Here is a 57,671-nt window from a genome sequence, read left to right as displayed (position 1 = left end):
CATATAATTTTGCCCGTACCAATGAAGCTGGGGAGGTCTTAACCTCGGTAAACTTGCCTTTTGACCGGCCTGAAAATCTACTGATATCCTATTACGGTCGTCTGATCTATACCTACGATAACCGCTATGTACTTTCAGGGACACTACGTACCGATGGTTCTTCACGCTTTAGTCAGGACAACCGCTGGGGCTATTTTCCTTCTGTAGGTTTTACATGGCGCGCAAAAAATGAGAGTTTCCTAAAAGATCAACAGACGATCTCTGATTTAAAATTGCGTCTGAGCTACGGCAAGACAGGACAACAGGATGGTATTGCCAACTATTCCTATATGCCAAATTATACCATAGGTGGTGACCAGTCAATGTACCGTTTTGGAAATGAATATTATTACCTGTACTCGCCAGTCGTTTACGATGGTGATATCCGCTGGGAAAGTACTTCAACCTACAATGCGGGCATTGACTTTGGTTTTCATAACAATACGGTCTATGGTAGTGTGGATTACTACTCCAAAAAGACCAAGGATCTCCTGAGTACTATACCAATTGCTGTTGGATCTAACTTTAGCAATTTTCTGCTCACCAATGTCGGCAATATGGAAAATCAGGGGCTGGAGGTCAACCTGCATGTAGTACCCGTCAAATCCGAACATTCCACACTGGATTTTGGAATTAACTTTACCTACAACCACAGTAAGGTGACCAACTTGACCTTATCAGATGATCCGAATTTTATAATTGAAACCGGCGGAATCCGTGGTGGAACCGGAAATAATATACAGGCACATATGGTCGGTTATACCCCCTATAGCTTTAGGCCCTTTCAACAGGTCTATGATGAAGCGGGGAAACCGGTAGAAGGTCTGTATGTGGACCGTAATGGTGATGGAGTCATCAGCGACAGCGACCGTTATATGTATAAGTCTCCATTGCCAAAATACTTACTGGGTTTCACCGCTGCATATTCCTATAAAAAATGGTCAGCAACAACAACCTTAAGGGCTAATTTGGATAACTACGTCTATGACAACGTTTCGTCAAACTTTGGCAGCAGCTATAATGTGATCGACCAGGCTTCCTTGGTGATCAATAATGCACCGGTGGATTTTCTGAACAGCAACTTCAAGGAAAAACAGCTGCAAAGTGACTATTACATCAAAAATGCTTCTTTCTTAAAGATGGATAATTTCAATGTGTCCTACCAGTTCGGTCAATTTTTACGGAACAGCAAGGCTAATCTATCGATTTCAGCAACAGTACAGAATGTATTTACCGTATCCAAGTACAAGGGGGTGGATCCTGAAATTTCAAATGGTATCGACGACCGTTTCTATCCACGGCCACGTACCTATGTTTTGGGGATCAATGTCAATTTTTAGGAAGGTGAATCTGTAAACATTGTAATTAACACGAACAAAAATGAAAAAACTAAATAACTATATATCGGCTTGTTTGTTGGCATTGGCTTTATCCAGCTGCCATAAAGATCTGGATCTGAAGCCGACCAATGACGTGACTGCCGATGTGGCTTACAAAGATTTTAAGGGGTATACCATGGCCTTTGCGCGACTTTACGGTAGTCTGACCATGCCAAGTACAGCCGGACCCAATAATTCTGATCTGGGTGGCTTGGATCCGGGGACTTCTGATTTTTTACGCCTTTTTTGGAATGCGCAGGAACTGACAACAGACGAGGCTGCCTGTGCCTGGTTGAACGACCCGGGTATCAGCGGCCTGGATTATCTTAATTTTGACGATAGCAATCCAATGTTGCGTGGTCTTTACACACGCTGTATCTACAGCGCAACCCTGGTCAATGAGTTTCTACGAGAGAGTACAGACGCAAAATTGAGTGAACGTGGCATATCAGACGCTGATAAAGCAGAAATTGCATACTATAGAGCCGAAGCACGATTCTTACGCGCTTATAACTATTGGGTACTCCTGGATCTTTTTGGCAATCCACCTTTTGTGACCGAAGAAACTGCTGTGGGCAAGGTTCCGCCGCCTCAGATTAAAAGACCGGATCTTTTTGCATATGTGGAAAAGGAACTGCTGGCCGTAGCTGAACAGTTGAAAGGTGCAAAGCAGAATGTGTATGGACGGGTAGACCAAGTGGCAGCATGGGGTTTGCTGGCCAGACTTTACCTCAATGCCGAAGTTTATTTGGGGGCTGGCAATAAAAAATACAGCGAAGCGATTACTTATTCCGAGAAAGTGCTAAACTCAGGATATCGCCTGAGTACAGGCTATGGCGAATTATTTCGTGCGGATAATGATGTCAACAATCCAGAATTTATATTCTATCTACCTTATGATGGCACAAAGACCCAAAGTAAAGGTGGGACGACTTACCTGATCAATGCCGCGATTGATGCTTCCATGAATCCGACTTCTTTTGGTGTCCCCGGTGGTGGATGGGCCGGAAATAGGGTACGTGACAACATCGCTGCAATTTTTGGTGACTATTCTGGAGCCACAGACAAACGCGCCATGTTTCATTTGAATTCCAGTGTGAAGATCGAAGATATTGCCGTGTATAAGCAGGGACTGGCTGTAACTAAATTTAGTAACATGAATAAAGATGGCAAGACTGCGCCTACCGCTGCAGAAGGTTTTGTCGCTTCGGTGGATTTTCCGTTGATCCGTCTGGCAGAAATGCACCTGATCTACGCTGAAGCTACTTTGCGGGGTGGATCGGAAGGAACAGTGGCTAAAGCCCTGGATTATGTCAATAAATTGCGCATACGTGCTTATGGGAATACCAGTGGAAACCTGACCAATCTTTCTTTGGATAACGTGTTGAATGAGCGGGTGAAAGAACTGTACTGGGAGGGATTTCGACGCTCGGATTTAATCCGTTATGGCAAATTCACCGGCGATAATTATCTCTGGCCATTTAAGGGTGGCGTGTTAGCCGGTCAGGCAGTACCGAGCTACCGGACTTTGTTCCCGATCCCGGCTGCAGATCTGATTGCCAATTCCAATCTCGTGCAAAATCCGGGCTATAATTAATTGCTTATCGAATGATAAACCCATATTCCATCTGTGAAATGGAAAAAGAAAAGATTTATACATGAAACTAATACACTATATCGGAATAGCGCTCCTCGTGCTGGTGGCTTTCCAAAGTTGTAAAAAAGACGAAACGCAGGCCCGGCTTCATCCGACAGAATCGGTAAAAGCCGCCGCATTGACGTTGGATAAAAATAATCTGACCCTATCAAAAGCAACCGCTAACGATACAGTCTTGCTCCTGAATCTGGTGCAACCGGACTTTGGGTATCAGGCTGCGGTAACAAATGTGATCCAGTTTGGACGCAAGGGTGATAATTTTAAAACAGTGAAAGAAGTTGTGATACCCAATGGACACAGTGCAATTGGATTCACAGGTTATGAACTGAATAGCTACCTGTTGGCTCTTGGTGTGCCTACTGGTGAAGCATCGGATTTTGATATACGCCTGAAGTCCAGTATCAACGCTAAGATTGCGCCTGTATTTTCCACGATCAGTGGTTTAAAAGCCAGTCCCTACGCATCCACCAGTTATCTATATGCCATAGGGGCTTATGAAGATTGGGTTGAGGCCAATGCTGAATCGTTGATTTCGCCAACGAGTAACGGGATTTATAGTGGAATAATCTATTTTCCAGAGGGGAAATTGACATTTAAACTGACACCTGAACGAAATTGGAGCAATTCGTATGGAGAAACAGAGCCGGGTAAAATAGTTTACAATGGTGGTCAAGATATTAAAGCTCCACGCACAGGCAATCTTGAGCTTGAAGTCAATACAACAGCGAATACCATTATATTCAAAGATCACAGCTGGGGCGTCATCGGTAGTGCGACACCAAAAGGCTGGGATGCAGATACCGACATGAAATACGATAACGCCAACCAAGTATGGAAGCTCACTGTAAACTTGACTGCGGGCGCGATTAAGTTCCGCAAGAATCACGAATGGGGAACGAACTTTGGCGGGGCAAATGGAAACCTTGTCGCGGGTGGTGCTGATATCGCAGTAGCGAATGCCGGAACTTATGATATCATCCTTGACCTCAATGCGAATACATACACTTTAACTAAGAAATAATGCCGACTAAATTAAAAAAAACAATACGACTTACCGCAGGAATTGTGGCACTAACAGCGCTTGGATGGAGCCCCTTAAAGGGGCAATCCATTCAGCGGGTAGAACCGTTAAACTGGTGGGTAGGAATGGAGAACCCAACGGTACAGCTTGTGATCTACGGTCCTCAGATCGGGAAAAGTGAGGTTCAGGTTGATGACAAAGGCGTTGAACTCATTCAGGTAAACCGCGTGGAAAATCCCAATTACCTGTTTTTAGACTTAAAAATCTCCGCCTCGGCTAAACCGGGATGGTCTACTTTCACCTTCAGTCAAGGAAAGAAGAAATGGACTTATCGCTACGAATTAAAACAGCGAAACCAAGGGGTCAAAGCGCAAGGGGTAAACAGCAAAGACTTGATCTACCTGATTATGCCCGACCGTTTTGCCAATGGCAATAAAGCAAACGACCGGGTCAAAGGTATGTTAGACCAGAGTCTCAACCGCGACTCCATGTATTTACGGCACGGTGGAGACTTAGAAGGCGTGATCAATAAACTGGACTATCTCCAAGATCTGGGGGTAACCTCGGTATGGATGACTCCTGTACTCACGAACGATATGCCCTTAGCGTCTTATCACGGCTATGCCAATACCGAAACCTATCATATAGATCCACGTTTTGGAAGTAATGAAACCTATGTCCAACTGGGTGAGCAGCTGCACAAACGTCGGATGAAACTGATTTTTGATGTGGTACCCAATCATATCGGCAGTTTCCACTGGACAGTGAAAGACAAGCCGATGGCTGATTGGCTCAACGAATGGCCTAGCTACACACAGACGTCATACAAAGACCAGACAATTTTTGACCCCTATGCCTCTGCGGCAGATAAAAAGAAAATGGTCAAAGGTTGGTTTGTCCCTACTATGCCGGATATGAACCAGCAAAATCCATATGTGCAGAATTATCTAACACAAAGTCATATCTGGTGGATCGAAACGGCCGGAATAGATGGATTTCGTATAGATACTTATCCTTATAATGATCTTGATTTTATGGCCCAATGGACAGATCGCATTCAACGCGAGTACCCCCAGTTTACTTTTTTTGGCGAAACCTGGGTGCATGGTGTTGCCAATCAGGCATATTTTCTGGGCGGCAAACATGTTGGCCAGGAAGTGGACTCCAAATTGATGGGGGTGACGGATTTCCAGTTGAATTATGCTATTGGCGACGCTCTTAATCAAAAGACGGAATGGACTGCAGGTGCAAATAAGCTGTACTCAACCTTGGCATCGGACTATCAGTACCCACAACCAGAATGGAATGTACTTTTTTTGGATAACCATGATAAAGACAGGTTCTTTTCTGTGGTCGGAGAAAATATCCAAAAATATAAATCCGCAATGGCATGGTTGCTGACGACCAGAGGTATCCCACAATTATACTATGGTGCAGAAATTCTGATGAAGAATTTTTCCAACCCGGACGGTCTCTTGCGTGAAGATTTTCAGGGTGGTTTTGCCGGAGACAAAAACGATAAGTTTACAGCTTCAGGTAGAACGGAAGCTGAACAGGATATGTGGACTTTTGTGCGTACCCTTGCCAACTACCGCAAACAACATGCTGTATTGCAGTCTGGGAAAACCATGCAGTATGTACCTGAAGATGGTATTTATGTTTACTTCCGCTATAATGAGCAACAAACTGTCATGGTGATAATGAATTGCAACGACCAGGAAATGGAAGTCAAGCTTGATCGTTTTGCTGAACGGAATGCAAAAGCGACAGGTTATGTGGATGTCATCAGTCAGCAGGGACTGAAACTAGTTGATAATAAAGTCAAATTAGCGGCTTATGAGACCAAAGTCCTTGACCTTAAATTTTAATACAAGGCGATATTTTAAATTTCATTTTTTTCAATGATTAATTATACTACAGTAAAAGCCGTAATATTTGATTTGGACGGTGTGCTGGTGGATACGGCAATTTACCACTTTCAGGCTTGGCATAGGCTGGCTGAGCAATTGGGCTATTCCTTTTCATTGGCTGACAATGAGCAGCTAAAGGGCGTGAGCCGCGTTGAATCGCTTGAACTTATTCTGAAGTGGGCAGGAATGGAGAAATCGGAACAGGAGAAAGCACAATTGTTGCAACAGAAAAATCAATGGTATCTCGAGCTGATCGAGCAGCTTAGTCCTGCGCAGCTCTTGCCCGGCAGTTTGGCATTGCTACAGCGGCTTCGCGAAAAGGATATCCTGATTGCACTTGGATCAGCCAGCAAGAATGCGTTGAGCATCCTTCAGAAAACAGAGATCGTGGGCTATTTTGATGCGCTGATCGATGGAAATGCCGTACAGACCTCAAAGCCAGATCCAGAAGTATTTCTAAAAGGGGCGGAAGCATTGACCATACAACCACGATACTGTCTGGTATTGGAAGATGCACAAGCGGGAATAGATGCTGCGAAAGCAGCTCAAATGCGCGTGATCGGTGTTGGAAAACCTGAAAACCTCATTGGGGCGGATGCGCTGGTGGAAGACCTCAGCGAGCTGGTAGAAAGATTTTAATTGAGTAGAACAATCAACGTATGAAAACATATATCAAACATGATCCTTGGCAGATTATCGAAGATCAGTTTAGACCCGATCACAATGAGTTTTCGGAAAGTATTTTTGCCATCGGCAATGGTCGTATGGGGCAAAGGGCAAATTTTGAAGAGTATTTTAGTGGTAAAAGTTTACAGGGATCTTACCTTGCTGGAATCTATTATCCTGACAAAACACGAGTAGGCTGGTGGAAAAACGGTTACCCGGAGTATTTCGCCAAGGTAATTAATTCTTTTAACTGGATCGGTCTGGATATTCTGGTCAACGGGCAGCGACTGGATTTGGCGAAGGTCAACATCCGCTCATTTGAACGTCGTCTGGATATGCGGCACGGTGTGTTGCAGCGTAGTTTTGTCGTTCAGCTGCCCGACGGTGCTGAAGTTAAAGTTGATGCAACCCGTATGTATCATCTCTTTGCTTCCGAGACAGCATCCTTGCAATATAAATTGCAGGCATTGACAGGTGATATTGCCATTGAGCTGACTTCTTTTTTGGATGCCGAGGTACTTAATAGAGACAGCAACTACGATGAAAAGTTTTGGGAGTCGTTGGCACAGGGACAGCAGGGGGATAACTTATTTGTTTCCTCGCGAACGAAAAAGACGGGCTTTGAAGTCTGTGCTGAACTCGAAACGCTAGTCACAGGAGCGGCTGGAGTCATTGAGGTGGGACAGACCATTTCGGAAAATGGCTATATGGCCCAACGCTATCGCGCGACAGTGGGGAGGTCACAAACACTCTGTATTGAAAAAAGAGTGGCGATTGTCACTTCCGAAAACCATGCTGTAGAAAAGTTAAAGACTGTCGCCACAGAACGGCTGACTGAACTACGGGCGTTTGATTTTGACCAACTGAAGGAAAAACAGTCCAAAGCCTGGAAGGCGATCTGGGACGAAAGTGACATCGAAATTTTGGGAGATATAGCCGCACAGCAAGCTATTCGGTACAATATCTTCCAGCTCAATCAAACATATACGGGTGAGGATGCCCGATTGAATATCGGTCCAAAAGGTTTCACGGGAGAAAAATATGGTGGAGTGACCTACTGGGATACCGAAGCCTATTGTATTCCATTTTACCTGGCGACGCAATCGCCAGAAGTTGCACGCAATTTACTTTTGTACCGCTATCAGCAGCTGGATAAGGCGATAGAAAATGCAACGAAATTGGGATTCGGTAATGGGGCGGCCCTCTTTCCGATGGTGACGATCAATGGAGAAGAATGTCACAACGAATGGGAAATTACTTTTGAAGAAATTCACCGCAATGGTGCTATTGCTTTTGCCATTTACAATTACGTACGTTATACGGGGGATACCGATTATATCTGGTCGCATGGATTGGATGTATTGATCGCTATCAGCAGATTCTGGGCACAACGTGTCAATTGGAGTGCGGATAAACAGCAATTTGTGATGCTGGGCGTAACCGGTCCTAACGAATATGAGAATAATGTCAATAATAACTGGTATACCAACCGAATTGCCTCCTGGTGTCTAGAATATACTTTAGCGTGTCTTCGAAATGCTGAAAGATCTCAATCGGCAATTTTTGCAAGTCTAGTAGACAGGTTAAAATTAACTGCCGAAGAACAAAATCATTGGCAGCATATTATCGACAACCTCTATTTCCCTTACGACGAGAAGCGGAAGATCTTTTTGCAGCAGGATGGCTTCCTGGATAAAGAATTGATCCCTGTACAGGAACTCGATCCGTTGCAAAGGCCGATCAACCAAAAATGGAGCTGGGACCGTATTTTGCGATCCTGTTATATCAAACAGGCTGATGTGCTCCAGGGTTTCTACTTTTTGGAAGAGCATTTTGGTGATGATACTCTGGCCCGTCATTTTGATTTCTATGAACCCTTGACTGTACATGAAAGTTCACTTTCACCTTGTGTTCATGCCATCCTTGCTGCAAAACTGGGCAAAACCGCCAAAGCTTATGAGTTTTATCTGCGCACAGCACGTCTGGATCTGGATGACTATAACAACGATACCGACGACGGCTTGCATATTACCTCAATGGCCGGTACATGGATGACCATTGTAGAAGGCTTTGCAGGGATGCGCGTAAAAGATGGACAACTTTATCTCAACCCAATGTTACCGCCCGAATGGGAGGGCTATAAGTTTCGTATCCTATTTCGTGGCGCGACACTGTTGATTGCGGTAGACGCCGATGGCTATACGATCGAAAATATCAGCGACACTTCAGTCCATATCCAGACGGCAACCGAAGATTTCGTACTGGCTGGACAGGATAGAAAACAGGTGTCACAACTCAGATAAATCCATAATTTCAGCGATGTTGGATCTAACCCTACATTGCTGAAAATGGGGATTAAATGGTAAATAAATTGTATTTTGTCTTAAATTTTGATAGCCTATTATGGGAAAGAAACCTGAATTAAGTATAAGCCAGGTCGTAAATATGAGCTTTGGGTTTTTAGGAATACAAATGGGCTTTGCGCTACAGAACGGCAATGCTTCGCGTATCCTACAGACTTTTGGTGCCGATGTGGAGCACCTGTCGTTATTTTGGCTGGCAGCTCCGATAACAGGTATGGTCGTCCAGCCCATTATCGGTCATTATAGTGACCGGACGTGGACGCGTATGGGGCGCCGTCGCCCCTATATTTTAGTGGGCGCTCTGCTTACCACATTGACATTGTTTCTCATGCCCAATGCAGCCTTGTTTACAGCTTTACTGCCACCACTTTGGATCGGAGCGGGGCTGCTGATGTTTATGGATGCATCCATTAATGTGACTATGGAGCCGTTCAGGGCACTTATTGGAGATAATCTGCCTAGCGCGCAACGTAGCCTTGGTTTTTCTGTGCAAACCTTTCTCATTGGAGTAGGAGCTGTTGTCGGGTCGTTACTGCCCTATATCCTGACCAATTATCTGGGGGTTGCTGGTACTGCGGAGCCAGGGCATGTGCCTACGAATGTCATTTATTCCTTTTATGCCGGTGGTCTGGTATTGTCGCTTTCGGTGTTATGGTCGGTGATCAAAACAAAGGAATATAGTCCATCGGAACTGAAATCATTTACCGAAGAAACCGTCGAGACCGTAGATAATACCGCTGCATTTGGATTAACTACGATTGTTAAGGATATTAAAGCTATGCCCGCGGTAATGAAGAAATTGGGCTGGGTACAGTTTTTTTCCTGGTTTGCATTATTTATGATGTGGGTGTATACCACGCCGGCTATTGCCGAATCTGTGTTTTATCTAAAAGCTGGAAACCGCCAGAATCTTTATATGGAAGCCGCCAATTGGGTAGGCGTGCTGTTTGGAATTTACAATGGGGTTTCGGCCCTGTATGCCCTGTTTATCCCCACGATTGCCAAACGATATGGGCGCAGTAAAACCCATGCTTTTGGACTGATTGTGGGTGGTCTTTCGCTGATCTCGCTGTTTCTGATCAAAGATGCCACATTGCTTATCTTACCGATGGTTGGTATCGGCATCGCCTGGGGGAGCATATTGGCCATGCCATACGCCATCTTGAGCGACCATTTACCGCCGACAAAAATGGGAGTATATATGGGCCTCTTTAATTTTTTCATTACACTGCCGCAGATTGTATGTGGTTTTTTTGGTGGTATGATTATTAAATTCATCTTCCAGAGCCAATCGATCTATGGCTTATTGCTGGCAGGCATATTCATGTTTTTGGCCGCATTCTTTGTCCCCAAAAGCAAGCAATAAATTTGAGGCCTGCGTGTGACACTTATGTCACATGCAGGCCCCAAAATCCACCTAGCTTATTTCTTGTCGGAAGATTCAACTATTTTCAGTCATGTAAACACTTGGAGGCATCCCATAATGTTTATGGAAATCCCTTGAAAAATTGGATTGAACGGTATAACCGACCATGGTCGAAATCTGAGTAATGTTATATTCTCTTTGAACCAACAATTCCGCCGCTTTCTTCAAACGCGATATATTGATCAACTCGTTAGGCGTGAGATCAGATAAACCTTTAATTTTACGATATAGGGTTGGCCGGCTCATATTCATTAACCGAGCCAACTCGTCAACATTGAGATCTATGTCTGATATATTGTCGTAGATCACAGTGTTGAGCTGGCTTATGAAATCCTTGTCGGGAGCCGATACATTAATATCCTTCAGATTAGAAATGGAAGAATTTGTGAAATAATTTTTGATGATCTTACGGTTGTTAAGGATGTTTCGTATCTGTACGGTTAGGAATTCCAGTGAAAAGGGTTTTTCGATATAAGCATCGGCACCAATTTTCAGGCCTTTAATTTTAGAATCTAGTGCATTTTTTGCTGTGAGGAAGATGACCGGGATATGGCTGTACAGGATATCGCTTTTGATACGCTTGCATAAAGCGATGCCGTCCATAATGGGCATCATGATATCTGTCAAGACGAGCTGTACATTGTCCTGGTCCAATATCTCAAGTGCTTCAGCGCCATTGCCTGCACGCAAAATGGTGTAATCAGTTTTTAGTTCTTTATTGAGGTAAGCCAGTATTTCTTTATTGTCTTCGACAATGAGGATGACGGGTTTTTCAGCATTTTCGTCTGCTTTCCCGTATAATTTGCCTTCCTCATGATCTGCTGTTTCTTCGAGAAGAGGCTTGATATCAAGCGACTGTTCCTGAAGGATAGGAAGGGAGAGCAGGAAGATGTTTCGATTTTCTTCGGTATAGGCTAAGGACAAAGACCCCCGATGAAGTTCGACCAGGGAACGAGAGAGAGGGAGGCCTATACCTGTCCCCGTATCTTTGTTTGATTCGTTCAGCCGATAAAAGGGTTCGAAAATCTTTTCTCTCTTTTCGAATGGAATAATATCGCCGTCATTTCGAAATTCGATATTGAACATAATATCGTCACTGTTGAAGGGAAGCAATTTGACATGGACTTGATGAGCGGCATATTTTATGGCATTATGGATTAAGTTGGTAAATATTTTGCGCAAAGCTTCTTCATCAACTTGGGCAGTGAGTGTAATCCGGGGCAAGGAAAGATCATATTGCAACATCTTTTCTCTTGCTAGAGTGTTTAGGTCATTGAATACGTCAAGTAACAAGCTGTTAATGTCTGTTTTTGTAAAGATAAGGCTCATATTATTTGTTTCTGCTTTTCTAAAATCCAGAAGCTGATTGGTTAGCCTAATCAGCCTCGTTGTGTTTTTTTCGATCAGGGCAAGATCATTTACCGTATCGTTATCCTCTAATTGATGTGTTCGGATGAGTTTCTCCAATGGCAATTTAATCAGCGTCAATGGTGTGCGGATCTCGTGCGCAAGGTTGGTGAAAAACTCGAGTTTAAGATTGTAAACTTCCTGCTCCTTTTTACGTTCGTAGCTATCCATCTTCTGTGCATTATTCGCTTTGATCAGCAAAAAATAATACCGCAAGATCAATAGAACAATTGTGCTAATGGTCAAAAAGTAAAGGACGTAAGCCCATACTGATGACCACCATGGAGGCGAAACGACAATACGTAGTTCTTTTTCCATCGGGTTCCAGATCCCATTGTTGTTAGCGCCCTTGAACTTAAAAGTATAACTTCCGGGAGGAAGCTTATTATAATAGATTTTCTGGCTGCCGGTGATATCTGTCCAGCCTTTGTCATATCCTTCCATGATATAACGATAGGGATTGCTCTTTGGGGAAACAAAGCTCAAAGCTGCGATATTGAAACTGATATTGGAACTGTCGTAGGTCAGGCGGATCTCTTTTGATAGGGTGATGGATTGTTTTACTATACCATTTTCATGAACGGGTATGCTTACATTGTTGATTTGAATGCCACTAATGAATATAGGTGGAATAAAGTTATTCTTAATAGATTTTGTAGGGTTGAAGCTGACCATTCCTTTAATGGTGCCAAAATATAAGGTACCGTCGCTATCTTTAAAAGCTGAATTATAATTAAACTGATCTGCAGGAAGCCCGTCTCTCGATGTATAGATAATCCTACGGGGGATACCTTCATCCAGCCTGATCAATCCACCACCTGTTGATATCCATATGCTGTTATTGTCGTCTTCCAGGACTTTAAATACCTGATTGGAAGGTAGACCCGATTCGGTCAGATAGTTGGTGAAATGCCCATCACGGCGGTATTTTGAGAGGCCGCTTTCAGTGCAAAACCACAGGTTTTTTTTGCTGTCTTCGAATAAACCATTGACGTAATTATTGACCAGAGTATTTTGTTTACCTTGCTCGGATAGTAAATGTTGTATCTCTCCCGAACCCCGGTTATATTGATAGACTCCGCTACCATAAGTATTGACCCAAAGTATACCGTATTCATCCTCATAAATTCCCTGTATCCATGCTGTAATGGGAAGGAGATCAAAACTGTCTCTATTTTTGTTGTAGACGTATAATGCGCGGTCTGTTCCGACAAACATGCTGTTGTCCCTGGACTTATAGATGCAAACGGCAAAACTGCTTTGTAATCGGCCTGTGCCGATACGGTCATAGTGTTTTTTTAATTTTCCGGTCTTTACATCCAGTATATCAAGTCCATGTGTTGTAGAGCCTACCCAGAGATCATCGCCGATCGTCGCCAAGCCATGAACATTGTTATGTGCAATACTTCCTTTTTTTCCATTGGCAACAAAATGCTGAATCTGTTGTGTCTGAGCATCAATTTTGTTTAGCCCCCCATCTTCGGTGCCTATCCAGAAATTTCCATAGTTATCTTTCTTTATATCGTGTACGATATTCCCTGATAGAGCCGATTTCCCAAATCCGGATAAGTACTTTTTGAAATTGTCGAATTGATTGCTGTATTGGTTAAAGCCGCCAAAAAAAGTTCCAAACCAGATATTATCTTCCCGGTCTCGATAGAAATTTAAAACAGCATTGTCAGATATGGCAAATGGGTTGAGCAGATCTTTTTTGATGTGTTGGCTTTCACCTGTGTGAATGTCATAAGTATATATTCCCGTCTCTGTTCCGATCCAGTATACCGACTCTGTCTGTTGAATAATGCAATTTGCCTGAATAACTTTGTTGGGATAATGGTTTGCAAATAGATTTTTTAACGTTCCATTTTTAAAATCAAAAAGGTAGGCTGAATTGATGGTGCCGACCATAAGCAGAGAATCGTTGATGGCGTAAACAGTCTTGGTATTGGCCAGTGCTTTCCGATCATTTTTTTTGAGCGCAATTTGAACAAATTTGCCTGTGTTAACTTGATATCGTTCTATGGTACTGTTATTGTCTGTGGTCCACAGACCGCCTTTTTTACTACTGGTAATGGCCACCAGCGTGTTTTTGTTTTGATCGAAAGAAACGATCTCTGTCGTGTAAGGATTATAGCGATAAAGTTTCCCGTTGGAAAGCAACCAGATAAAACCGGCGTACTCATGTATGGCATTTACCTCACCTATTGGTATTCGATTAAATGCTTTGAAGTTTTCTTTAACCGGATCGTAACAGTAGGTGCCCCATGTCGTTCCCACCCATAACACTCCTTTGCTATCAGTAAGGATACTTAAAATAGATGAACTCCCGATGCTTGAGGGATCTGAAGCATTGTGCCTAAATATCTTAAATTGATTGCCGTCAAAACGATTGAGACCATTCCTTGTTCCTAACCATAGAAAGCCCTGAGTATCTTGTGTAATACACTTCACAGAACTATTGGAGAGACCATCGTGGGGCTGATAGTTTTTAAAATAGAGTGATTGCGCCTGCAGGTTAGTCCATACGAGCAGTAGATATAGGATAGGTATAAAGGTTATTCCGTGCACAATTTATAATATCTATCTAAAAATAGTCAATAAAAAAGAAAAAAAGAGATTTACTGATACGCTATGATATAAAATTGAGACGCTATGATTGGATTAACAGCAATGATTTGGCGATTTTTATGGTACAATAATAACCAAAGATAAACGTATGCCTTGCCCTAAAATTATGACAACAAATTGTTGTATTTCTATTTTTCAGCGAGTTACTTATTCATCTATTGCGCTTATACAAGCTGCATCGGGAGACTGGTTTTTCACGACGGTTTTCAGGTCCTGGAAAAGGGATTTGTAGTTAGACCCAACGAGAGCCGTGCCGAGGAGAACATAGATCTCAGTCCGTTGTTGGACTGGAAACATTGAAATCACTTTACGTTACTTGAGTGAGAAATTGCTCAGAAATACAGAATCAATTAAACCAATCAATTTAAACGCGTATGAAAAACAAACTACTTGCGCAATGTGTAATGATGCCAGCATTACTGCTCACCACCTTTACTGCGGTAGCCCAGACCAGGGAGCTGAAAGGAAAGGTCGTGGATGAGCACCAAAGTCCCTTGACTGGCGCTACAATTAAAGTAAAAGGCAGTACCACAGCAACCACCACCGATGCTGAGGGTGCATTTTCACTGAATATACCCAATGATGCCAAATCGCTTGAGGTATCCTATATTGGCTATACATTGAAGGAAGTGCCTATTGCAGGTAATGATATGACTATTGCACTTGAACCGAGTTCCGATCAGGGGCTGGAGGAAGTGGTTGTCATTGGTTATGGTACTGCTCGGAAAAAAGACCTTACGGGCTCTATGGTCACCATTGGGGCAAAGAACTTCAACAAAGGTATTATGACCAGTCCCGATCAATTGATACAGGGAAAGACGCCCGGCGTAATGGTTATTAATAACACGGGACAGCCTGGGGGATCGACCACGGTCCGTATACGTGGTAACTCCTCCATCCGGGCGAGCAATAATCCCCTGTTTGTATTGGATGGGGTGCCGATGTCCGGTAACTCGCCATTACCGGAGGGAAGAGGCGGATTTTCTTCGGACAGAGGGAATCCATTGACCTATTTGAACCCGGGTGATATTGCGAGCATGGACATTTTGAAAGATGCTTCAGCAACGGCAATCTATGGATCACGTGGTGCAAACGGCGTTGTGATTATTACCACGAAGAAAGGCAAAGAAGGATCGCCAGAAGTCTCTGTGGGCGCTTCCGCTGGGGTGTCGACAATGCGTGAATACCCAGATGTATTGAATGCGTCGCGGTTTAGAGAGGCATTGAAATACTATACCCCAAACGAAGTGGATGATGCTGATTTTGGTGGCAATGAAGATGCGTTTAAAGCCATCACCAGAAAAGCCATCACACAGAATTATTATGCAGATGTGGCTGGAGGAACAGAATACGGAAAATATCGTCTTTCAGGTGGTTATTTAAATCAGAATGGTATTATCCGCGGTTCGCAACTCAAGAAATATACAGCCAACCTTAGTGGAAATTTTCGCTTTTTGGAGAACAAAAGACTGGGACTTGATTTTGGCCTATTTTTGACACAAATGGACAATAAATATGCACCGATCAATGCGACGGTAGGTTCAGAAGGTAACATTATTTCACAGGCTTTACAGTGGAATCCAACCCGTCCATTACGGGACGCGCAGGGCAATCTGACTTTTGTCAGTACAACCACCCGAAATCCATTGACCAGTATTGAAGCCTTTAAGGATTTAGCGACGACCAATACGCTCGTCATCAATTTGGCTCCATATTATAAAATTACTGATGATTTGGAATATCGTTTTATCTATAGCGCCATGCGTCAGACAGGTAATCGTCAGGGAATGTATCGTGCGGGACTGATCGAACCGTCCAATAACGAAGATGAGCAAGCATTTATCTCCAATAACGGCGAGACAAACTTACAGATGACGCATATGTTATCCTATAATAAACAGATCAACGAGGATTGGAGCGTCAATGCGGTTGCGGGCTATGAATATTTGGACTATAACTTTAATAATAATATTATGTTTGGACGCGGGTTCAAGTATATGGGATTGGATTATTTCGACTACATGCAATACAGTAAACCTGCAAATAGGGAAATAGCATCCTATCGAAGTCCAACCAATCAATTGCAGTCGCTATTTTTACGTGGAGGATTTAACTATTTGAACCGTTATCTATTGACAGCGACGGTAAGAAGGGATGGGTCGACAAAATTTGGTTCAAATAACAAATATGCCGTGTTCCCGTCACTTGCTGTTGCCTGGAATGTGGCGGAAGAAGATTTCTTAAAGTCAAGTGGTATTTTCGATCAGCTGAAAGTGAGGCTTGGCTGGGGTAAAACCGGAAACCAGGAATTCCCTTCCGGCGCTTCACGAGATCGACTTATTTTTAACAATCAGAGTATCAGTCAAGCGAATTACGGTAATCCGGATCTAAAATGGGAAACGTCAACCACAATCAATGCGGGGATAGATTTTGGCATCCTTGGTAACCGATTATATGGTTCTATTGATTATTTCAATAAAAAGACAACCGACGCTTTATTTGAACAGACACTTGCTCAACCAGCACCAGCCGGCCGTATCTGGGTAAATTTGGATGGTGAAATCGTTAATAAAGGTGTGGAAATCGCATTAACCGGTACGATAGTCAAAAATGACAACTGGACTTGGGATTTGACCGGTAACGCGACCTTTCTTAAAAATAGCGTCAGTGGACTTGTCGGTTACTACGAAACAGGTGCGTTAAGAGGGCAAGGTTTCTCCGGCGTATTGGGACAACGCATGGTGAATGGACAGCCATTGAACGTTTGGTATTTGGCCGACTACCAAGGGATAGATCCACAGACAGGAACAAGTATGTACCGGGGACTGGATGGTAGCATAAGTACCGAAAACGATCCGGCCGTCAATAAGTATTACATGAATAGCCCGAATCCGACAACCTTGTTGGGTATCTCTACGAATGTAAATTATAAGAAATTTTCGCTAGCGGCCAATATGAACGGTGCTTTTGGTCATTACTTATTTAACAATACCGCTGCTACAGGTTTGGGATTGACTAATCTGTCTTCACGAAACATTGGATCCAAATTTTTTGATACCTCGGTCAAAGAGTCTACCTCGAATTCGGCAGCACCGTCTTCACGTTTCTTGGAAAAAGGAGATTATTTAAAATTGGCCAACCTGACATTAAGCTACCGCGTAGGAAACGTGGGTAAAACATTGAAGAATTTAAATGTGTCACTAACCGGACAGAATCTTTTTATTATCACAAAATATACTGGATTTGATCCCGAAGTGAATACAGACGGTTCTACGAATGGAATCCCTTCTTTGGGTATTGAATATCTACCTTACCCGCCTGCGAGAAATATCTTATTGGGTGTTAATTTTTCACTTTAGAATAAGATATATTGTCATTGGATAAACAAAAATATGAGACAGATGAAATTAAGAACTTTATTATATATCGGATTGATAGCTTCGGTTGCGGCAAGTACATCATCTTGCACCAAACTGAAAGAAGAGTTTAAAGGCGAATTGGAGGAGGGAACTTCTGAAGTCGAGCCAGGCGGCTTATTGACTACTGCCTATATCTCACTGAATACCCCTTATCAACAGGAGCAGCGCTGGGTGATGCAAGAAATTTCAACCGATGCAGCGATGGCTCCTACAAGAGGGGGAGACTGGGATGATAATGGAATGCACCGTGCAATTCATTTACATACCTGGAATGCGGATAACGCTTACATGAATAATACTTTTGTAAGTCTGGGGACTGCGATTTATAACGCCAGTAATGTGTTGCGTTACAAACCTAATGCACAACAAACTGCTGAAGCAAAATTTATAAGAGCACTGGCAATGTTTGATTTGCTCGATCTTTACGGAGTCGTTCCTATTCGAGAAGGTGAAGCAATGGAGGATTTTAGGATCGCTCCAGAGGTTTTGCAACCACAGGCAGCCGTTGATTATATAGTCAAAGACCTGAATGACATTTTAAGCAGTCTTCCAACAGACGGGGCAGCTTATGTTGCCAATAGGAATGCAGCGAAAACTTTGCTGATGAAGATCTATTTGAATAAAGGTGCTTTTGTCAATAGACAGGCGCCTACATTTGCGGCTGAGGATATGAATAAAGTGATTACTTTGGCAAAGGAAATTACGATGTCTGCGCAGTATACTGTATCTGCCAAGGGAAAATATTTCGATAATTTTGCACCTGATAATGATGTGAAGTCGACCGAAAATATTTTTACGCTATTAAACAAGAATGGTGAAAGAGGCGGAAATGTGGATCGAACCTGGAATACAATAGCGCATTATAATATGAATCCAAGTGGTTGGAACGGTTGGTGTACGCTCTCGGACTATTATGACAAGTTTTCGGCATCTGATGAACGTCGAGGGATTTATTACGATTATGCAGCGGACACAACCTCCAATCGAAAAAAAGGTTTTGGTCGTCAGAACGTAGGCTTTTTTGCCGGACAACAATATAATTGGAGTACGAACAAGCCGTTAATGGCCCGCAACCCTTCAACAGCTCCGCTGTCATTTAGCAGAGAGGTTACCATCCGTACTTCTGGAGCAACGCTGGAGACAGCGGGAATCCGCCCCATGAAGTATGCATTTGATTATGCTGCTTCAGGACAGCGGAACAACGATTGGGTGGTGTTCCGATATTCGGACGTGCTACTGATGCAAGCAGAAGCGATTTTGAGAGGCGGTACAGGCGCGGCGGGTGAGGCGCTAGCTTTGGTCAATAGTATTCGGATAAACCGTGGTGTGACAAATTTAACCACCTTGACACTGGACAATTTATTGGATGAGCGTGCCAGGGAACTGTATTGGGAAGGCTGGCGGAGACAAGATTTGATCCGATTCGGCAAGTTCTTGCAAGCTTGGCAGGAAAAGGCTGCTGATCCGGATCCAAAAACATTGTTGTATCCTATCCCGAGCCAACAGATCGCGGTGAATCCTAACCTGAAACAAAATCCGGGGTATTGATCATTATACCAATAGCCGTACAGAGAAAATAGCTTGCAATAGCTGTTTTGAAGGTATTTAGACGATCTGGATTGTCCGGGTCATCTAAATACCTTTTTTCTTTTTAATCTTTTTCAGCTGCTCCTATAATTTACCTATGCCGGTCAGCTGTCAACCCTCAATTTTTTATGGTCCTAGGTCGTTCGGGCTTGTTGCTTATTGTCTTTAGATAGGTAGGTATCCAGAAGAGGCGATAGACAGTATTGCGGCGAATCAGTACAACATTTTCGAATAGGGTATGAAATAAAGACGAATATAATGTAAGGAAAGGCGGATATTAACTGGTTTACTTTAATTAGCGGAAAAGCTGTAAATTCAATCAATTATATTATTAATGAAATAAATGAGAGGTATGGTCTTTAGGCAGCTTTATTTGGTCTTATTGATCGTGGCATTTTGTCAATGTCATGGCAATAACGATACTATGGCGAATAATAGAAAATTTCAGGTAGAGGTGGATACAATGGAAAAGGTGCAATCTGTTACAGGACGCTTCAAATCGGATTATCGAGTTGTCCAATTGAGTTTTGCAATGGAACGGTTGCTATTTGTGCTTAATAAGGGGAATATTTACTTGCCAGAAAGTGGTTTTTTTCTGCAGTTGAATCAAGCTGATGCCAAACGTCTAGGAACGAAGGATATTTTATTGATTCCCCTTTTTCCAGATAGAGGGAACTTATTTTATAATTATGATCGAGATTTTACATTTGAAATAATTGCTGTGCCAGGAATCAAAGACTGTTATTACAGTAAGAATGCCTCATTTTTCAATGCACATAACAAGGACAAAATTGAACATAATCCTTATCCGGCGTCAATTTTTGACAGGTCAAATTTGACCGACACTATTGAATGGACAAAATTTATCGACGATCGGGATCTCCGGGATGTGCCCCGCTGGATAGAAAAACTAGATAGCAAACATAAGGTAATGGTACATTACGTGGGTTGTGCTAAAACGTCAGATGGTGGTGAAACAATACATGATTATCGGCCAACAGTGCTAGCTGATCTCGCAAAGGCAAGGTTAAGATATCTCAGCAACACAATGGAGCTGTTGGATGTACCGACGGAGGATGCTTCAAAACAGGTATGGCAGAACTGGTTGGATAGTGTCATCCGGATTGATCCGGGAGGACAACTCGCAAAAGGTGCCAAAAAGGTATGGACAAGAAAATTAGCAGAAAATACAAAAGCATTGTCTGCGCTGGATCAAACAAAGGGCAAAATCATTCGCTTACATCCACAGCCAGATTACCTTAATTTTAAAGATCAACAACTGTTGTCTATCAATCCTGCTGACAGTAGTATACAGGTCGGTAAAATTGCTTCTCCACAACAACCAAATGCAGCAGAATTCGTCGATTTTAGGGTTGAAAATGGAACGCTATTCAGCATCAATAAGCAATTCCGATGGGGGCAATACAGCGCGGAACCAAGCAATGAAAAGACTACATTTTATAAAGAACGGGCTTCCAAAAAGTTGTTGCCGATGGCAGGGGATATGATTATCGATCATACTTATATGACTCCGGAGCATAGTTATATCCTTTATCATAAGGACCGGACCGCGAATTATGAAATGTTATGTGTCAACAGTAAGACAGGGACAATAATAGCGCAAAAAACTGTAGACAAATTGTTGGCAGAAGCCCATATTGCCAAAGGGAAAATCGAGTATCTGCCCGCTGCAACAATGAATAGCACTTCCCCGGACTTTCCGTTGCTGTTTAAATTAAATGAGGTCATCTATCACCTATCGCTCAATGCTAAATTGGTCCCTGTCGAAACAGTGAAGTTGCCCGCTAATTTACCATGGTACCCCAGCTATCTATCTGCTGATAAACAGACGTTTTATTTTGATAAAGTCGATAATGAATTATACTTTTTTCCGATCGGTCAAAAAGAGTCCATTCCATCGATTAAACTAAAAGATCAGCTTTTTGATAGATATATCATGCTTCCAGATGGGGATAATTTTCGTTTTTTTTATGAATATGGAGACGCTTTTACACATGGAATAAAAACTATTTTGATAAATAGTTCCACATTTAAACAGGAAGGGGAAGCTGAAGTAATTTATGCATATGTACAACTGGAAAATGAATCAAGCGAAAATACACCAAATGATCTAAATGCTTTTAAAATCGGGGACAAATGGCTAGTGAGCTTTATGCTTGAGCAAGAATTGATGGTGATAGAGAAATAGTACAAAGTCGAATGATCACTTAACGTAAAATTTAGTACAGCATCTTGTTGCGGTTTTAGTTATTGATGGTCTCTTTGTTAATTAGATAAAATCCGAATTGTTAAAATAAAACCACTTTATTGAATAAAGTGGTTTTATTTTTTTTGTCGGGATGGCCGGATTTGAACCGACGACCTCCAGCACCCCATGCTGGCGCGATACCGGGCTACGCTACATCCCGAATTATTCCAATACGAATGTATAGGATGATCCTAAACTCGTTTTTTTAAGAATAATTTTTTGGTAGCGCTAAAATAATAATTATTGACAAAAAATAAAATCTAATTGAAAAAAAATGAGATGCCCGACTTTTTGACATCCCATTTTTTTAGACTTTATTCGTATTCTCCCTGCATGCTCTTTTCAAATATTCAATCGTCGGGGGAGGTATTTTTGTTTTTTGAATGAGCTATTGCTAGAATTTATAGCCGACCATAATGCCAACAGTTTTGTTCTTAGCGTCTAAAGTTTTGTCCACGCTTGTTAATCCATGACTGTAGTAAGCGTCTACGGTGAAGCGACTGACATCTATTCCAATTCCGGCTCTGCCGTCAAGAGAGAATTTCTTATAATCTGTAGCTGCACTGGATTTGACGGTTTTTAGATCATAGTTTAATTGTGGTCCTAATAAACCGTGAAGGCTAAAATCACCGTTTTCCAGTAATTTATAGCCGACTTGCAACGGAAGATTAACCTGGTAAAATTTAGGCGTCTTCTGTGTATTTTCAAACGAATATTCTTTACGCAGTAAACTGGCTCCAATGCCGGGTTGAAAGAAGAGGCGATCCCCGACACGTGCAAATGCTGCAACAGAAACGCCTACTTTCCCATTATTGTCCTTAACGGATTTATTTCCAAATGATGTCATGTGATAGTTGCTTCCAATTTGTATACCATAAGTCACCTCTTGTGCTTGTGTTGTACCTGTTACTCCCAATACTGTTAATGCCAATAAGGCTACTTTGAATGTTGTTTTCATCTTTAATACTAATTTTTGTGATCTATTCACTAATGTGCTTTTATGATATGACAACAAAAAATCAATGTACCCTTAGAAAAAAAACATTTTTCTATTTTTAGCTATTAACTTTAGTCCCAATTAGGAATTTAAGATCGCTTATAGCATCATTTCGCACGGAGGTTGTACATATTGAACGATGCTCTCCGGTATAAGACAGTGGTGTTAGCGCAGGATACCGGAAGATGACCTTAGATTTATGGAACGGGTGTAAGGGCTGCTAATTCACTAAACTAAGGCGGGCTTAGCATAAACAAGAAAAAAGTAAAAAATAAATAAGGGTAATGACCACTTGCGTTGTCTTAGTATAAAGTAGATTGTTTAATCAAATGGTAGATTTGGCCAATGTCGGAAAATAAAGAAAAGAATTTCGAGCAGCTTTTTCGAGCGCATTACAAGGAATTGCATCGTTATGCTTTTAGATACCTGGGTGATAGCGACGGAGCGGAGGAGGTTGTACAGCAAGTATTTCTGCGATTATGGGAAAAAGATTGGGAAGAACAGGTACACACTTCGCTGAAAGCTTATCTCTATCGTGCTATCTATAATGAAAGCATGAATGTCCTAAAGAAGGAACAACGTAAGCTCAAATATCAGTCTTACGAACAACATAGGCAGGATTGGGAGCCGGCTGTAGATGAGAGCAGCAAGGATCTGGATGATAAATTAAGGGTCGCCTTGGCCGAACTGCCTGAAAAAAGCAGGACTGTATTCGAATTGAGCCGTTTTCAGGAAATGAAATACAAGGATATTGCAACAACATTGGATCTGTCCATAAAAACAGTAGAAGGGCACATGAGCAAGGCTTTGCGTCACTTACGTGTCGAACTGATGGATTATTTGACATTGATTATTTTCTATCTGATCTATAGGTTATGAATAAGGAATTACTGGAAAGATATATCGTTGGGGAAACCAATGAAGTAGAGAATGCTTTAGTACAGCGCTGGTTGGAGGACAATCCTGACAACAGAGCAGAATACCTAAAAGTGAAAAATGTATTTCTATCTTATCTATACGCTATGAATAAGGAATTACTAGAAAGACATATGGTCGGGGAAACGAATGGAGCTGAGCGTATGATCGTAGAGGAATGGTTGAAAAAAGATGCTAATAATAGGGAGGCATATTTGCAAATGAAAAAGTTATGGGATAGCTTGCCTAAACCCCTGGAGGTTCCAGAAGTGGATGTGGATAAGGCTTGGATGGATTTTAAAATCGTTAGGGACAGAAGAGCATCGGAATCGACTGCAACCCCAAAAAGAAAAACAAAAGTGATTCAATGGAACTGGTGGGCCGCGGCGAGCATTTTGTTGGTCTGCATGGTAGGATTCTATGTGTTTGATCGTTCGCAGCGGGAGGAAATGCACCTTGTGAGCCAAGAAGCCGTACGTCAGGATGCATTGCCTGACGGATCTATAGTCACGCTCAATAAGAATACTGAACTAGCCTATTCCAGCACATGGAGTAATAAAAACAGAAATGTGGAATTAAAAAAAGGAGAGGTGTTTTTTCGGGTGGAAAAAGATAAAAAACATCCCTTTGTAATTGCGACAGGCAATACGCATATAACGGTACTGGGAACCAGTTTTAATGTGCGTCGCATTTCCAATGCAACGGAGGTTATCGTCGCCACGGGATTGGTCAAAGTGGCCTATGCAGATAAAGAGATTTTCTTACGGCCAGATCAGATGCTGACGATTAGAGATACAGATACCATGAAAGTTGAAAAGAGGCCTGTTCAGGATAAATTCTATAAATATTATGTAGACCGTGAGTTTAATTTTGAAAATACACCTTTAAAAAGGGTTACTGAGGTGCTTAATCGAGCATACGACTATAAGGTTATGCTAGATGATCCTGCTCTTGAAAAAATACCATATACTGCCGAATTTAAACAAAATAGCTTGGCAGAAATACTCAAGGTGATGGCAAAAAGCCTAGACTTAAAGGTCGAAGTGCGGGATAAAGAAATTCACTTAACAAGATAATCAAAAACGATAACATGTTTTCGAAACAAAATTGTACAGATAGTAGCATGATACTATTTTTTATAAAGCGAATCAGGTTTTATATCCTTTTCTCTCTGCTATGCTCCTTTCGTTTGGGGCTAGCACAGCAAAAGCTCGCTGCAGAAATTCAAATGCCCGCTTTCTCAAAAACTACCGTCGGCGAAGTCTTTCAGCTATTAAAAGATCGGCAGGATGTGCTCTTTTCCTTTAATGGAAATATCTTACAGATGGATAGTGTCATCTATCCCAGGGCCTATAGGGGAAATTTATACGATTATCTCGATGGGATTTTGGGTAAGGAATATAGCTTTAAGGAATTAGGTAAACATATTATCGTTCAATATACGCCGCAACGGATGTCGGTTGATTTTGAAGTACAGACCCCAAGGAAAGATAAGGTTGTGATCACGGGGTATATTAAAAATATCCGAACCAATAACCCGATTTCCAATGCCAGTATTTTTGACAGAAGTGCTTTGCTATCTACATTGACAGATAAGAATGGTTATTTTGAATTGGATGTTAAGAAAAAAAGTAATCTGATCGCCGTTAATGTGAGCAAGGAGATGTTTCGGGATACCAGTGTAATGGTTATTTTCCCTATTGAAGCACAGATAGGTGACAAAAAGAAACGTGAGTATGGTTATTTTGAAGGCTATGAGGAGGATCATGGTCTTTATAGATCGTTTTTTGGAAGAGTCTTTTTGTCGCCTGCCCAACGGATTCAGAGCATGAACCTCGGCGGGATGTTTCTATATAGCCCGTATCAAATATCTATGACGCCGGGATTAAGCTCACATGGTTTTATTCGGTCACAGATTGTCAATAAATTTTCATTAAATATCATCGGCGGCGCAACCGCTGGAGTGAGTGGCGTAGAGCTCGGAGGCGTATTCAATATCAACCAATATAATATGCACGGGTTCCAGGTGGCGGGGGTATTTAATACTGTCGGCGGGAATGTTGGTGGTGTGCAGTTAGCGGGGGTAGGTAATCGGGTTTTTGGAACCGTTAAAGGTGTCCAGATTGGCGGGGTATTGAATAAAGTTGACACCGTACGGGGCGTACAGATCGCTGGTGTTGCTAATACCGCAAAGGAAGCTGCGGGAACAACCCAATTAGCAGGTGTATTAAACAATAGCAGCGGAGAAGTGGGCATCCAAATAGCGGGTATTGCAAATAAGGCAAAAAAAGTAAAGGGATTTCAACTGGCTGGAATTGTTAATATTGCTGATAGTAGTGATTACCCGATCGGTCTATTAAATCTAATCAAAAACGGAGAAAAAAGTCTTTCGTTGGCAATAGACGAGAATCGGTACCTTGGACTGCAGTTTCGTTCCGGAGGCAGGGTACTTTATAGTGTGTTATCAGTCGGTGCAGCTCTTGTTGATGATGGACCTTCTAAATATACTTTTGAAGCAGGTTTAGGGGCAGTTCTGCTGAACACTGCTAAGTTTGCGCTTCGCACGGAAATTACGACACGTAATCATCTGACTGATAAATTTAAATTGTTGGATAATCATCAGTCTTCTTTCCGTATTATACCAGCCTATAAATTAACTGAAGTCCTGTCCATTTTTGTGGCACCAAGTTTCAACTATGCTGAACGGGATGAAGACACGATTTCTGGGACCGGCACCCGTTGGAAAACTTGGGGAAGAGACCGCAGCAGAAATACGTTCTACGGTGGCGGTATCGCCGGGCTCATGTTAAAATTATAATTTAATTAAAACTATTTTGGGTATACAAGTGTTATACAGATAGCTTTTAAACATTTAACATTTTACATAAGCGCCTTTGTTGGTACAACAAAGGCGCTTGTGCTTTAACAGATATATAGTCTATACACGCTTTAACTAGCCAACAACAGTAGCTGTTTTCAATACATTCCGGTATGGATAAGTATGAAAAATATGTCTTCGTGCAAATCGTCCCAATGAATCAGCATTGACAAATTTTACATAATCATTTCGTTGGACGCCAAAGTATTCATATTGACTGCCATCTTGGAAGGTGATTGTCAATATTTGGGCTTTCCAGTCGATATCCTGAATAACCGAATTCGTAATAGTTTCTGTATAGATCGGTAATTGTTGTTCAATAGTTTCCGGGCAGATACTTACCAAAAAATGATAAGCTTCAATCATTTTTACACTCTTCTCTTCGGCAGCCAAACGACCTTCTTCGTCATTGACAAATTTATCCGGATGACATTCTTTCATAATCGTCCGATAGGTGGATTTGAGCGTCTTGAGATCCGCTGATTTATCCACATTTAACAACTTTCGGTAGTCGGCAATTTTTTTCATGGCGGCAAAGATATGCTTAATAATCAGATTATTTGTATTATCAGGGAAATAAGATTATTTTTTACCCAGGGTTTTGACATAGAGCCGTTCAACCTTTTCACGCGCCCAAGGTGTTTTCCGTAGAAAAGTTAACGAGGATTTTATGCTCGGGTTTTCATTGAAGCAACGGATGGCTATCCTTTGTCCCAGTTCTTCCCATCCATAATACTCCACTAAATACTCGATGATTGTATCCAACCGTTTTCCGTGTAATGGATTATTGACTTGTTCTTGCATATTGTAAAGTTAGCAATCTTTGTATACTTTAACGGACTTTTTATCGTGTTGCTGTCGCAACACGATAGGTCCGACTTCTTTTAATTAGGCATTCTTGAGCTGCTCCGCTAGCGCGTCAAGCTGTTGATCGAGTTTTTCATCCCAGATATTTCCCGCAGCATCAAGTTTGCCCTTTATTCCTTGGACAAGCAGGTTTTTTTCAGCGTCAAGCTGAGCTCCAAGCCCCTGCATGATGCGTTGCAATTCGACATGGCTCGTCTCTCCTTGCGCTGACGCTGTAATAATGCTGACTGGCTTGTCGGTAAAAATAGTCGTCGCAGCGCACCATTCGAGCAGGTTTTTCAGTCCACTGGGGATACTGAAAATGTATTCTGGGCTACTGATCAATACCAGGTCGGCATCCTGAATGACCTGACGTAGGGCAATGATCTCTATGGGTGGACGGGAGCTGCTTTCCTCTGGGTCGAAATGGGGTAATTCTTTTAAACGGTCAAAGAGAACAAGATTGACTTCCGGACTAACCTTATGTTGAAGATGCCGCACGAGCTGGTGATTGGACGAATGTTCGCTTGCACTACCTATTATCGCGAAGATGGTTTTCATTGAATATATTTACTTTTTGGACGCCAAGGCCCTGATTGTTTAATGTATAATTTTCAGTACTGGAGCTCAGTTGCGCCTATAAGATTTTGAAACTGCTAATTTACGATTATAGATCCACACGATTGACATAGTTTTTAGCCTGAATGTAATTTTTTCGTTCCAGAAAAAATAGTAGTATTGTAGGATAAAGCGTGAAAAGATGACTAGTATTGAAACTGTTTTGATGTCCCTTTAACAGAATCTCACAGATAATCATTACTAAAACTAACAAAAATAAATTGAGTATGATAATGACTTTTAAGTCCCTTCTTCTGGAAAATTGATAGTGGATAAAACTGGGATAATCTATGGTCATAAAAGCAAGCTGGGCGAGCAGAAAGGTTATTATTCCAATAAGAAAAAAGACACCTTGATGAGCATAAGATTGCATGATTAGCGTTTCTAAAGTAATGAAATCTCGCCGGAAATAGAAAAAACAAATAAAGCCAAGTAAGATAAAAAGGAATAATTTGTACCCTTTTTTTTCGAGCTGGATCAGATTGGTCAGTTTATTTAGTGTGTCAAATAATTTGCAGATAATTGCTGTAACAACAAGACAAATAATACTGTTGATCTGGAATGTGCCGAAAAGACCAATGATGTCATCATCTTGATCTGTCTGCAAATACGCTTTTCGAATCAGGAGAAAGAGACAAAAAACAACGTTATAAATCGTCGCATAAAAGGAGATACACTGTAATAATAAAAGCTGTCGTTCTTTCTTGTGGCGTTCATCTGGAATTTCCGTCATTTCGACAGCAGAGATATCGGCAGGGGCGGCTGGATCGGGCTGTCGTGAACCTTGGTCTTGGTCTGTTTTATTTATGCACCGTGAAGATATTGTTTGGAACTTGGAAAGAGCTGCTGGTTGCTCAGCGTCTTTCGGATTCTGCGAAACCACCCTGTTTTCATCAGCTTTGGGATCAACAATTTCGGCTTCTATGATCTCTTCTTTTTCGGAACGAAATTTTTGCGGTGTAAAATAGATGATAGCCTTACGGAGCAAGAAGACTATAATACCGATCCATACCAATGCAAAAACAGTGATAAATACCCATTTTATCATCAATAAACGAATGCATAGATAAAGAATCGGTGTGATTAAGTAGGCTAGTATACTTTTTGGTCGCATCTTTCGATGATCGCGAAGCCACTTCAACACATAGAAGTTCAATGCAATACAGATAAATAAGGTAATTATAATTTCAGACCACATACCGATAACTATACCTAAAGATAAAAACTTTTTCCTTTTACGGATTAAGTTTATACTTTTGGAAATAAGGACTTATATTAGCTTTAATACGGATTATATGCTTTGTTATGAGAAATAAAATGGGGTACCGCCTGTTGTGGGAGCGTATTCGTACAGGTGACGAGGCAGCGTTTTTTGATCTGTATGGAGCACTCTATCAGGAGCTCGTTAATTTTGGGATCCGTACCTGTGGTGATAGCGATCTGGCAAGTGAAGCGACCGATCAGGTTTTCGTTAAGATCTGGGAAACAAGAGCACAGCTTGATCGCGTTGAAAATGTACAGTCCTATCTTATTACCTTTCTAAAAAGGCGTATGCTGCGACTGATCGAAAAGCAGCATAAAATTAATACAGCACTTCAAAACGTCAAGGCGGAGGATGAATGGATCGAGATGCCTTACGAAGAGTTTGTCATCAAAGTACAAACCAATGAAATTATTCAGATTCGCTTAAAGGAAGCCTTGGAGAAATTATCGTTTCGCCAGAAACAATTGGTCAACCTGAAGTTTTTTGAAGGCTATTCTTACGAAAAGATCTCGGAAATCACACAGATGTCTGTTAAGACCGCTTACAATACACTTTATGATGCATTGAAAATCTTGCGGGAGGAACTAAAGGATATTTAGTGATTTTATCAGTAATCAGGCTATACCGTTAACATGAACCTCGCAGATCTCCTATTTGAATTTGAGTAAAAATAAATAGCTTATAATCAGGTTTTTATTGAATATTTTATTTTTTTCTTAGGAAAAAGGATTCATTTCGGGCACTATAGGATAAATACCCATTAGAATGAGCCAAAAAGATTATAAACAGTTAGAGGATTTTTTGATTGACGATACTTTTCAGAAGTATTGCTCCGGAGAGGATAAAAACTGTATCCTTTACTGGCAACAATACAGCTTAAATCATCCCGAGCAGGCTGAAATGATCTTAAAAGCAAAACGTCTTTACCAAATATTGGTCGGAAACCGAAAATCCGTCCATGAACAAATGGAGAGATTGAAAACTGATCTTCAAAATGCTCCAGTTGAATCTTCACCTATCCGTCGAATAGCATGGCAAAGATGGGCTGCTATTGCTGCGGTATTCGTTGCTTTAGTGGCGGGCGGAATATGGTATTATACAGTTCCGACACAAGATATCGTCTCTCAGGAGCTGACCGATATTGGTCAGGTTTACCAGACAAAGAAGGGTGAGAAAAAGACTTTTGAGTTAATTGACGGTAGTACTGTCACCTTAAACTCTGCGAGTAAATTGGAGGTATCTTCGGATTTTAACCGTGAATTGCGCCTTGTGAAATTAGTTGGTGAAGGCTATTTTCAGGTCGCGAAGAATAAAGAAAAACCATTTATGGTGCAGGCTTCTGACTTTGATATCAAAGTTTTGGGAACAACCTTCAATGTGAAAAGTTATCCCGAAGAGCCAACAGCTGAAGCTGTATTGGTGGAGGGATCCATTGAGATGAAAAGCAAAGGGCAGCGCGAGAATTCCGTTGTCATTAAGCCAAATCAAAAAATTACGATATTCAAAAATCAGGCTGAGCTTTTAGTTGATGCATCTAAGGGAGATAAACCAACCCTAGGTAAATTGCCCATTAAAGAAATTGCCATCGAAAATATCCCCGTAGTGGAGTCAAATGCCACCGAAATACCTGATATCGCCTGGAAGGAAAATAGATTAGAAATTGTGGACCAAGATTTCGAAACTTTACGACGCACCCTGGAGCGTTGGTATGACGTGGATATTCAGCTTCAAAGCGAGCAGTTAAAGCAGTATCGCTTCACGGCAACCTTTAGCAAAGAAAACATTACTCAGGTACTGAGTGCTTTACAAAAAGTCGAACCTTTTAAATTTGAATTATATGGGAAAAAAATAACTATCTCAGAAAAATAAAAAGGATGGTGGACCAACACCATCCTTCATTGAAAAAATGATTAACCAAAAGCAGCAACATTGGGGCGTGCTGCTTAATATTAATTTTAACCAACACTAAAATATGATTAAAAATTGCTTATTGCAAATGCGCAATGGATATATTGTGCATTTTAGATTCATTATCCGGATGAAACTAGCCTTAATTATGACTACGTGTGCTGTAATCAATGTCTCAGCATCTGTATTTTCCCAACAAAAAGTTTCCTTGGATGTTCAAAAGACAAAACTGAGCAAGGTACTTAAGCTGATCGAAGAGCAAAGTGATTATTACTTTGTTTATAATTCGACCAACGAGAATTTAAATAAAGAAGTGTCTGTCAATGTCAATAATACAAAGGTATTGGACGTTCTGGCGAAGCTTTTCAATAAAAGTGGACTGGTGTATTCGGTATCTAAAGAAGGCCTTGTTGTGGTGAGTCAACAGCAACAGGTTTCCGTTTCGGGTTCAGTAACAGACGACAAAGGAAATCCATTAGCAGGAGCCAGTGTCCGTGTTAAAGGAACAGCTGTCGGACGGGCGACCGATATCAATGGACGGTTTTCCATTGAAGCTACTACTGGTAATACGTTGATTGTTTCTTTTGCGGGCTATGCTTCGCAGGAAGTGGCTGTGACGAAAGATGGTGACATGAAAATCATTTTGGTGGAAGACAACCGGATGTTAAATGAGGTCGTAGTTACCGCATTGGGGATGAAAAAAGAAAAACGTTCGCTAGGGTATTCCGTAACACAGGTTGCCGGGGAGTCCCTGACCACGGCGCGCGAAAATAATGTGATGAATGCTTTAGCGGGAAAAGTAGCCGGTTTGGATATTGGAAGTACCGCAGGCGGGGCTGGTGCGGCTACAAATGTAACGATTCGGGGCGTATCGAGTATTAACCAGACAAGTCAGCCATTATATGTTATCAATGGTATACCGATGGAGAGTAAACCGGTCGGCCTAAATAATAGCAACTCACGCGGAAATTCCGGAAGTCAATGGGATAATGCCCCAGATTTAGGAGACGCGATCAGTAATATCAATCCTGACGATATTGAAAGTATTTCTGTATTAAAAGGTGCAGCAGCCTCTGCTTTATATGGTTCCCGTGCAAAAGCGGGTGTTATTTTGATAACAACGAAATCGGGAAAAGGTAATTCTATCGATTTTAGCAGCAACTATGTAGCAGAAAAAATCATTGATCAAACCAATTGGCAGACGGAATATGGCCATGGCGGGGGCGGTATCAAACCAACAAATATCGATAATGCACTATCCACAGGAGCAAGCAGCTGGGGGGCAAAATTAGATGGATCTCAAGTGTTGCAGTTCGATGGCAAGGAAAGACCTTATTCACTGCAGAAGGGTAATATGGGGCGTTTCTATCGCACTGGAAATACCTGGACAAATACGATCGCCCTAAATAAGTCATTCGAAGGGGGATCCATTCGATTATCCGGTACAGATGTGAAAAACAAGTCTGTCGTTCCGAACTCAGGATTGGATCGCCAATCATTTAACCTCGCAGGTTTATTTGAGCCATTAAAAGGCCTGACCGTTGACGGACGGATTAATTTAATCTACGAACAGGTCAAAAACCGGCCCATGTTGTCCGATGGGGCGGGAAATGCCAATTTTAATGTGATGTTTTTACCAACATCTATTAATGTAAATGATTTAAAACCTTGGAAAGATACAGAGGGTAACGAAATTGGATATTCCGGCAACGCCTATGCAACCAATCCTTGGTTTGCCGCTTATGAATTTCAGAACAATACGAGCAGAAAGAGAACGCTTAGTTCATTGACCGCAAGATATACCTTGGAAAATGGCCTGTTTTTCCAGGGACGTGCTGGACGTGATTCCTATGCTGACCGATATAAAAATGTAGTTGCTTCTGGTACTGCCTATTATAGAAGGGGAAAGATCTCTGAACAAAACACAAATTTTGATGACATTAACGCGGATATCTTAGTTGGAAAACAATTTACTTTCGGTGATTATTCAATCACACCAAATGTTGGTGCAAGTTACCGAAACACCAAGTCCAAGCAAATTACAAACAATGGGGTTGATTTGGCTGTGTTTGGTAATTATAATATCGCCAATGCCGAGAATAAATCCTTAGAATATGTAGAATCAGAACAAGAAACACAATCGACTTATGGTACATTGGAGTTTGCATACAAAGACATACTTTATTTGACGGGTAGTCTTCGTTCGGACTGGTTCTCTACATTAGCAGCACCCGGGTACGATAATAAGCTTAATTCAGTCTATCCTTCTGTCTCTGCATCGTTTGTGTATTCGGAATATCTAAAAGCTCCATGGCTTAATTTTGGTAAATTGAGAGCTGGTTATGCGACTGTAGGTCAGGCAACGGATCCCTATCAAACCGCATTAAGTTATCGCTTACGTAGTGAAAGTCTAAATGGAACTCCATTGGGAATAATAGATAATACCGGTATTCCAAATTCGGGATTAATAGCGTCATCTGCTTCGGAACTAGAAATCGGTACTGAAATGAGGTTATTTAATGACCGGATTAATTTGGACCTTACTTGGTACAATAAGAAGTCTAAAAACGAAATTACCTTTATTACAACACCTTCCTCAAGTGGATTTAGCTCAGCGGTTTTAAACGCTGGTGAAATGCAGAATAAGGGGTTTGAAGCATTGATATCAACTACAATCATCAAGAATCAAAAATTTAAATGGATTTCGACGATTAATGGATCGTATAATGATAACAAGATATTATCGCTAGCTGACGGGTTTAATTTCCAATCTGTTGCCATGTCCAGAACCGGAGCCGGCTCTGTCGCCAATATGAAAGGTTATGCCGCATTTCAGGTGATGGCTTTTGACAATAAGTATGATAAAGACGGTAATGTGGTTATGCTGGCGGATGGGAGGTCTCCTGCCAGAGGTGAATTGACTCCCTATGGATCTGCTTTTAACAAATGGTTCGCAGGGTTGAATAATGAATTTTCCTATGATAGATTTAGTTTTTCTTTCCTAATTGACGGTAAATGGGGCGGTAAATTATTCTCTGCAACGGATTTCTATGGGTATACCTTTGGTTTGCATAAGGAGACTTTGGATAAACGAGAGGAATATGCCGCAAATGCATCAACCTATTATGCGAATGTTGCTAATAATACATCTAAGATCTTTGTGCACAGTGCTGATTTTGTGAAATTGAGACAGGTGATCTTAGGCTATACATTTCCTTCCAATCTATTTAACAATAAGATCAAATCCATTAATGTAAGCGCCGTGGGACGCAATCTGCTTGTGTTAATGAAAAAGACTGACAATGTGGATCCTGAATCAAGCTATAATGCGACATTCCCGGGACTGGAACTAGGTGGGGTACCTGCGGTACGCACCTTTGGACTTAACTTAAGTGCTAAATTTTAAGCGGACGAAATCATGAAAAAAAATATAAGACCCATTATAACAACATTAGCTGTCGCATGTTTGCTAACGGCGACAAGTTGTACCAAGGATTTTGATAAAATTAATACAAATCCTGTAACTAATATATCGGACAAGTTTAATCCAAATTTTGTCTTGTCATCTGCCCAACTGAACTATACCGGTAGTCTTGATCTGGCATATGACTCTTTTCGAAGTAATTTTTCGCTTGCAGGACCTATCGTGCAAGCATTAGCAAATTGTACACAGGAGTGGAGAGGTGACAAGTATCTAATTTTTGAGGAACATACAGCTGCATATTGGGGAACGGGTTCAGTGGGAAGTTATATTGAACAGGTAAGAAATATTGTTGATGTAATTGAAAACACAAGAGGGAAAGAACAGTATAAGAATTTGTATCAGGTAGCTCGTATTTGGCGAGCAGTGATATTGGCTCGTATCACAGATTTGTACGGGGATGTACCATATTCCGAAGCAGGATTGGGATATTATCAAAAAATTTATCTGCCGAAATATGACAAGCAACAAGATATTTACAACTCCATGTTGAAAGAACTTGATGAGGCATCCACTGCATTGCAGCTGGGAGGAGATAAGGTTTCTGGTGATATTATTTATAAAGGTGATATCAATAAATGGAAAAAATTCGCAAATTCGTTTATGCTTCGCTTAGCAATGCGACTTGTGAAAGTTGATGAAGGCAAAGCAAAGGAATATGCACAAAAGGCAATAACAAATACATTTGCTTCAAACGAAGATAATGCTTTCATAAAGCATGACGTTAATGGTGCCCGTATTACACAAAATAGAAATAGCCAGGTATTATTGGGACTTGTAGGATCCCAAGACTATTATTATGGGAAATGGTCAAATACATTTATTGATTTTCTGAAAAAATCCAATGACCCAAGGCTGGGGAAGATTGCGGTTACAAAAATATACACAAGCTTGTCAAATAAGAATCAAAGTGCAAATTATGTGACTAATCCTGATGTTCAAAAAGGGATGCCTAATGGTAAACAGGTAGATGCGGCCAATGGAAATGCTTTTGATATTCGCAAAGACCCGAGCTTCACGGATTATCCGGACTACTCTTCTCCCAATCCCAATATGTTTAAACTCGATGGAATAACTTTTATATTAAGTTATGGTCAAACAGAACTGTTGAAAGCTGAAGCCGCAAAACGTTGGGGAATTGGCGGAACAGCACAGGCACACTACCAAAATGGGGTAAAGGCAGCCATGACATGTTTAAGTCAGTATGATGCGAAATTGGCAATAGCTGACGGAGAGGCAGATGCTTATCTTAAAGCCAATCCATATAACGATACAGAAGGACTAAAACAGATTAACGAACAATACTGGGCACATACAAATACATTGTTAGATTTTTATGAGTCTTGGAATAATTGGAAGAGATCAGGTTTCCCGAATCTTATCCCGGTGAAGCATCCCAATAATAGCACTGGCGGGGTGATTCCAAGGCGATACCCATATCCTATAAGCGAAGCATCAAATAACCCAGACCATTATAAGACCGCTTCAAATGCGGTAACTGGCGGAGATTCTTATACCGGCCGGGTCTGGTGGGACAAATAATCACAATGGTTTGTTTTTTTTGAGGCCGAACTTTCGTAGTTTGGCCTCTTTAAACCTCTTATAAAATACTATGAACCTAAAAAATCAAATTTTGCTATTGGCGATGTTGCCATGCATGCTCTTTTCATGCAACAATGCCAGCGAACAACAGAAAGAAAATAAGGCTTCAAAAGCCAAGTCATTGACCGGGACTTATAGACTCCTGGAAAGTAAAACAATCAAAGGGAAAGATACAGTGACCGCATTTACTGATACCAGCAAAACCGAAATGTTTAAGATGTTTAATGAAGATCATTTTTCTTTTTTTAACCACGATAAAGAGAAAGGGAAAGGGAAAGAACCTCATTTTCTTGCCGGTGGAGGAACTTATTCATTTGACGGTAAAAATTACCAGGAACGGCTACAATATTGTAGCCTCCGTGATTGGGAAAGCAATAAGTTCGATTTCGAACTGGAATTTAAAGGGGATACACTTATTCAACGGGGGGAGGAGAACTTACCTGAACTCGGTGTAAAACATACTATTATAGAAACCTATCTAAAAATAAAATAATATAACACTGGCTTATTGAAGATTTTATAAAACTTCATAAAGTACTTTTTGTTAATGCAAGCACTCAAAGTATTCTTTGGGTGTTTTTTTATTGCTTAAAAACAGTAATAAAGTTGTTTATTGCGGTTTACGAGCGCTTCGTTATTTATTTTAGAAAAAAAAATAAAATTATATTGCAACATTTTCCAACGCTTTCCGACTATAGAATAGAAACATAGAAAATTAACAGTATTAAATAATACACGTGCAGAATCAACTTAGCGATAGAGACTTATTAGCGATGTGCCAGTCCGGTAACGAATCAGGGTTTGCACAGCTTTATCATCGCTATGCGAAGAAGATTTTTAACTCGATCTATCGGATTTTGTCCAATCAGGAGGAGAGCGAGGATATTTTACAGGAGACTTTTGTGGAGTTTTTTTCAAAATCTGATAAGTGGCATGCGGTACTAAATGTTGAGGCTTGGTTGCGGCGGATGGGGGTGAATAAAGCTATCTCTCTCTTACGAAAGAATAAGCAATATCACACACCGATTGATGATCTGGAAATCCGGGACGAGGGTGAAGATGAGTTATTGGAAAAGGAGTGGCGGGAATGTCGATTAACTGATCTGGAATCGGTCATTGATCAGTTGACCGGGATACCCAAAATGATTATCAATCTTTATCTTTTTGAAGATATGAGTCATGATGAAGTTGCTGAGTCTTTGGGTATGACGGCCGTAGCGGTAAGGAGTCAATACCATCGGGCCAAAAAGAAAATTTACGAACAATTGAAGGAGAGGTATAATTATGCGGGATAATTTGAAAGATTTTGTAAATGCGAATCGGGATGCATTTGATCATAGAGAACCTTCTGCGGATTTATGGAATAAAATCAAACCACAGGTAGTTCCTCCGGTACAGGAAAAGAGAATTAAACCATTATGGCGATGGGCAAGCATTGCAGCAGCGACATTATTGGTAGGTACTACTACATTACTGATTTTTAATCAGAAAGAAGATCATGCGACCAAAGTAGCAGAAGGAAGACCAGTTTCTGTCCAAAAGGATGCTTTAGAAACAATGACACCTGCACAGCAGGGAGTTTCTGTAGAAATTGAAAGGAAGGAGCCGGTTCGAATCATACAAACAATGCCAAATGTTCAAAAAATAAATCGTGTGGCTAAAGTGAAGGGGCAAAAAGCAGTTCAGGACAAGGGCCTGTCGGTCAAAAAACAGGATTATATGGAAATGCTTCAGGATTCCACTTGGGCAAGTACACGTCTTGCAGCCATACTTGGTTTACAAAAACAAGGTGGTCTGAATGACGATGAAACACGAGTGCTGGAGAAAATGGCAGTTTCTGATGAAAGCAGCAATGTACGTATGGCAGCCATTGAGACCTTATTGGAAGGAATGACACCGGAAGCCAGGCAACAGAAAGTTCAGGATTTTTTCGTCGCACAGAATGATCCTACATTGCAGGTCGAACTGATGCAAATGATCGGGCAGCGAGACGAGCTGGAAATGAAAAACAGCACAAAGGACAAACTGAATGCGATCGTGGAAGATCCCTTTACATTGAAGTTTGTAAAAGAGCAGGCCTATGCCGTGTTGTTGCATCAATAAGGGCACAGAGCGATAAGGACTACCAAACAAATGGGATAGACGGAGCTAGCGAATACAGGGAAGATTTGAAAAATATTAGATAAAGAAACAATAAAATTAAGGAGATGAAAAGGATAAGAATAATCATCATGGGAATGGCGCTGCTTTTTGCACATGCATTGCAGGCGCAGATATCAGAGAATGTGGAGGGGGCTGTACCGCCGAAGCCTCCCAGACCGCCAAGAGCAATTCGAGGTGCTGTTGGAAATAGTGGAAATAAGGTTTGGAAAGAGTTTAAAGTACCTGTTTTAGGAGAGAAGTTATTGCTAAAATTTGATAATGTGGCTGTCGAAGGCTATAATGGTAAAGAAGTTTTAATTACGGCGAATGTAGAGGAACAGGAAGAAAACGACCGTACTAAAGGTTTACGCGTTGTAAACGGTTCCGGCCTGTCCGATAATTCGGGAATGGGGATGAATATCCAAAATAATGCTGGCGTGACCGAAATCAGTATAGTAGGCATGCCAATGGAGGATTCCATTCATGTGCGGGTTCCTTTTAATCTTCCTATTAGCGTAAAAGGCCGCGGAGGTTTCTTTAATGGGGGGGGGATTGAGGTGAAAGATATTCGCGCAGAAGTGGAGATTTCCAGCACGATGGGGGATGTCAAAGTGATCAATGTAACAGGACCGATTAATGTAAAGGTTGCTCAGGGGGATGTTGTTGCTAAATTTGTGCAACCGGTCAAAGGGCCTATTTCGCTCATTGCCGCAATGGGGGCGGTGGATGTGGCTTTCCCAGCAAAATTCGGCGCCAACGTAGATATGAAGACCTCAATGGGTAATATCTATGCGGCAGATGAATTTCAATTTGAAAAGCCTGTTGAGGAACCTAAAAGTAGTCCTTACAACATGTCAAATACTGTTAAAGGAAAAATGAATGGTGGCGGACAGGATGTGATCCTGAAGACTTCTATGGGTGATATCTATATTAGATCCCAAAAATAGTAGGTGAAGTGTTGAAATAGGCTGACCACGTTTAGCATACAAACGCAAAAAACCTTAACTACCGAACAGGTATTTAAGGTTTTTTTTGATGCGTTTTCAGTTGTGCCTAAAGTTCTGAAATAGGTCTGTTATTTTTTCGGTTCCATGCGTACCAAATACTGATCATTTTCATCTTCATATAAAATCTGGACTACCCAGCCCAGTTCATGGGATATGTTGATCAGTTTATCCTGATCTAAATACAGCCATTTGAAGGGAATGCCCCTTTGTCCTTTATATTCGTATTGATATTGAATCTCTCCAAAATAGTAGGGAGGCTTTTTGACCTTATAATCTTCATAGAGATAAGCGATATCTGAAGAATCAAAAATAAGTTGTCCCTTTTCAGTGAGGAGCTCTTTACTATGGTGTAATAGTCTTTTAAACCCTTCAAGATCGCCAGCGATACCAACGCCGTTCATGAGAAACAGTAGCGTGTCGTAACGTTGTCCACTGTACTCGTAAAAATCTTCATGTATAATACGTTGTACCCCACGTTGCTGCATAATATGACAGGCTGTTTGCGATATTTCCAAGGCATCGACTTCAAATCCTTTTTCTTGTAAATATAGGCTGTGGCCACCCACTCCTGCTCCTACATCCAACACCCGTCCATCACAGAGCGATAATCCAATGAACTCCAGTTCCGGAAAATCGTCGGCATCCCTAAAGAAAACTTCAACAGGCATTTCCTCTTGGTCGCCATAGCTCGTATGTAGTGTTAAAGGGAATTTCTCTTCTTGATGGACAAAGTAATCATCCAAAGCTTCGCCATATACGTCTCTATACATTGTCATTATCAATCATTAATACTTTTTTTGCGATATAGATGGAATCCTCGTCACCAGTATGTTTCATGGGCTCATCTGAAAGTTTTATGACAGGTGTCCATTGATCGTCTTCTGGGAGGGCGTCAGTCATTTTGATGACGATGTTCATGGGCTTAAGTCCTACATCGTTGGTAAAGTTGGTGCCAACGCCAAAGGAGTGTAATATCTTGCCTTCGCAATAATTCGCTATGCGCTCAACTTTATCGTAATCAAGCCCATCGGAAAATATAATTGTCTTTGACAGCGGATCTATGCCATTTTTCTTGTAATGCGCAATAACCTTGTCCGTAAATTCCAGCGGGTCGCCACTGTCGTGTCGTACACCGTCAAATAATTTGGTGAGCTTTTTATCGAATTGCTGAAAGAAAACTTCGGTGGTATAGGTATCGGATAACGCAATCCCAAGGTCGCCCCGATAGACATCAGACCAGTGTTCCAGCCCCAGCAAGTTAGCCATTTTATAGCCATATTTAGCGGCGTGAAACATAAACCATTCGTGTGCATGCGTGCCAATGGGTTTGGTTTCATATTTCATGGCCAGATGAACGTTGCTGGTTCCAATAAAGGTTCTTTCTCCGTATTGCTTTAATGTACGGACAACCAGATCGTGAACTTCATAGGAATGCCTTCTACGGGTGCCAAAATCAGCGATGGTAATATGGAGTTTTTTATATTTTTCAATTTTGTCTTTGGCCGTGGCGATGACTTCCTCATCTGATGCACGGATTAAGCCTTGTGATTCATAGAAAAGCTCACAGATAAGCGACATTAACGGTACCTCCCAGAGAATAGTACGATACCAGTACCCTTCGATGACAACCTCTAAATCAGGCCCATCCTGTGTGATCTTAACTTCATCGGGATCATAACGATAACCTTGCAGAAAATCAAAATAGGTCGGGTCGATGTATGGGCAGGTTCTCGCGAAAAAGGCTTTTTCAGCTTTGGTAAGCCGTAAGTCTGCCATTTCGTTTACAGCCTCCTTCAAAAGGACGTCGAACCCTTCCGGAAACTTGTGATGGCCCCGATTGATAAAGTGGTAGCGCGCCTTTGCCTTAGGAAAGAGCTTAACTACCGCATTCTGCATCGTGAATTTATAAAAGTCGTTATCTAATATAGAGGTGAATGAAGCCATCTTTATTAATCTGATTTTTGTTTGAGTTTGTAAATTTACTAATTAACATGAAATTGTGTGGATTGTTCATCATAAATAAAACTTTCGCGGTTCAATGGCTGCGCGAATAGCGCCGGAAATTTTTAATGGGATGACTAGGGGAGCAAAGGAAATTTACTGAAGTCTAAAGAGATTAAAAGAAGAATCAACAAGTGACCGGATTAAAAAAAAGCGGGTTAGTGATTCACTGACCCGCTTTTTATCCTAAATTTAATCTATTATCGTGTACGTGTTCTTTCAGAACCGCTGCCTGAACGGCTAGAGCCTTCAGATGATCTTGATCTTGGCGCTGAAGAGTTACCGCTATGTGCCGAACCTGATCTATCCACTGCGGGAGCCGAGGATCTAGTACGGGTGCTCTCATAGCTTCTATTTTGTACTGGCTGAGTAGCTTGGTTAACAGGCTGACTAGAACGCGTTCTACTGTTGCTTGTCTCATAGCTCCTATTTTGCACCGGTTGAGCAGGTTGGTATACGGGCTGGCTAGAACGAGTTCTGCTGTTACCCGATTCATAGTTACCATTTCTTTGCGGTGTCGTTGTTGGTTGCGAACCGCGTGAAGAATTGGCGTCAACAGTGGTTCCCTGTCTGGTTCTACCGGTAGAAGTAGGGTTATTATTATTTGTTGGATTCGACTGTCCGCCCGATCGTGTTCTGAAATCGTAATTATTTGAATTGGGAGTTGTTCCACTATTATTTCTGTTGGTTGTACCATTGTCTCTCGTTCTACTGTTATTGTCAGCAGAGCTACGTGTAGACCCGTTGCTGTTTGCATCATTACGTGATCTGACCGAGGCATTACCACTATTGTCTATATATAACTCCCGGTTTCCGGATCTGGAATTGATGTTATCCCGATTGGAAATGACACGGTTGTTGCGGTCCGATATCGCACTATTATTATTACGTGTGCGGGTCGATGCATCGACGACATTGGCCGGACGTGCAGATGAACGTGTGTTGCGGTCTACAGTCGGACGGTACATACTGATTTCATTTGTCCTCGTACGGCTGTTGCTGCTGCGTGCAGATCCGGGTCTGTCCGCATTGGTAATCCGATTGACCGTAACACTTCTCCCTGTATAACGTTCGATATCAGATCGACGCGGCCCACCGACATAGTAATTATTGTTGATGATAGTCGTATTGTTGATAACAGTAGTTCTATTATAGATGCTGTTATAATTTCGACGATTCACATAATATCTATCCATGTTTCGGTTCATAAAATGATTGACTGAAACAAAGGTCCAGAAGTTCATGGGGATATTGACAGAAACATTGATATTCATGCCGGGACCTAATGGAGCCCAGCCATAATAATCATTGCTTTGACGCCAGTTTACCCATGCTGGCCCCCATTCATAGTCAGGAACCCAACCCCAGCCGTAACGGTCATTGTAATTCCAACGACCATAGTGGAAAGGAGCCCAACCCCAATCGTAGTTGGAGACCCATGTATTGCCATAATCCGTCATTGACCAATAGCCATTGGTTGCATAAGGTTGGAAGTCGGGACCAGCATCCGGAATCCACACATATCCATAGTTTGGATCATTGACCCATTGTCCGTAAGGTGAAAGCTCATCATAGAACATCTGAAATGAAACACCGGAATTGTTATAATTGTTATATCCTGTGTTGTATCCTCCTCTTTGAGCCATGGAAGTTGTGCAACTTGTGAAAGAAGCAACTGCGATCAGACCCAATGCCCAATATTTTATATGTCTTAAATTTTTCATCTTCGTAATATTTTAAAGTATGACAAAACTCTATGCGATTGTCGTTGTTATTATGACAGCATAACGTATTAAATGGTTTAATCGGTACACTATAAATCTGATTTTTTTTATATAAAAGTCAAATTGATGATCTTTTTACATAAACGACAATTTTAGATACATATTTTTTATTTACCTTTACCGCTCGAATTGTTACGTGTTTGTTGAGTATATAAGGTGTTTTATGACACATTGATTTGACATAGACATATTTTTAAATGGCTAAAAAACTTCAGACTTTTTTTCTAGAATTCGCGAACATTCACCGTTTCTTATTACGGTTTTGGCGCGAATTAGTAACACCACCATACGAATTCAAGGAAATTATACGCCAATGCTATGAGATAGGCTATAAGTCGTTGCCTTTGATTAGTTTAACCGGATTTATCGTTGGCTTTGTTTTTACAAAACAGTCTCGTCCTTCGTTGGAAGAATTTGGTGCAACTTCGATGTTGCCATCCTTGATCTCCATTGCAATTGTTCGGGCTTTGGCCCCCCTCGTAACAGCTTTGATCGCCTCAGGTAAAGTGGGGTCACAGATCGGCGCTGAATTAAGTTCGATGAATGTGACCGAGCAGATCGATGCCATGGAGGTGTCGGGTACGAATCCTTATAAGTATTTGATTGTAAGTAGAATTTTAGCTACAACCATCGGTATTCCAGTCCTCTGTTTTTATGTGGCCGGTATTGGTCTCTTGGGTGGTTACCTCAGTATGATGAGTAAAGATGACTTGAGTTTTTTAAGTTTTTTTACACAGGTTTTTGAGACCATTGCTTTCAAAGATTTAGGGGCTATGGTATTGCGTGCGGTGATATTTGGTTTTACCATTGGAGCTGTTAGTTGCTATTGCGGCTATTTTTCTTCAAAAGGTACCGAGGGGGTAGGTAAAGCTGCCAACGCTGCTGTAGTCGCTTCAATGTTCCTTGTATTTATTGAGGAAATAATTATTGTTCAGGTTTTGTCGTTCTTTGGATAGTGGTATATGGAAAAAGCGAAATTAAATATAGATCATTCTCAATCTGTTATTGAAATCAGAAATGTAAGTAAGTCTTTTGGAGATAACCATGTGCTGAAGAATGTTAATCTAGATTTATATAAGGAAGAAAACCTTGTTGTTTTAGGTCGTTCAGGTACCGGTAAGTCGGTTCTGATTAAGTTGATTTCTGGCTTATTGAAACCCGATGAGGGTGCAATTGATGTATTGGGTGAATCTGTTACTGAATTAAACGATCGCCAACTACGTGAATTACGATTAAAAATAGGTTTTTCTTTCCAGAATAGCGCGCTTTATGACAGTATGACGGTTCGTGAGAATTTGGAGTTTCCTTTGGTGAGAAATAAACGGAAGCTGACACGGTCTGAGATTAATTATGCAGTGGAAGAGGTGTTGGATGGGGTAGGCTTATCTCAGGCAATCAACCAGATGCCATCTGAACTGTCCGGAGGTCAGCGTAAGCGGATTGGTATAGCGCGTACGCTAATCCTTAGGCCGGAGATTATGATGTACGATGAGCCCACGGCGGGTTTGGATCCGATTACCTGTTTGGATATTAATGGGTTGATTAATGAGGTTCAGGAGCGGTATAAGACTTCGTCAATTATTATTACACACGATTTGGCCTGTGCAAAAGAAGTCGGTGATCGTATTGTGATGTTACTGGACGGTAAATTTGAAAGACAGGGGTCTTTTGAGGAAATTTTTGATACAGACGACGCACGGGTAAGGGCGTTTTATAATTATAATTTTATTCTATAATATACATGAGTAAGGCAGAAAATAAAAGAGCTATCATTGTTGGTATTTTTGTTTTTTTAGGCGTATTGATTCTTTTGGCCGGGATTTTTATTTTAGGCAGTCAGCAGAAGAAATTTACAAGAAACATCGAGATCACCACTTCATTTCCTGATGTTGCAGGATTGAAAGTAGGAAGTAATGTGTGGTTTTCTGGAGTTAAGGTGGGCATTATTAAAAATATTCATTTTAAAAGTGTACAGGATGTCGAAGTTGTTTTGACTATTGAAGAGAAATCTGCAGAATATATCCGTAAGGATGCAGTCACGAAATTAGGCTCCGATGGACTGATCGGTAATAAAATTGTTGTTATTTCAGGGGGATCTCAAAATGCACCTACTGTAGAAACAGGTGACTTCCTGCGGTCCGCCAAAACTGCAGATATGGAAGCTATGATGGAGACATTGCAGGTGAATAACGAAAACCTGGCTAAGATTACCACAGACTTTGTCGAGATATCACGTGGATTGGCAGATGGCAAGGGGATGGTCGGTGCGATGTTGACCGATACGGCTATGGTGAATACATTACGTGCGAGTTTATTGTCCATCAGTGCGGCAATGAACAATGCGAACAAGGCATCGGCAAACTTGGTGACATTGACAAATTCGTTGAACAGCAACAGAGGTTTGATCCATGATCTGACCACAGATACGGCAATATTCTCCAATTTACGTCAATCTGCTGCTCAATTGCAGGGCGTTTCGCAGACCGCAAATGCATTGATCAATAATTTGAATAACGCCTCGAGCAGATTGAACGATAAGGATAATGCTGTAGGTGTCTTATTGAATGATCCTGCTTCCGCTAACCAGATTAAGTCGGCAATTAACAACTTGAATTCAAGTACCGAAAAGTTGGATGAGAATATGGAAGCCTTGCAACATAACTTCCTGCTACGCGGCTTCTTTAAGAAAAAAATGAAGGAAAATGCGAAGAAAGCCGAGTTACTTAAGGCAGATAGTGCACAGTAAACTGTCGTAAACATATTATCGAAAGGCTTTACGCTTGCGTAGAGCCTTTTTTTCTTTAATAAATAACAAACCATATGGGTTTTCAAACGAAACTTAGGCTTATAGTGAACGTTTGAATGACTTTTAGTTAAGAGGAAATGAATAAACCTGAAATTACGGATAAAGAGGTGATCTTTGAAGACAATCATCTGATAGCAATCAATAAAAGGGCAGGGGATATTGTACAAGTTGACGAAACCGGAGACCTTTCATTGGAAGACATGGTAAAGATCTACCTGAAAAAGAAGTATGATAAACCCAATGATGCTTACGTTGGGGTTATCCATCGTTTGGATCGACCGGTTAGCGGTATGATCCTTTTCGCGAAAACGAGCAAAGCCCTTGAGCGTATGAATAAGTTTTTTCAAGATCGCACGGTAAAGAAAACTTATTTTGCCATTGTGCGCCAACGTCCGCGAAATGCTGAAGGTAAATTGATCAACTGGTTAATTCGAAATAGACAGACGCGAGTGACCAAGGCATTTCCACGTGAAGTGAAGGGCGGTACCTATGCTGAATTGGATTACGCGGTGATAGGTGAGTTGAACGGATTTTACCTGTTACGTGTTGAACCTCTTACAGGCCGTACACATCAGATTCGTGCACAGCTGGCGGCGATGGGTTGCCCTATTGTCGGCGATAACAAATACGGATATCCAAGAGGAAGTTCATTGGGAAGTATCTGTTTGCACTCGCGATCGTTGGCGTTTATGCATCCCATCAAAAAAGAGCGGATGACATTGGAGGCTTCATTGCCGAAAGATGGTTTTTGGGACAAATTTGAAGCATTGGTACGCTAATCGTTAAATTTTCAGTAACTTTGGGCTATGAAATGGTTTAAATATCTACTCTTAATATTTACCTTAAGCTGCTCGATGGTGTCTATTTCCCGAGCACAGTGTGCCATGTGTACATTGAATGCCGAAAATTCTACCAAAGAAGGCAATATGCAGGGAAAGGGGTTGAACGACGGTATCTTATTTCTATTGGTGATTCCTTATCTGGCCGCTGCAGGACTGGGCTATCTATGGTATAAAAAATACCGAAAAAAGAATCCGCCAACCAAAAAGTTTGTTAACGAGATAAAGTAGAATCCAATGCCGACATCTAAATTTCATGCAATGATACATTCCAAATGTCCTAAATGTCATGTCGGAAATGTATTTGAAGGAAAGGTATATAGCTTGCGGAAGCAGCATATGAATGAAATATGCCCACATTGTGGTGTTAAATATGAGGTCGAGCCCGGCTATTTTTATGCAGCAATGTATGTTAGCTATGCACTTTCCGTAGCTGAAATTGTGTCAGTGTCTGTTGCTATTGCGATTTTGACGGGAAGTGAGTCGCCTTGGTTCTATTTGGGAGGTCTGGCTGTGACCATCTTAGTTTTCGCTCCCTTTAATTTCAGGTATTCCCGCTTGATCCTATTACATTTTTTAACGCCAAAAATAAGCTATGAACCTCGCTATGAGCTCGCTTTGGAAATAAAAGAGAAAGATAAGGAGGCGCAGGATAATAAGAAGAAATAACAATACTTAAAAAAATAAAGAGCTTTTTAGCTCTTTATTTTTTTAAGTATTTCATTGTACTGTCGAAAAGGAAAACTTTATCCTTGTACGACTCCGAAATAAGTTGTTGTAATGGTATCAAATGCACCTGCTGAAAATCCGTGATATGTTCTTCGGAAGGCAGGACGACTTGAATACAATAAGTCATTCCTTCGTGCGGGGACTGGAGCATTTCCAGAAAATGCACTCGAAATTTTTGGGATTGTACGATATTATCTTCAATCCAGGAAACGATCTCGTGATGGATTGTTTCTTCTGCTATAACAGATACATTGTATAAAAACATAAACAAAAATACGGTTTTATACGCTATTTTTGAATATTACGTTTAATTACTATATCTTGTAAAAATAAGGTTGCATTGGCTGCAATTTGGTATTTAATTACAATATTTGGGTTAAATGATAAGGACGTATTCGGGATTATGAGGTTGCAATTTTGGACTGTTTTATTTTTTTGTGCATTGACTATGTTAGGGTGCCAACAACATAAGGTTGACCCTATACCCATTAATCAATTCTTTTCCACACCTGAAAAATCAAATTTTAAAATTTCTCCCAATGGGCGGTTCATTGCTTATATCGGTATGGACAATCATTGCAAAAATATCTATTTGATAGATTTGATGGAGAAGGACAGCTCCAAGCAGCTCACTTATCAGAATGATATCAATGTAAAATCCTTTGTCTGGAATAACGATTCCAAAATTTCCTTTTTGACCGAGCAATCTGCCCAGGATAGTTTACGTTTATATGCTGTGGACATCAACACAGAAAAGATTTGGCCATTAATTAAACCTGCCCGTGCAAGATTCAGGTGGGTTCATCCGATGGTTTCCAACGGCGATAGTTTTGTTGCTGGAATCAATGACCGTGATTCCTCGTTTTTTGATCTGTATCGCATTTATTTGGACGGAAGACCCCGGGAACTGATTCTACAAAACCCCGGTAATATGAGTTCTTGGATTGCTTCCAATGATGGGCAGGTGCGTTTAGCAATTGCAAATGATTCGGTACAGCAATCAGTTCTTTTTCGGGTTTCTGAGAAAGAACCTTTTAAGGAGATTATACGCTGTGATGTCGAGAGTAGTTTCACTCCGTTGGGATATAAGGATAGTTCAGACCGTATTATTTATGCACTTTCAAATATAAATCGTGACAAGCTGGCTCTCATTAGTTATGATCTGGTCAACGAAAGGGAATTGGGAGAGCTGTATAGCCATAAAGAGGTCGATGTAAGTCCCGGAGGTTACTTCGCGGAGCAAAACCGCTTGTTGTTTGTTAATTATACAACTTCGAGACAGAGCCGGCATTTTTTTGACGAACAAACAAAACGGAAATATGATGAACTGTCTAAGCAAATTGATGGTTTTGAATTCCAGGTACTCAATACCGATGTTTCGGGAGAGAGAGTCATTATTAAAACCTATACAGATGTGAATCCCGGCGGGATTTATTTTTACGATTTTAGGTCAAAAAAATTGACCAAATTAACCGACAATAACTCGGATCTCAAAAGTAAGGAATTGGCTCCCAATGAATTTATTACCTACAAAGCGAGAGATGGCATGACGATCTCAGGGTATCTGACCTATCCTATACATTCCAACCGAAAAGATCTGCCGATGGTGGTACTGCCGCACGATGGTCCCAATGGACGCGAAGTATGGGGTTTTGACAATGAAGCACAATTTTTAGCCAACAGGGGATATTTGGTTTTTCAGATGAATTATCGGGGCTCAACAGGGTTTGGAAAGAAGTTTTGGACTGCTGGATTTAAGGAATGGGGTGGGAAAATTCAAGATGATATTACGGACGGGGTAAAATGGCTGATCAAAGAGGGGATTGCCGATAAAGATCGTGTGGCCATTGTGGGGAAAGGATTTGGGGGATATTCGGCATTACATGCTGCTTGCTTCAATTCAGACCTTTATAAATGTGCTGTTTCTTATTCAGGATATACCAATCTATTTACCTATTTTAGGGATATTCCACCGTATTTTAAGTCCTATGTGCAGAAAATGTATCAGATCGTAGGGAATCCTATTCGGGAAGCGGAGCTGTTTAAAAATATATCTCCTGTTTTTCATTCGGATAAGGTACGGATTCCTGTACTGTTAGTCCAAGGGGGCAAAGATCGATTTAGTTCGGTGACAGATGCAAACCAATTTGTTCAGAAACTGAAGAATAACCATGTTCCTGTGCAATATTTCCTAAAGGAAGATGAAGACAGAACTTTTAAAAAAGATGAGAATATATTTGGCTACTATAATGAACTGGAGCGATTTTTGGCAAAATATCTAGCGGACTAGGGACATTATATGAAAGCAGAGAAATACAGCTATCGAAAAAATTACGGACTATTGTTGATGTTTTTCATCGTCATCAGTGGTTTGTATATTTTTGCGCTTTTTCTATCCAGAAGCTATACCGAGTCCCATATAAAGAATGAATTTACCAATAGGAAATCGGAAATTTTTGATCAGACCTTGGTTCCTTTCAATGACTTTTTCCAAAATAGAATTCCTGAGGTCTCGTTTTATCAGGGCTTTTTGGACTCTGTACAAGCCGGAAAATATGCCTACAGTATTTTAAGTTCTTATCCTTTTGTGCGCGAAATCGGTTTTTTTGATTTACAATTTAACAATGATCATAATTTAAATTACGGTTTTATAGTCAATAATTTGAGAATTCAGCCTAAGACCATTACTTTTTTTACGGTATCCCGCTCGGGGCTGAACAAAAATACGATCCGTGACCGTGGTCAGATGGGGCTGCATTCGGAGGAAATCAATAACATTGGGGTTAAGCTCGCTACTTATATTGACAAGTTGCAGCCGAATGCTAAACTTTCTGACAAGGATATTTTAAAGGTATTCTATACGATCAGACCCGGACAGATTACCTATTTAAATATACCAAGGGTCAATGATTTGATCGTTTATAAAGCCATTATGGAGGGTAATCTGGACCATACTGTCGGCTATGAACAGGACATGTTCAATTTTCAGATCGACCCAATGTTTCTGGAGGTAAAAAATAGTTATGCCAATCTCTACGAAAAAGTGGAGATCGTCCCCTTGGTAGGGGCACCGATTACGCCCGAGAACGATGAAATTTCTACAGAAATGCCTTTACCGGGAGCTTTGGCAGATTATAAACTGCTCTTTAGATCAAGTAAAAGTTTTCTCTCGAAGGAAATAAACCGTAGTTTTTGGCCCGTATTGGGAGGTATATCCTTGATTTATATTATTTTGATCGCTATTCTATATTTAATTTATAGAAATTTAGAAATTAACGGGAGACTTTTTAAATTGCAATATGATTTTATCAACAATTTGACCCATGAGTTTAAGACGCCTGTAAGCGTTATAAAAATTGCTGGAAATAACATCAAGAGTGCACAAGTTTTATCCGATGAGGAGCGAAAGATGTATGGTAATATTTTGGATCAGGAAGCTGACCGGCTCAATAATCTGATGAATAAATTATTGTCATTTAGTCAAATTGAAAATAAAACCATCAAATTAAATAAAGAGGAGGTAGACTTGGAGGAATTTACCGAAAATTTGGTTGCTTCCTCAAGAATAAAATATGCTGACTTCAAAATTAGCACAAAAATTGATGTAAGAACATCGATGCTTGCCGATCCGGTGTTATTGAGCAGTGTATTTCAAAATATGATAGACAATGCCTACAAATATTCGAAAAATGGGCATAAAATCTTGGATATTGCGATACAACAAAATAAGAAGAATTTTGTTATTACTTTTAAGGACGAAGGAATTGGGATAGAGAAGGCAGAGTTTAACAATATCTTCAAAAAGTTTTATAGAATAAAAAGTCAATATAATCAGCAAGGAAGTATTGGTTTAGGTTTGGCTTTCTGTAAGGAGATCACTGAGTTTATTGGTGGAGATATTACGGTAAAAAGCCAATTGGGGCAAGGCACTACCTTCACGTTAGTATTTCCGGTTTAAAAACTAAATTTAAATATGAAATATCCATGTTTAGAAAGCTTGTAAACTTATAATTATAAACTGGATATTTCATAAGACATTTAAAAGACAAATTATTTACTTATGAATAAAGACATCACTGTTGCTGTTATTGAAGATGATGAGAACTTACGTTTCTTGGTAAAACATCGATTAGAATCTGAGGGCTATCAAGTCATCCAAAGCGGAAATGGGAATGAAGCAGAAAGTTTAATCTTGGAGAAACGACCGGACGTGGTCCTCTTAGATTGGATGCTCCCGGGAAAAGAAGGTAACGAGATCTGCGAGGATGTCCGTAAAGCAGGATTTGAGAATATCATTATTATGATGACAGCCAAGTCCCAGGATGTGGACAAGATTGAAGCTTATAGCTTTGGTGTGACAGACTATATTAGCAAGCCGTTTAATATGGACGTGTTGATCGCAATGATAGATAATAAGGTGAAGTTTTTCTTGCCCAAGAACAGCCCCGAAATCTACAAGTTTGGACAGACAGAACACCATCCAAATATCCATTCCTTGATACGGGATGGTAAAAAGGTCGAATTAACTATTTTAGAGAATAGAATCTTATTACATTTTCTTCAAAACTTAGGTAGGGAGATCACACGTGAGGAGTTGATGGAAGTGGTATGGGGGTATAGCTCCAATGTGAATACACGGACGCTGGACATGCACGTCGTACGTCTGCGGAAGAAGATAGAAACAAATCCTGACAAACCGCATTATTTGCAGACAGTACGCGGATTGGGCTATAAATTTGTTGATGAAGAAGAGATTTGATGGATAAGAATTTGTTTTGTTGAAAACAATTATTATCTTCGTATAGATTGAAAGCAAGACCATGTTACCCGAAGAGGGTAATATGGTCTTGTTTCTTTTTTTAAATGTAGAAAATAAGAAAAAGATAAAATTATGGCAGAAGTAACTTATTTTACGGAAGAAGGATTGCGTAAGCTTAAAGAGGAATTAGCTTATCTGAAGACGGAAGGAAGATCTAAAATTGCCAATGCTATTGCAGAGGCAAGAGACAAAGGAGATTTGTCTGAAAATGCGGAGTATGATGCTGCTAAAGAAGCTCAAGGACTCCATGAAGCTAAAATAGCCAACTTGGAGAATACCTTGGCGACAGCCCGATTGATTGACGAATCCAAATTGGATACGTCTAAGGTGCTAGCTTTGTCTATCGTTAAGATCAAAAATAAAAAGAATGGTGCTGTGATGACTTATCAATTGGTTGCCGAATCAGAGGCGGACCTTAAGTCGGGCAAGATTTCCGTTAAATCTCCTATTGCTCAGGGATTATTGGGCAAGTCGAAAGGTGACACGGCAGAGATCGAAGTACCTGCAGGTAAGATTGAATTTGAAATTGTAGAGATTTCGAGATAACATATGTCGGTTATGTGCGGTATGCCATAACCGCACATCCGCAAATTAACTTTATATTAAGAAGGTCGGGTTCTAGTAATCGCGACCTTTTTTGTTTATATTTGTTGAGAACATCATACTTAATGTTACTTATGGTCGTTTTTTATCAAATGTATTTAGATAGTAAATGGTAGACGTTAGACTTTCTTTCTGCAGGCCGATGGCCGGTAGAATCGAAGTTTCCTATGCATTATTAATATCTCAATACTTTATTACAAAAGGAGTTTATTCCAATATAGAATAATATGTCAACAATTTTTTCAAAAATCGTCGCTGGAGAGATTCCAGCTTACAAAGTTGCGGAGAGTAATGATTTTCTGGCTTTTTTGGATATCAGTCCTTTGGCGAAAGGTCATGTTTTGGTGATACCTAAGAAAGAAACAGATTACATTTTCGATATTGAAGATGATGAGTACATGGCGCTTTGGGTATTTGCAAAAATCGTTGCGCAGGGGATAAAAAAAGTAATACCGTGTGTTAAAGTTGGCGTGGCTGTTGTGGGATTGGAAGTTGCGCATGCGCATATTCATCTTGTTCCGATCAATAAAATAAGTGACCTAAATTTTGCTGGGCCTAAGTTGAGTTTAGGCGAAGATGAACTACATCAGATCGCTGAAACAATCCGTGAGTCTATTATCAGCATAACTGCACAAAATCAATAACAAGATTATATTACACTTGATTTACTTTCGTTTTTTAGAAGAATACTATATTTGTACTTTGTTGTTTTAAAATTGTACAGGGGAAAAAAGTAGATTTTGATTCTAAAATGGAGAAAACAACATTGATTTTTACTGAAAGTTATGCATGAACTTTTGTTGTCATTTCAACAACTAATGAACCCCGAAGAGCTCCTGAGTTCAGGCGGGTTTTATTTAGTTATATTAATCGTATTTGCCGAAACAGGTCTGTTTTTTGGTTTTTTTCTACCGGGCGATTATTTATTGTTTTTAGCAGGACTATTTTGCGCGCTCAATAAGATCGATGTGAGCATTTATACGCTTTGTCTGGGCTTATTGGGAGCAGGAATACTGGGCAATTTTACAGGTTATTGGTTCGGTTATCGAGCCGGCCCCATGTTATTCAAGCGAAAGGATAGTTTTATCTTTAAACGGAAATATGTGGTGATGGCGGAAGAATTTTACCATAAATATGGGGGAACCGCATTAATTATAGGTAGATTTGTTCCAATAGTTCGTACTTTTGCTCCGATCTTTGCCGGTGTTGTAAAATTAGACTTCAAAAAATTCGTTTTATATAATATCAGTGGAGCTTTAATTTGGGTCTTGGTATTAACACTTTCCGGTTATTTCCTAGGGATAGAGTTTCCTTGGATTATCCATTATGTGGAATACGTTGTGGTTGGGATGATTGTGATCGCATTTTTGCCTATTGCAATAACTTTGCTCAAAAAGCGAATAAAAGACAAAAGAAACAAACAAAATATACAGTAAAATAAAAAATGAGTAAACAAAACCCTTGGCACATGGTTTCTCCAGGTGAGAATGTGCCAAATGCCGTAAATGCTATCATTGAGATTACAAACGGATCCAAAGGAAAGTACGAATTAGACAAAGAAACAGGTTTGTTGCTTTTGGACAGAGTAATGAGTTCCTCTGTCGTCTATCCAGCCAATTATGGTTTCATTCCACAGACTTATTGCGATGACAAAGATCCTTTGGATATTTTGGTAATTTGTTCGGTTGATATTTTACCTTTAACATTGGTAGAAGCACAGGTTATCGGTGTCATGAATATGGTTGATGGCGGAGAGCAAGATGATAAAATCATTGCTGTTGCCAAAAATGATCCTATATTCAACTACATTAAAGACATTGATCAATTGCCGCCGCATACAATGAAGGAAATTGTACAATTCTTTGAAAGTTACAAAGCTTTAGAAAAGAAACAAGTTATCGTTGAAGGGGTGAAAGGACGTGAAGAAGCACAAAGAATCTTGATAGAGGCTATTGAGTTGTACAAAACAGAATTTGTTAACAAATAACCCCCAGCATGGCGCTCGATATTTTTTGGACATTGTTTTTAGTACTGGCCAACGGCTTTTTCGTTGCGGCCGAGTTTGCTATTGTCAAAGTCCGAATCTCCCAAATTGAAGTTCAGGCAAAAACAGGTAGTAAAGTTGCTACAATAGCCAAAAGTATAACGGAGCATTTGGATGGTTATTTGGCCGCTACACAATTGGGTATTACACTTTCTTCACTGGCCTTAGGTTGGGTAGGAGAGGCTGTAATGACCCAGATTGTGCAGGGGGCTTTAGGTTTCTTTGGTGTTGAATTGACCGGTACGATAGCGACCAACGCAGGACATGTGCTGGCATTTACAATTATTACCGTACTGCATATTGTCTTTGGCGAGCTGGCTCCCAAGTCAATTGCGATTCAAAAACCCGTTGCAACAACGATGAAGATTGCGGTTCCCCTGCAATTTTTCTACTTTATCTTTAGACCTTTTATATGGATCCTAAACGGTTTTGCTAATTTTCTGCTTAAAATTTTAGGATTTGAGGTGACTAAAGGTGAATCTGCCCACTCTTCGGAAGAATTACAATACCTCTTGGATAAAGGAAAAGAATCCGGCGCATTGGATATTTCTGAACATGAGTTAATTAAAAATGTTTTTGATTTTAATGAACGTATCGTCAAGAATATTATGGTGCCGAGGACGAAAATTGTCGCGGTCGAAATAACAGCGGACGCTTCGGAATTGATTGAGACTATGACGGAGGAAGGCTATTCACGTCTTCCGATCTACGAAGATAACATTGATCAGATTGTTGGTATTGTGCATACCAAGGATATCCTTCCGCTATTGGCCAAAGGCAAAGAGGTGGTGATGAGAAATATTATGCGCAAGCCCTATTTTATCCCTGAGACCAAAAAGATCAATGATCTGATGGCCGAGTTTCAGCAGCGACGCCTGCAACTGGCCATTGTACTGGATGAATTTGGAGGGACAGCAGGGATGGCTACCCTGGAGGATATTGTGGAGGAATTGGTAGGAGAGATCCAAGATGAGTACGATGAGGAAACCCCAGTTGTAGAACGTATATCTGAAACAGAATATATGGTAGATGCAGGGGCTAGTATTCATGATGTGAATGAGTTTCTTCCGATAGAATTACCCGAAAGTCAGGATTACGATACAATGGCGGGATTGGTCAGTGAAATCTTTGATAAAATTCCTGAAGTAGGCGAGCGGAAAGAAGAATATGGATACGTATTTACAATTATCCGCAAAGCACAACAGAACATCGAGTTTGTCAAGTTAGAACTGGTTGAGTCAGCTGATGATGATATAGAAGAATAGGATTATAAGGAAGCAGTACATGCAATTATTTTTTACACCGGAATTAAATCCTTCTTTACAGAATTTTATCCTTAGTGAGGAAGAAAGTAAGCATGCTGTGCGTGTGCTTCGCATGAATGCTGGAGACCGGTTAAATTTAATAGACGGTCGCGGCGGCCTGTACGAAGCTGAAATTATGGACCCACATCCAAAACGTACCGTATTAGCGATTTTGGACATTACGGAGAACTACCAAAAACCAAATTATCATTTGCATATTGCTGTTGGGCCCACTAAGAACATCGATCGTATCGAGTGGTTTTTGGAAAAAGCTACCGAAGTGGGAATTCAGGAAATTACGCCTATTATCTGTGAGCATTCCGAGCGTAAGGAGGTGAAGTTGGACCGCTTGAATAAAGTTATTGTATCAGCCATGAAACAGTCTTTGAAAGCGTATCTGCCAAAACTGAATCCTGCAACACCCTTTAAACAGTTTTTAAAAGATCTTCCAAAGGAAGGTGCTCAAAAAGCAATAGCACACTGTGTTGATTCGGATAAGAAGTATTTGAACGAAGTATTTGAAGCTGGACAACATTATATCATTTTGATAGGTCCGGAAGGAGATTTTTCAGCAGAGGAGATCGATATGGCCTTAGCAGCCGGCTTTCATCCAGTATCGCTTGGGGAAGCCCGTTTACGGACAGAGACAGCGGCTTTGGCAGCCTGTCTTGAAACCTCACTACTCAATAGATAATTTATACTATTTTCTTAGTGATTCAATGTGAATCTAATCTGGAGTAGATCAGATTCAACATTGAAGATACTTTTTCTATTACTTTATCAGTTCAGCGTCGACGATCTGAATCTCAGAATTTCCTTTCAGCGGATCTTTTGTAAAAACCATTTTTCCTTTGAGCTTGATAGGGTCTTCGGAAAATTTTATAGCTCCCCCTTTTAAAGTTACTTCTACCATAGGTGGTATTCCATTGGAACCACAAAACTGACATTGCATGACAGGTAAGACAGACATCATAAAATTCTTGTGATTGCGTCCACTGTGCAGCGGAACCATATAACCTGGGAGTTCAACCACTTTGTTTTCCAGTGCTTTGAGTTCTTTGGGATAAAATGGGGTATATACTTTTTTTGCGCCATTATAAGTCACTTTATAAGCCATCTTATCAATGGCATCCCATGTTTTGTTCATCATGGGTGTATGATCAGGCACATCGGGATTGCTACCGATCTGTGCATGTACCTGTATAATGCTGAAGAATATGAAGGCAAATGCCGTGATAATTTTTTTCATCTGTTTAATTTTTTTGTAGTTGCGATGAAGCGATCAGATTTATTCTGTATGATGAATAAATCAT

General features: G+C 40.8%; 47 protein-coding genes and 1 tRNA gene (1 of these 48 cut by a window edge). 36 read left to right on the top strand and 12 right to left on the bottom strand.

Annotated features, from left to right (window positions below; genetic code table 11):
• From D7322_RS06320 to D7322_RS06290, 7 genes are all read left to right on the top strand, one after another.
• Positions 1 to 1,379, top strand: the end of a protein-coding gene (locus tag D7322_RS06320) for a SusC/RagA family TonB-linked outer membrane protein (RefSeq protein WP_121122378.1). It extends 1,588 nt beyond the left edge of the window; the window shows 1,379 of its 2,967 coding nt (coding positions 1,589–2,967); the start codon falls outside the window, past its left edge; its stop codon occupies positions 1,377 to 1,379.
• 40 nt (positions 1,380 to 1,419) lie between these two features.
• Positions 1,420 to 3,015 carry a RagB/SusD family nutrient uptake outer membrane protein gene (locus D7322_RS06315; RefSeq protein WP_121122376.1) on the top strand — a complete coding sequence of 532 codons (1,596 nt, stop codon included), beginning with the start codon at positions 1,420 to 1,422 and terminating at the stop codon, positions 3,013 to 3,015.
• A 61-nt stretch (positions 3,016 to 3,076) separates the two neighbouring features.
• Positions 3,077 to 4,096 (top strand): SusE domain-containing protein, encoded by a 1,020-nt coding sequence (locus tag D7322_RS06310; protein WP_121122374.1) that lies wholly within the window; start codon positions 3,077 to 3,079, stop codon positions 4,094 to 4,096.
• Positions 4,096 to 5,964, top strand: a complete 1,869-nt coding sequence (locus tag D7322_RS06305) for a glycoside hydrolase family 13 protein (RefSeq protein WP_121122372.1) — start codon at positions 4,096 to 4,098, stop codon at positions 5,962 to 5,964. The genes D7322_RS06310 and D7322_RS06305 overlap by 1 nt, the downstream gene beginning before the upstream one ends.
• Before the next feature lie 33 nt (positions 5,965 to 5,997).
• The gene (pgmB, locus tag D7322_RS06300; RefSeq protein WP_121122370.1) at positions 5,998 to 6,645 is read left to right on the top strand and encodes a beta-phosphoglucomutase; all 648 of its coding nucleotides are present in this window, start codon (positions 5,998 to 6,000) and stop codon (positions 6,643 to 6,645) included.
• A gap of 20 nt (positions 6,646 to 6,665) precedes the next feature.
• Positions 6,666 to 8,975 carry a family 65 glycosyl hydrolase domain-containing protein gene (locus tag D7322_RS06295; RefSeq protein WP_121122368.1) on the top strand — a complete coding sequence of 770 codons (2,310 nt, stop codon included), beginning with the start codon at positions 6,666 to 6,668 and terminating at the stop codon, positions 8,973 to 8,975.
• A 100-nt stretch (positions 8,976 to 9,075) separates the two neighbouring features.
• Positions 9,076 to 10,401 (top strand): MFS transporter, encoded by a 1,326-nt coding sequence (locus D7322_RS06290; protein ID WP_121122366.1) that lies wholly within the window; start codon positions 9,076 to 9,078, stop codon positions 10,399 to 10,401.
• A gap of 75 nt (positions 10,402 to 10,476) precedes the next feature.
• Here D7322_RS06290 and D7322_RS06285 read toward each other — a convergent pair whose 3' ends face one another.
• A complete protein-coding gene (locus tag D7322_RS06285; protein WP_245971267.1) occupies positions 10,477 to 14,436 on the bottom strand; it encodes a hybrid sensor histidine kinase/response regulator transcription factor in 3,960 nt (1,319 codons plus the stop codon).
• Positions 14,437 to 14,870: 434 nt separating this feature from the next.
• Here D7322_RS06285 and D7322_RS06280 point away from each other — a divergent pair, with 434 nt between their 5' ends.
• The 3 genes from D7322_RS06280 to D7322_RS06270 all read left to right on the top strand — a co-directional run bounded on the left by D7322_RS06280 (position 14,871) and on the right by D7322_RS06270 (position 21,711).
• On the top strand, positions 14,871 to 17,855 hold the full coding sequence (locus tag D7322_RS06280) for a SusC/RagA family TonB-linked outer membrane protein (protein ID WP_121122364.1): 2,985 nt from the start codon (positions 14,871 to 14,873) through the stop codon (positions 17,853 to 17,855).
• 42 nt (positions 17,856 to 17,897) lie between these two features.
• A complete protein-coding gene (locus D7322_RS06275) occupies positions 17,898 to 19,463 on the top strand; it encodes a RagB/SusD family nutrient uptake outer membrane protein (protein ID WP_121122362.1) in 1,566 nt (521 codons plus the stop codon).
• A 463-nt stretch (positions 19,464 to 19,926) separates the two neighbouring features.
• Complete coding sequence (locus D7322_RS06270; RefSeq protein WP_121122360.1) at positions 19,927 to 21,711, top strand: hypothetical protein; 1,785 nt, start codon at positions 19,927 to 19,929, stop codon at positions 21,709 to 21,711.
• Positions 21,712 to 21,857: 146 nt separating this feature from the next.
• Here D7322_RS06270 and D7322_RS06265 read toward each other — a convergent pair.
• Both D7322_RS06265 and D7322_RS06260 read right to left on the bottom strand, forming a co-directional pair.
• Positions 21,858 to 21,931, bottom strand: a tRNA-Pro gene (locus D7322_RS06265).
• A gap of 234 nt (positions 21,932 to 22,165) precedes the next feature.
• Complete coding sequence (locus D7322_RS06260; RefSeq protein WP_121122358.1) at positions 22,166 to 22,729, bottom strand: porin family protein; 564 nt, start codon at positions 22,727 to 22,729, stop codon at positions 22,166 to 22,168.
• Between the two features lie 384 nt (positions 22,730 to 23,113).
• Between D7322_RS06260 and D7322_RS06255 the strand changes: the two genes are divergently transcribed.
• The 3 genes from D7322_RS06255 to D7322_RS06245 are packed head-to-tail and all read left to right on the top strand — an operon-like array spanning position 23,114 to position 26,501.
• Positions 23,114 to 23,647 (top strand): RNA polymerase sigma-70 factor, encoded by a 534-nt coding sequence (locus D7322_RS06255; protein ID WP_121122356.1) that lies wholly within the window; start codon positions 23,114 to 23,116, stop codon positions 23,645 to 23,647.
• Positions 23,644 to 24,759, top strand: coding sequence for a FecR family protein (locus D7322_RS06250; RefSeq protein ID WP_121122354.1), 1,116 nt, complete (start codon positions 23,644 to 23,646; stop codon positions 24,757 to 24,759). Before D7322_RS06255 ends, D7322_RS06250 begins: the two co-directional genes overlap by 4 nt.
• Positions 24,760 to 24,806: 47 nt before the next feature.
• Positions 24,807 to 26,501, top strand: a complete 1,695-nt coding sequence (locus tag D7322_RS06245; protein ID WP_121122352.1) for a peptidase associated/transthyretin-like domain-containing protein — start codon at positions 24,807 to 24,809, stop codon at positions 26,499 to 26,501.
• 135 nt (positions 26,502 to 26,636) lie between these two features.
• Here the strand turns inward: D7322_RS06245 and D7322_RS06240 are convergent, their stop codons facing one another.
• From D7322_RS06240 to D7322_RS06225, 4 genes are all read right to left on the bottom strand, one after another.
• Positions 26,637 to 27,089, bottom strand: coding sequence for a KTSC domain-containing protein (locus D7322_RS06240; protein ID WP_121122349.1), 453 nt, complete (start codon positions 27,087 to 27,089; stop codon positions 26,637 to 26,639).
• Between the two features lie 54 nt (positions 27,090 to 27,143).
• Entirely contained in the window at positions 27,144 to 27,365 is a 222-nt protein-coding gene (locus D7322_RS06235) for a VF530 family protein (protein WP_121122347.1), read from the bottom strand.
• A gap of 84 nt (positions 27,366 to 27,449) precedes the next feature.
• Positions 27,450 to 27,968 carry an NADPH-dependent FMN reductase gene (locus D7322_RS06230; RefSeq protein ID WP_121122345.1) on the bottom strand — a complete coding sequence of 173 codons (519 nt, stop codon included), beginning with the start codon at positions 27,966 to 27,968 and terminating at the stop codon, positions 27,450 to 27,452.
• 106 nt (positions 27,969 to 28,074) lie between these two features.
• The gene (locus D7322_RS06225; protein ID WP_147430302.1) at positions 28,075 to 29,223 is read right to left on the bottom strand and encodes a hypothetical protein; all 1,149 of its coding nucleotides are present in this window, start codon (positions 29,221 to 29,223) and stop codon (positions 28,075 to 28,077) included.
• A 107-nt stretch (positions 29,224 to 29,330) separates the two neighbouring features.
• Between D7322_RS06225 and D7322_RS06220 the strand changes: the two genes are divergently transcribed.
• From D7322_RS06220 to D7322_RS06185, 8 genes are all read left to right on the top strand, one after another.
• The gene (locus D7322_RS06220; RefSeq protein WP_121122341.1) at positions 29,331 to 29,888 is read left to right on the top strand and encodes an RNA polymerase sigma factor; all 558 of its coding nucleotides are present in this window, start codon (positions 29,331 to 29,333) and stop codon (positions 29,886 to 29,888) included.
• 166 nt (positions 29,889 to 30,054) lie between these two features.
• The gene (locus D7322_RS06215; protein ID WP_121122339.1) at positions 30,055 to 31,158 is read left to right on the top strand and encodes a FecR family protein; all 1,104 of its coding nucleotides are present in this window, start codon (positions 30,055 to 30,057) and stop codon (positions 31,156 to 31,158) included.
• 187 nt (positions 31,159 to 31,345) lie between these two features.
• Positions 31,346 to 34,603, top strand: coding sequence for a SusC/RagA family TonB-linked outer membrane protein (locus D7322_RS06210; RefSeq protein ID WP_245971266.1), 3,258 nt, complete (start codon positions 31,346 to 31,348; stop codon positions 34,601 to 34,603).
• A gap of 12 nt (positions 34,604 to 34,615) precedes the next feature.
• Complete coding sequence (locus D7322_RS06205; RefSeq protein WP_121122337.1) at positions 34,616 to 36,220, top strand: SusD/RagB family nutrient-binding outer membrane lipoprotein; 1,605 nt, start codon at positions 34,616 to 34,618, stop codon at positions 36,218 to 36,220.
• 70 nt (positions 36,221 to 36,290) lie between these two features.
• Entirely contained in the window at positions 36,291 to 36,773 is a 483-nt protein-coding gene (locus D7322_RS06200; RefSeq protein WP_220700023.1) for a hypothetical protein, read from the top strand.
• A 244-nt stretch (positions 36,774 to 37,017) separates the two neighbouring features.
• Complete coding sequence (locus tag D7322_RS06195; protein WP_147430301.1) at positions 37,018 to 37,575, top strand: RNA polymerase sigma factor; 558 nt, start codon at positions 37,018 to 37,020, stop codon at positions 37,573 to 37,575.
• Complete coding sequence (locus D7322_RS06190; RefSeq protein ID WP_121122333.1) at positions 37,565 to 38,383, top strand: hypothetical protein; 819 nt, start codon at positions 37,565 to 37,567, stop codon at positions 38,381 to 38,383. The genes D7322_RS06195 and D7322_RS06190 overlap by 11 nt, the downstream gene beginning before the upstream one ends.
• Positions 38,384 to 38,487: 104 nt before the next feature.
• Positions 38,488 to 39,369 (top strand): DUF4097 family beta strand repeat-containing protein, encoded by an 882-nt coding sequence (locus D7322_RS06185; protein WP_121122331.1) that lies wholly within the window; start codon positions 38,488 to 38,490, stop codon positions 39,367 to 39,369.
• Positions 39,370 to 39,497: 128 nt separating this feature from the next.
• Here D7322_RS06185 and D7322_RS06180 read toward each other — a convergent pair whose 3' ends face one another.
• The 3 genes from D7322_RS06180 to D7322_RS06170 all read right to left on the bottom strand — a co-directional run bounded on the left by D7322_RS06180 (position 39,498) and on the right by D7322_RS06170 (position 43,154).
• Positions 39,498 to 40,199: a class I SAM-dependent methyltransferase gene (locus tag D7322_RS06180; protein WP_121122329.1), complete on the bottom strand. Its 702-nt coding sequence runs from the start codon at positions 40,197 to 40,199 to the stop codon at positions 39,498 to 39,500.
• Positions 40,192 to 41,373 carry a nicotinate phosphoribosyltransferase gene (pncB, locus tag D7322_RS06175; RefSeq protein ID WP_121122327.1) on the bottom strand — a complete coding sequence of 394 codons (1,182 nt, stop codon included), beginning with the start codon at positions 41,371 to 41,373 and terminating at the stop codon, positions 40,192 to 40,194. The genes D7322_RS06180 and pncB overlap by 8 nt, the downstream gene beginning before the upstream one ends.
• A 257-nt stretch (positions 41,374 to 41,630) precedes the next feature.
• Positions 41,631 to 43,154, bottom strand: a complete 1,524-nt coding sequence (locus D7322_RS06170; protein ID WP_121122325.1) for a DUF6600 domain-containing protein — start codon at positions 43,152 to 43,154, stop codon at positions 41,631 to 41,633.
• Between the two features lie 257 nt (positions 43,155 to 43,411).
• On the opposite strand from D7322_RS06170, the gene D7322_RS06165 reads away from it, so the two are divergent.
• The 6 genes from D7322_RS06165 (at position 43,412) to D7322_RS06140 (ending at position 47,528) form a co-directional block, all read left to right on the top strand.
• Positions 43,412 to 44,170, top strand: a complete 759-nt coding sequence (locus D7322_RS06165; protein WP_108635700.1) for an MlaE family ABC transporter permease — start codon at positions 43,412 to 43,414, stop codon at positions 44,168 to 44,170.
• 6 nt (positions 44,171 to 44,176) lie between these two features.
• Positions 44,177 to 44,950 carry an ABC transporter ATP-binding protein gene (locus D7322_RS06160; RefSeq protein ID WP_108635701.1) on the top strand — a complete coding sequence of 258 codons (774 nt, stop codon included), beginning with the start codon at positions 44,177 to 44,179 and terminating at the stop codon, positions 44,948 to 44,950.
• Positions 44,951 to 44,955: 5 nt separating this feature from the next.
• Entirely contained in the window at positions 44,956 to 45,960 is a 1,005-nt protein-coding gene (locus D7322_RS06155; RefSeq protein ID WP_121122323.1) for an MlaD family protein, read from the top strand.
• A 137-nt stretch (positions 45,961 to 46,097) separates the two neighbouring features.
• Complete coding sequence (locus tag D7322_RS06150) at positions 46,098 to 46,799, top strand: RluA family pseudouridine synthase (RefSeq protein ID WP_121122321.1); 702 nt, start codon at positions 46,098 to 46,100, stop codon at positions 46,797 to 46,799.
• Between the two features lie 27 nt (positions 46,800 to 46,826).
• On the top strand, positions 46,827 to 47,090 hold the full coding sequence (locus D7322_RS06145; protein ID WP_121122319.1) for a hypothetical protein: 264 nt from the start codon (positions 46,827 to 46,829) through the stop codon (positions 47,088 to 47,090).
• Between the two features lie 30 nt (positions 47,091 to 47,120).
• Positions 47,121 to 47,528: a DUF983 domain-containing protein gene (locus D7322_RS06140; protein ID WP_245971265.1), complete on the top strand. Its 408-nt coding sequence runs from the start codon at positions 47,121 to 47,123 to the stop codon at positions 47,526 to 47,528.
• 34 nt (positions 47,529 to 47,562) lie between these two features.
• Here D7322_RS06140 and D7322_RS06135 read toward each other — a convergent pair whose 3' ends face one another.
• Positions 47,563 to 47,853: a DUF4286 family protein gene (locus D7322_RS06135; protein ID WP_121122316.1), complete on the bottom strand. Its 291-nt coding sequence runs from the start codon at positions 47,851 to 47,853 to the stop codon at positions 47,563 to 47,565.
• 183 nt (positions 47,854 to 48,036) lie between these two features.
• Between D7322_RS06135 and D7322_RS06130 the strand changes: the two genes are divergently transcribed.
• The 9 genes from D7322_RS06130 (at position 48,037) to D7322_RS06090 (ending at position 57,052) form a co-directional block, all read left to right on the top strand.
• Positions 48,037 to 49,878 (top strand): S9 family peptidase, encoded by a 1,842-nt coding sequence (locus D7322_RS06130; RefSeq protein ID WP_245971264.1) that lies wholly within the window; start codon positions 48,037 to 48,039, stop codon positions 49,876 to 49,878.
• A 9-nt stretch (positions 49,879 to 49,887) separates the two neighbouring features.
• Positions 49,888 to 51,546: a sensor histidine kinase gene (locus D7322_RS06125; RefSeq protein WP_121122313.1), complete on the top strand. Its 1,659-nt coding sequence runs from the start codon at positions 49,888 to 49,890 to the stop codon at positions 51,544 to 51,546.
• A gap of 102 nt (positions 51,547 to 51,648) precedes the next feature.
• Positions 51,649 to 52,347 carry a response regulator transcription factor gene (locus D7322_RS06120; protein WP_077438378.1) on the top strand — a complete coding sequence of 233 codons (699 nt, stop codon included), beginning with the start codon at positions 51,649 to 51,651 and terminating at the stop codon, positions 52,345 to 52,347.
• A 132-nt stretch (positions 52,348 to 52,479) separates the two neighbouring features.
• The gene (greA, locus tag D7322_RS06115; protein WP_077438377.1) at positions 52,480 to 52,953 is read left to right on the top strand and encodes a transcription elongation factor GreA; all 474 of its coding nucleotides are present in this window, start codon (positions 52,480 to 52,482) and stop codon (positions 52,951 to 52,953) included.
• Positions 52,954 to 53,237: 284 nt separating this feature from the next.
• Positions 53,238 to 53,654, top strand: a complete 417-nt coding sequence (locus D7322_RS06110) for an HIT family protein (RefSeq protein WP_108635710.1) — start codon at positions 53,238 to 53,240, stop codon at positions 53,652 to 53,654.
• A gap of 141 nt (positions 53,655 to 53,795) precedes the next feature.
• A complete protein-coding gene (locus tag D7322_RS06105; protein WP_108635711.1) occupies positions 53,796 to 54,446 on the top strand; it encodes a DedA family protein in 651 nt (216 codons plus the stop codon).
• A gap of 8 nt (positions 54,447 to 54,454) precedes the next feature.
• On the top strand, positions 54,455 to 54,997 hold the full coding sequence (locus tag D7322_RS06100; protein ID WP_121122311.1) for an inorganic diphosphatase: 543 nt from the start codon (positions 54,455 to 54,457) through the stop codon (positions 54,995 to 54,997).
• 8 nt (positions 54,998 to 55,005) lie between these two features.
• On the top strand, positions 55,006 to 56,319 hold the full coding sequence (locus D7322_RS06095) for a hemolysin family protein (protein WP_121122309.1): 1,314 nt from the start codon (positions 55,006 to 55,008) through the stop codon (positions 56,317 to 56,319).
• A 19-nt stretch (positions 56,320 to 56,338) separates the two neighbouring features.
• Positions 56,339 to 57,052 carry a 16S rRNA (uracil(1498)-N(3))-methyltransferase gene (locus D7322_RS06090; RefSeq protein ID WP_121122307.1) on the top strand — a complete coding sequence of 238 codons (714 nt, stop codon included), beginning with the start codon at positions 56,339 to 56,341 and terminating at the stop codon, positions 57,050 to 57,052.
• Between the two features lie 78 nt (positions 57,053 to 57,130).
• On the opposite strand, the gene D7322_RS06085 is transcribed toward D7322_RS06090, so the two are convergent.
• Positions 57,131 to 57,607: a hypothetical protein gene (locus tag D7322_RS06085; RefSeq protein ID WP_121122305.1), complete on the bottom strand. Its 477-nt coding sequence runs from the start codon at positions 57,605 to 57,607 to the stop codon at positions 57,131 to 57,133.
• Positions 57,608 to 57,671 lie beyond the last annotated feature (64 nt).

This window comes from Sphingobacterium puteale (genome assembly GCF_003627955.1).
Classification (GTDB): domain Bacteria; phylum Bacteroidota; class Bacteroidia; order Sphingobacteriales; family Sphingobacteriaceae; genus Sphingobacterium; species Sphingobacterium puteale.
This window is presented reverse-complemented; position numbering and strand designations above follow the sequence as displayed.

Bases quoted from the DNA above. Each gene is read 5' to 3' on its own strand.
- D7322_RS06315 (WP_121122376.1), top strand. From the start codon at position 1,420: ATGAAAAAACTAAATAACTATATATCGGCTTGTTTGTTGGCATTGGCT.
- D7322_RS06310 (WP_121122374.1), top strand. From the start codon at position 3,077: ATGAAACTAATACACTATATCGGAATAGCGCTCCTCGTGCTGGTGGCT.
- D7322_RS06305 (WP_121122372.1), top strand. From the start codon at position 4,096: ATGCCGACTAAATTAAAAAAAACAATACGACTTACCGCAGGAATTGTG.
- pgmB (WP_121122370.1), top strand. From the start codon at position 5,998: ATGATTAATTATACTACAGTAAAAGCCGTAATATTTGATTTGGACGGT.
- D7322_RS06295 (WP_121122368.1), top strand. From the start codon at position 6,666: ATGAAAACATATATCAAACATGATCCTTGGCAGATTATCGAAGATCAG.
- D7322_RS06290 (WP_121122366.1), top strand. From the start codon at position 9,076: ATGGGAAAGAAACCTGAATTAAGTATAAGCCAGGTCGTAAATATGAGC.
- D7322_RS06280 (WP_121122364.1), top strand. From the start codon at position 14,871: ATGAAAAACAAACTACTTGCGCAATGTGTAATGATGCCAGCATTACTG.
- D7322_RS06275 (WP_121122362.1), top strand. From the start codon at position 17,898: ATGAAATTAAGAACTTTATTATATATCGGATTGATAGCTTCGGTTGCG.
- D7322_RS06270 (WP_121122360.1), top strand. From the start codon at position 19,927: ATGGCGAATAATAGAAAATTTCAGGTAGAGGTGGATACAATGGAAAAG.
- D7322_RS06260 (WP_121122358.1), bottom strand. From the start codon at position 22,729: ATGAAAACAACATTCAAAGTAGCCTTATTGGCATTAACAGTATTGGGA.
- D7322_RS06255 (WP_121122356.1), top strand. From the start codon at position 23,114: ATGTCGGAAAATAAAGAAAAGAATTTCGAGCAGCTTTTTCGAGCGCAT.
- D7322_RS06250 (WP_121122354.1), top strand. From the start codon at position 23,644: ATGAATAAGGAATTACTGGAAAGATATATCGTTGGGGAAACCAATGAA.
- D7322_RS06245 (WP_121122352.1), top strand. From the start codon at position 24,807: ATGATACTATTTTTTATAAAGCGAATCAGGTTTTATATCCTTTTCTCT.
- D7322_RS06240 (WP_121122349.1), bottom strand. From the start codon at position 27,089: ATGAAAAAAATTGCCGACTACCGAAAGTTGTTAAATGTGGATAAATCA.
- D7322_RS06235 (WP_121122347.1), bottom strand. From the start codon at position 27,365: ATGCAAGAACAAGTCAATAATCCATTACACGGAAAACGGTTGGATACA.
- D7322_RS06230 (WP_121122345.1), bottom strand. From the start codon at position 27,968: ATGAAAACCATCTTCGCGATAATAGGTAGTGCAAGCGAACATTCGTCC.
- D7322_RS06225 (WP_147430302.1), bottom strand. From the start codon at position 29,223: ATGTGGTCTGAAATTATAATTACCTTATTTATCTGTATTGCATTGAAC.
- D7322_RS06220 (WP_121122341.1), top strand. From the start codon at position 29,331: ATGAGAAATAAAATGGGGTACCGCCTGTTGTGGGAGCGTATTCGTACA.
- D7322_RS06215 (WP_121122339.1), top strand. From the start codon at position 30,055: ATGAGCCAAAAAGATTATAAACAGTTAGAGGATTTTTTGATTGACGAT.
- D7322_RS06210 (WP_245971266.1), top strand. From the start codon at position 31,346: ATGACTACGTGTGCTGTAATCAATGTCTCAGCATCTGTATTTTCCCAA.
- D7322_RS06205 (WP_121122337.1), top strand. From the start codon at position 34,616: ATGAAAAAAAATATAAGACCCATTATAACAACATTAGCTGTCGCATGT.
- D7322_RS06200 (WP_220700023.1), top strand. From the start codon at position 36,291: ATGAACCTAAAAAATCAAATTTTGCTATTGGCGATGTTGCCATGCATG.
- D7322_RS06190 (WP_121122333.1), top strand. From the start codon at position 37,565: ATGCGGGATAATTTGAAAGATTTTGTAAATGCGAATCGGGATGCATTT.
- D7322_RS06185 (WP_121122331.1), top strand. From the start codon at position 38,488: ATGAAAAGGATAAGAATAATCATCATGGGAATGGCGCTGCTTTTTGCA.
- D7322_RS06180 (WP_121122329.1), bottom strand. From the start codon at position 40,199: ATGTATAGAGACGTATATGGCGAAGCTTTGGATGATTACTTTGTCCAT.
- pncB (WP_121122327.1), bottom strand. From the start codon at position 41,373: ATGGCTTCATTCACCTCTATATTAGATAACGACTTTTATAAATTCACG.
- D7322_RS06170 (WP_121122325.1), bottom strand. From the start codon at position 43,154: ATGAAAAATTTAAGACATATAAAATATTGGGCATTGGGTCTGATCGCA.
- D7322_RS06165 (WP_108635700.1), top strand. From the start codon at position 43,412: ATGGCTAAAAAACTTCAGACTTTTTTTCTAGAATTCGCGAACATTCAC.
- D7322_RS06160 (WP_108635701.1), top strand. From the start codon at position 44,177: ATGGAAAAAGCGAAATTAAATATAGATCATTCTCAATCTGTTATTGAA.
- D7322_RS06155 (WP_121122323.1), top strand. From the start codon at position 44,956: ATGAGTAAGGCAGAAAATAAAAGAGCTATCATTGTTGGTATTTTTGTT.
- D7322_RS06150 (WP_121122321.1), top strand. From the start codon at position 46,098: ATGAATAAACCTGAAATTACGGATAAAGAGGTGATCTTTGAAGACAAT.
- D7322_RS06145 (WP_121122319.1), top strand. From the start codon at position 46,827: ATGAAATGGTTTAAATATCTACTCTTAATATTTACCTTAAGCTGCTCG.
- D7322_RS06140 (WP_245971265.1), top strand. From the start codon at position 47,121: ATGATACATTCCAAATGTCCTAAATGTCATGTCGGAAATGTATTTGAA.
- D7322_RS06135 (WP_121122316.1), bottom strand. From the start codon at position 47,853: ATGTTTTTATACAATGTATCTGTTATAGCAGAAGAAACAATCCATCAC.
- D7322_RS06130 (WP_245971264.1), top strand. From the start codon at position 48,037: ATGTTAGGGTGCCAACAACATAAGGTTGACCCTATACCCATTAATCAA.
- D7322_RS06125 (WP_121122313.1), top strand. From the start codon at position 49,888: ATGAAAGCAGAGAAATACAGCTATCGAAAAAATTACGGACTATTGTTG.
- D7322_RS06120 (WP_077438378.1), top strand. From the start codon at position 51,649: ATGAATAAAGACATCACTGTTGCTGTTATTGAAGATGATGAGAACTTA.
- greA (WP_077438377.1), top strand. From the start codon at position 52,480: ATGGCAGAAGTAACTTATTTTACGGAAGAAGGATTGCGTAAGCTTAAA.
- D7322_RS06110 (WP_108635710.1), top strand. From the start codon at position 53,238: ATGTCAACAATTTTTTCAAAAATCGTCGCTGGAGAGATTCCAGCTTAC.
- D7322_RS06105 (WP_108635711.1), top strand. From the start codon at position 53,796: ATGCATGAACTTTTGTTGTCATTTCAACAACTAATGAACCCCGAAGAG.
- D7322_RS06100 (WP_121122311.1), top strand. From the start codon at position 54,455: ATGAGTAAACAAAACCCTTGGCACATGGTTTCTCCAGGTGAGAATGTG.
- D7322_RS06095 (WP_121122309.1), top strand. From the start codon at position 55,006: ATGGCGCTCGATATTTTTTGGACATTGTTTTTAGTACTGGCCAACGGC.
- D7322_RS06090 (WP_121122307.1), top strand. From the start codon at position 56,339: ATGCAATTATTTTTTACACCGGAATTAAATCCTTCTTTACAGAATTTT.
- D7322_RS06085 (WP_121122305.1), bottom strand. From the start codon at position 57,607: ATGAAAAAAATTATCACGGCATTTGCCTTCATATTCTTCAGCATTATA.